This window comes from Mycobacterium haemophilum DSM 44634 (genome assembly GCF_000340435.2).
GTDB lineage: Bacteria > Actinomycetota > Actinomycetes > Mycobacteriales > Mycobacteriaceae > Mycobacterium > Mycobacterium haemophilum.
In genome coordinates this window covers 3,514,537-3,571,153 of record NZ_CP011883.2, presented here as the reverse complement: position 1 = coordinate 3,571,153, position 56,617 = coordinate 3,514,537, and the positions used below count along the sequence as shown (strand labels likewise).

At 63.2% G+C, this 56,617-nt stretch carries 53 protein-coding genes, 11 pseudogenes and 1 riboswitch (2 of these 65 running past the window's edge); of the genes and pseudogenes, 38 read left to right on the top strand and 26 right to left on the bottom strand.

Features of this window, described 5'->3' with window-relative positions:
* The 5 genes from B586_RS16670 to B586_RS16650 form a co-directional block, all read right to left on the bottom strand.
* Positions 1-196, bottom strand: the 5' end (the start) of a protein-coding gene (locus tag B586_RS16670) for an MFS transporter (protein WP_054879362.1). It extends 1,394 nt beyond the left edge of the window; 196 of the gene's 1,590 nt are visible here — the first part of the coding sequence; the start codon lies at positions 194-196; its stop codon lies off the left edge, out of view.
* Complete coding sequence (locus B586_RS16665) at positions 186-590, bottom strand: cytidine deaminase (RefSeq protein WP_047315220.1); 405 nt, start codon at positions 588-590, stop codon at positions 186-188. The genes B586_RS16670 and B586_RS16665 overlap by 11 nt, the downstream gene beginning before the upstream one ends.
* 218 nt (positions 591-808) lie before the next feature.
* Positions 809-2,329, bottom strand: coding sequence for a GMC family oxidoreductase (locus B586_RS16660; RefSeq protein WP_054880851.1), 1,521 nt, complete (start codon positions 2,327-2,329; stop codon positions 809-811).
* A 444-nt stretch (positions 2,330-2,773) separates the two neighbouring features.
* Positions 2,774-3,226, bottom strand: coding sequence for a hypothetical protein (locus B586_RS16655; RefSeq protein WP_211141517.1), 453 nt, complete (start codon positions 3,224-3,226; stop codon positions 2,774-2,776).
* A 457-nt stretch (positions 3,227-3,683) separates the two neighbouring features.
* The gene (locus B586_RS16650; RefSeq protein ID WP_047315221.1) at positions 3,684-4,469 is read right to left on the bottom strand and encodes a hypothetical protein; all 786 of its coding nucleotides are present in this window, start codon (positions 4,467-4,469) and stop codon (positions 3,684-3,686) included.
* Between the two features lie 139 nt (positions 4,470-4,608).
* Here B586_RS16650 and B586_RS16645 point away from each other — a divergent pair, with 139 nt between their 5' ends.
* A complete protein-coding gene (locus B586_RS16645) occupies positions 4,609-5,310 on the top strand; it encodes a class I SAM-dependent methyltransferase (RefSeq protein WP_054879363.1) in 702 nt (233 codons plus the stop codon).
* Positions 5,311-5,334: 24 nt separating this feature from the next.
* Here B586_RS16645 and B586_RS16640 read toward each other — a convergent pair whose 3' ends face one another.
* Entirely contained in the window at positions 5,335-5,958 is a 624-nt protein-coding gene (locus B586_RS16640; RefSeq protein ID WP_054879364.1) for a cadmium resistance transporter, read from the bottom strand.
* A 77-nt stretch (positions 5,959-6,035) separates the two neighbouring features.
* Positions 6,036-7,757 carry a CocE/NonD family hydrolase gene (locus B586_RS16635; RefSeq protein WP_054879365.1) on the bottom strand — a complete coding sequence of 574 codons (1,722 nt, stop codon included), beginning with the start codon at positions 7,755-7,757 and terminating at the stop codon, positions 6,036-6,038.
* Between the two features lie 61 nt (positions 7,758-7,818).
* Between B586_RS16635 and B586_RS16630 the strand changes: the two genes are divergently transcribed.
* Positions 7,819-8,427 (top strand): TetR/AcrR family transcriptional regulator, encoded by a 609-nt coding sequence (locus tag B586_RS16630; protein WP_054879366.1) that lies wholly within the window; start codon positions 7,819-7,821, stop codon positions 8,425-8,427.
* Between the two features lie 71 nt (positions 8,428-8,498).
* The gene (locus B586_RS16625; protein WP_054880852.1) at positions 8,499-9,290 is read left to right on the top strand and encodes a M15 family metallopeptidase; all 792 of its coding nucleotides are present in this window, start codon (positions 8,499-8,501) and stop codon (positions 9,288-9,290) included.
* A gap of 108 nt (positions 9,291-9,398) precedes the next feature.
* Here the strand turns inward: B586_RS16625 and B586_RS16620 are convergent, their stop codons facing one another.
* Entirely contained in the window at positions 9,399-9,632 is a 234-nt protein-coding gene (locus B586_RS16620) for a hypothetical protein (RefSeq protein ID WP_047315226.1), read from the bottom strand.
* A gap of 249 nt (positions 9,633-9,881) precedes the next feature.
* Between B586_RS16620 and B586_RS16615 the strand changes: the two genes are divergently transcribed.
* From B586_RS16615 to B586_RS16605, 4 genes and pseudogenes are all read left to right on the top strand, one after another.
* Positions 9,882-11,516, top strand: a complete 1,635-nt coding sequence (locus B586_RS16615) for a fatty acyl-AMP ligase (RefSeq protein WP_054879367.1) — start codon at positions 9,882-9,884, stop codon at positions 11,514-11,516.
* A gap of 258 nt (positions 11,517-11,774) precedes the next feature.
* Entirely contained in the window at positions 11,775-12,221 is a 447-nt protein-coding gene (locus B586_RS16610) for a DUF5994 family protein (RefSeq protein WP_047315228.1), read from the top strand.
* 52 nt (positions 12,222-12,273) lie between these two features.
* A pseudogene (locus B586_RS20445) lies at positions 12,274-12,470 on the top strand (methylmalonyl-CoA mutase family protein); the annotation flags it as partial.
* A gap of 614 nt (positions 12,471-13,084) precedes the next feature.
* The gene (locus tag B586_RS16605) at positions 13,085-14,347 is read left to right on the top strand and encodes a sensor histidine kinase (protein WP_231584528.1); all 1,263 of its coding nucleotides are present in this window, start codon (positions 13,085-13,087) and stop codon (positions 14,345-14,347) included.
* Positions 14,348-14,368: 21 nt separating this feature from the next.
* On the opposite strand, the gene narL is transcribed toward B586_RS16605, so the two are convergent.
* On the bottom strand, positions 14,369-15,022 hold the full coding sequence (gene narL / locus B586_RS16600) for a two-component system response regulator NarL (protein WP_047315229.1): 654 nt from the start codon (positions 15,020-15,022) through the stop codon (positions 14,369-14,371).
* Positions 15,023-15,185: 163 nt separating this feature from the next.
* Between narL and B586_RS16595 the strand changes: the two genes are divergently transcribed.
* Positions 15,186-16,439 (top strand): sensor histidine kinase, encoded by a 1,254-nt coding sequence (locus B586_RS16595; RefSeq protein ID WP_047315270.1) that lies wholly within the window; start codon positions 15,186-15,188, stop codon positions 16,437-16,439.
* 88 nt (positions 16,440-16,527) lie between these two features.
* Here the strand turns inward: B586_RS16595 and B586_RS16590 are convergent, their stop codons facing one another.
* Positions 16,528-18,030, bottom strand: a complete 1,503-nt coding sequence (locus tag B586_RS16590) for a multicopper oxidase family protein (RefSeq protein WP_054879368.1) — start codon at positions 18,028-18,030, stop codon at positions 16,528-16,530.
* Positions 18,031-18,137: 107 nt separating this feature from the next.
* Between B586_RS16590 and lpqS the strand changes: the two genes are divergently transcribed.
* The 6 genes and pseudogenes from lpqS to B586_RS22260 form a co-directional block, all read left to right on the top strand.
* A complete protein-coding gene (gene lpqS, locus B586_RS16585) occupies positions 18,138-18,554 on the top strand; it encodes a putative copper homeostasis (lipo)protein LpqS (RefSeq protein ID WP_156406820.1) in 417 nt (138 codons plus the stop codon).
* A 186-nt stretch (positions 18,555-18,740) separates the two neighbouring features.
* The gene (locus B586_RS16580; RefSeq protein ID WP_156406909.1) at positions 18,741-19,871 is read left to right on the top strand and encodes a PLP-dependent cysteine synthase family protein; all 1,131 of its coding nucleotides are present in this window, start codon (positions 18,741-18,743) and stop codon (positions 19,869-19,871) included.
* Between the two features lie 103 nt (positions 19,872-19,974).
* Positions 19,975-20,687: pseudogene (locus tag B586_RS16575) on the top strand (SDR family NAD(P)-dependent oxidoreductase).
* Positions 20,688-20,731: 44 nt separating this feature from the next.
* Positions 20,732-21,391: a TetR/AcrR family transcriptional regulator gene (locus B586_RS16570; protein ID WP_054879369.1), complete on the top strand. Its 660-nt coding sequence runs from the start codon at positions 20,732-20,734 to the stop codon at positions 21,389-21,391.
* Between the two features lie 11 nt (positions 21,392-21,402).
* Positions 21,403-21,621 (top strand): annotated as a pseudogene (locus B586_RS16565) (ferredoxin).
* Positions 21,609-21,860 (top strand): annotated as a pseudogene (locus B586_RS22260) (M24 family metallopeptidase); the annotation flags it as partial. The pseudogenes B586_RS16565 and B586_RS22260, both read left to right, overlap by 13 nt.
* A 164-nt stretch (positions 21,861-22,024) precedes the next feature.
* Here the strand turns inward: B586_RS22260 and B586_RS22255 are convergent.
* Positions 22,025-22,210, bottom strand: a pseudogene (locus tag B586_RS22255) (TetR/AcrR family transcriptional regulator); the annotation flags it as partial.
* A gap of 78 nt (positions 22,211-22,288) precedes the next feature.
* On the opposite strand from B586_RS22255, the pseudogene B586_RS22835 reads away from it, so the two are divergent.
* Positions 22,289-22,384 (top strand): annotated as a pseudogene (locus B586_RS22835) (hypothetical protein); the annotation flags it as partial.
* A gap of 6 nt (positions 22,385-22,390) precedes the next feature.
* Here the strand turns inward: B586_RS22835 and B586_RS16550 are convergent.
* Entirely contained in the window at positions 22,391-22,702 is a 312-nt protein-coding gene (locus B586_RS16550; protein ID WP_054879372.1) for a DUF4190 domain-containing protein, read from the bottom strand.
* A gap of 144 nt (positions 22,703-22,846) precedes the next feature.
* A pseudogene (locus tag B586_RS22250) lies at positions 22,847-23,065 on the bottom strand (acyl-CoA dehydrogenase family protein); the annotation flags it as partial.
* A gap of 377 nt (positions 23,066-23,442) precedes the next feature.
* On the opposite strand from B586_RS22250, the gene B586_RS16540 reads away from it, so the two are divergent.
* The 3 genes and pseudogenes from B586_RS16540 to B586_RS16530 all read left to right on the top strand — a co-directional run bounded on the left by B586_RS16540 (position 23,443) and on the right by B586_RS16530 (position 26,371).
* On the top strand, positions 23,443-24,144 hold the full coding sequence (locus B586_RS16540; RefSeq protein ID WP_054879374.1) for a TetR/AcrR family transcriptional regulator: 702 nt from the start codon (positions 23,443-23,445) through the stop codon (positions 24,142-24,144).
* A 393-nt stretch (positions 24,145-24,537) separates the two neighbouring features.
* Positions 24,538-25,736: pseudogene (locus tag B586_RS16535) on the top strand (AMP-binding protein).
* Positions 25,733-26,371 carry a fatty-acid--CoA ligase gene (locus tag B586_RS16530; protein WP_156166245.1) on the top strand — a complete coding sequence of 213 codons (639 nt, stop codon included), beginning with the start codon at positions 25,733-25,735 and terminating at the stop codon, positions 26,369-26,371. Before B586_RS16535 ends, B586_RS16530 begins: the two are co-directional and overlap by 4 nt.
* Here the strand turns inward: B586_RS16530 and B586_RS16525 are convergent.
* A complete protein-coding gene (locus B586_RS16525) occupies positions 26,311-28,038 on the bottom strand; it encodes an alpha-keto acid decarboxylase family protein (protein WP_047315234.1) in 1,728 nt (575 codons plus the stop codon). The two genes, B586_RS16530 and B586_RS16525, sit on opposite strands and share 61 nt — an antisense overlap.
* A 65-nt stretch (positions 28,039-28,103) precedes the next feature.
* Between B586_RS16525 and B586_RS16520 the strand changes: the two genes are divergently transcribed.
* The 4 genes from B586_RS16520 to B586_RS16505 are packed head-to-tail and all read left to right on the top strand — an operon-like array spanning position 28,104 to position 30,763.
* Positions 28,104-28,547: an SRPBCC family protein gene (locus B586_RS16520; protein WP_054879375.1), complete on the top strand. Its 444-nt coding sequence runs from the start codon at positions 28,104-28,106 to the stop codon at positions 28,545-28,547.
* Between the two features lie 5 nt (positions 28,548-28,552).
* Positions 28,553-29,740: a CaiB/BaiF CoA transferase family protein gene (locus tag B586_RS16515; RefSeq protein WP_082607668.1), complete on the top strand. Its 1,188-nt coding sequence runs from the start codon at positions 28,553-28,555 to the stop codon at positions 29,738-29,740.
* Positions 29,741-29,797: 57 nt separating this feature from the next.
* Positions 29,798-30,256 carry an SRPBCC family protein gene (locus B586_RS16510; RefSeq protein WP_054880856.1) on the top strand — a complete coding sequence of 153 codons (459 nt, stop codon included), beginning with the start codon at positions 29,798-29,800 and terminating at the stop codon, positions 30,254-30,256.
* Between the two features lie 51 nt (positions 30,257-30,307).
* A complete protein-coding gene (locus tag B586_RS16505; RefSeq protein WP_054879376.1) occupies positions 30,308-30,763 on the top strand; it encodes an SRPBCC family protein in 456 nt (151 codons plus the stop codon).
* On the opposite strand, the gene B586_RS16500 is transcribed toward B586_RS16505, so the two are convergent.
* Positions 30,756-31,949, bottom strand: a complete 1,194-nt coding sequence (locus B586_RS16500; RefSeq protein WP_054880857.1) for a pyridoxal phosphate-dependent aminotransferase — start codon at positions 31,947-31,949, stop codon at positions 30,756-30,758. The two genes, B586_RS16505 and B586_RS16500, sit on opposite strands and share 8 nt — an antisense overlap.
* A 214-nt stretch (positions 31,950-32,163) precedes the next feature.
* On the opposite strand from B586_RS16500, the gene B586_RS16495 reads away from it, so the two are divergent.
* Entirely contained in the window at positions 32,164-33,375 is a 1,212-nt protein-coding gene (locus B586_RS16495; RefSeq protein WP_054879377.1) for an acetyl-CoA C-acetyltransferase, read from the top strand.
* 4 nt (positions 33,376-33,379) lie between these two features.
* On the top strand, positions 33,380-35,524 hold the full coding sequence (locus tag B586_RS16490) for a 3-hydroxyacyl-CoA dehydrogenase NAD-binding domain-containing protein (protein ID WP_054879378.1): 2,145 nt from the start codon (positions 33,380-33,382) through the stop codon (positions 35,522-35,524).
* An 11-nt stretch (positions 35,525-35,535) separates the two neighbouring features.
* Here the strand turns inward: B586_RS16490 and B586_RS16485 are convergent, their stop codons facing one another.
* Positions 35,536-36,177: a class I SAM-dependent methyltransferase gene (locus B586_RS16485; protein ID WP_054879379.1), complete on the bottom strand. Its 642-nt coding sequence runs from the start codon at positions 36,175-36,177 to the stop codon at positions 35,536-35,538.
* 26 nt (positions 36,178-36,203) lie between these two features.
* Positions 36,204-37,415, bottom strand: a complete 1,212-nt coding sequence (locus tag B586_RS16480) for an FAD-dependent monooxygenase (RefSeq protein WP_054879380.1) — start codon at positions 37,413-37,415, stop codon at positions 36,204-36,206.
* Between the two features lie 79 nt (positions 37,416-37,494).
* Here B586_RS16480 and B586_RS16475 point away from each other — a divergent pair, with 79 nt between their 5' ends.
* A complete protein-coding gene (locus B586_RS16475) occupies positions 37,495-38,037 on the top strand; it encodes a TetR/AcrR family transcriptional regulator (RefSeq protein ID WP_082607667.1) in 543 nt (180 codons plus the stop codon).
* 34 nt (positions 38,038-38,071) lie between these two features.
* Here B586_RS16475 and B586_RS22245 read toward each other — a convergent pair whose 3' ends face one another.
* Positions 38,072-38,617 (bottom strand): hypothetical protein, encoded by a 546-nt coding sequence (locus B586_RS22245; protein WP_236971305.1) that lies wholly within the window; start codon positions 38,615-38,617, stop codon positions 38,072-38,074.
* A gap of 204 nt (positions 38,618-38,821) precedes the next feature.
* Here B586_RS22245 and B586_RS16465 point away from each other — a divergent pair, with 204 nt between their 5' ends.
* From B586_RS16465 to B586_RS16450, 4 genes are read left to right on the top strand one after another with little or no spacing between them, the layout of a single operon-like run.
* Entirely contained in the window at positions 38,822-39,217 is a 396-nt protein-coding gene (locus tag B586_RS16465; RefSeq protein ID WP_236971427.1) for a helix-turn-helix domain-containing protein, read from the top strand.
* Positions 39,204-39,704 (top strand): hypothetical protein, encoded by a 501-nt coding sequence (locus tag B586_RS16460; RefSeq protein ID WP_054879382.1) that lies wholly within the window; start codon positions 39,204-39,206, stop codon positions 39,702-39,704. Before B586_RS16465 ends, B586_RS16460 begins: the two co-directional genes overlap by 14 nt.
* A 16-nt stretch (positions 39,705-39,720) precedes the next feature.
* Positions 39,721-40,926: a DUF6545 domain-containing protein gene (locus B586_RS16455; RefSeq protein WP_156406819.1), complete on the top strand. Its 1,206-nt coding sequence runs from the start codon at positions 39,721-39,723 to the stop codon at positions 40,924-40,926.
* Positions 40,923-42,332 (top strand): cytochrome P450, encoded by a 1,410-nt coding sequence (locus B586_RS16450; protein ID WP_082607665.1) that lies wholly within the window; start codon positions 40,923-40,925, stop codon positions 42,330-42,332. Before B586_RS16455 ends, B586_RS16450 begins: the two co-directional genes overlap by 4 nt.
* Before the next feature lie 6 nt (positions 42,333-42,338).
* Here the strand turns inward: B586_RS16450 and B586_RS16445 are convergent, their stop codons facing one another.
* Entirely contained in the window at positions 42,339-42,632 is a 294-nt protein-coding gene (locus tag B586_RS16445; RefSeq protein WP_047315282.1) for a putative quinol monooxygenase, read from the bottom strand.
* Between the two features lie 51 nt (positions 42,633-42,683).
* Here B586_RS16445 and B586_RS22240 point away from each other — a divergent pair.
* Positions 42,684-42,929: pseudogene (locus B586_RS22240) on the top strand (zinc ribbon domain-containing protein); the annotation flags it as partial.
* Positions 42,930-43,000: 71 nt separating this feature from the next.
* A pseudogene (locus tag B586_RS22235) lies at positions 43,001-43,150 on the top strand (thiolase family protein); the annotation flags it as partial.
* Here B586_RS22235 and B586_RS16440 read toward each other — a convergent pair.
* Positions 43,147-44,796, bottom strand: a complete 1,650-nt coding sequence (locus tag B586_RS16440) for a DNA repair helicase XPB (protein WP_047315245.1) — start codon at positions 44,794-44,796, stop codon at positions 43,147-43,149. The pseudogene B586_RS22235 and the gene B586_RS16440 sit on opposite strands and share 4 nt — an antisense overlap.
* A gap of 7 nt (positions 44,797-44,803) precedes the next feature.
* Positions 44,804-47,077 carry a helicase-associated domain-containing protein gene (locus B586_RS16435; protein ID WP_054879384.1) on the bottom strand — a complete coding sequence of 758 codons (2,274 nt, stop codon included), beginning with the start codon at positions 47,075-47,077 and terminating at the stop codon, positions 44,804-44,806.
* A gap of 119 nt (positions 47,078-47,196) precedes the next feature.
* Between B586_RS16435 and B586_RS16430 the strand changes: the two genes are divergently transcribed.
* From B586_RS16430 to B586_RS16415, 4 genes are all read left to right on the top strand, one after another.
* Positions 47,197-47,397 (top strand): hypothetical protein, encoded by a 201-nt coding sequence (locus B586_RS16430; protein ID WP_211141514.1) that lies wholly within the window; start codon positions 47,197-47,199, stop codon positions 47,395-47,397.
* A 10-nt stretch (positions 47,398-47,407) separates the two neighbouring features.
* Entirely contained in the window at positions 47,408-47,935 is a 528-nt protein-coding gene (gene moaC / locus B586_RS16425) for a cyclic pyranopterin monophosphate synthase MoaC (protein WP_082129352.1), read from the top strand.
* A complete protein-coding gene (locus B586_RS16420; RefSeq protein ID WP_054879386.1) occupies positions 47,935-48,417 on the top strand; it encodes a MogA/MoaB family molybdenum cofactor biosynthesis protein in 483 nt (160 codons plus the stop codon). The genes moaC and B586_RS16420 overlap by 1 nt, the downstream gene beginning before the upstream one ends.
* Before the next feature lie 127 nt (positions 48,418-48,544).
* Entirely contained in the window at positions 48,545-48,970 is a 426-nt protein-coding gene (locus tag B586_RS16415) for a molybdenum cofactor biosynthesis protein MoaE (RefSeq protein ID WP_054879387.1), read from the top strand.
* A 120-nt stretch (positions 48,971-49,090) separates the two neighbouring features.
* Here the strand turns inward: B586_RS16415 and B586_RS16410 are convergent.
* From B586_RS16410 to B586_RS16395, 4 genes and pseudogenes are all read right to left on the bottom strand, one after another.
* Positions 49,091-49,669, bottom strand: a pseudogene (locus tag B586_RS16410) (transglycosylase family protein); the annotation flags it as partial.
* A gap of 8 nt (positions 49,670-49,677) precedes the next feature.
* Positions 49,678-49,898, bottom strand: a riboswitch (cyclic di-AMP (ydaO/yuaA leader).
* 206 nt (positions 49,899-50,104) lie between these two features.
* The gene (locus B586_RS16405; RefSeq protein WP_054879389.1) at positions 50,105-50,383 is read right to left on the bottom strand and encodes a MoaD/ThiS family protein; all 279 of its coding nucleotides are present in this window, start codon (positions 50,381-50,383) and stop codon (positions 50,105-50,107) included.
* Complete coding sequence (moaA, locus tag B586_RS16400) at positions 50,376-51,470, bottom strand: GTP 3',8-cyclase MoaA (protein ID WP_054879390.1); 1,095 nt, start codon at positions 51,468-51,470, stop codon at positions 50,376-50,378. Before moaA ends, B586_RS16405 begins: the two co-directional genes overlap by 8 nt.
* Entirely contained in the window at positions 51,467-51,871 is a 405-nt protein-coding gene (locus B586_RS16395) for a YccF domain-containing protein (RefSeq protein ID WP_054879391.1), read from the bottom strand. Before B586_RS16395 ends, moaA begins: the two co-directional genes overlap by 4 nt.
* A gap of 166 nt (positions 51,872-52,037) precedes the next feature.
* Between B586_RS16395 and B586_RS16390 the strand changes: the two genes are divergently transcribed.
* From B586_RS16390 to B586_RS16380, 3 genes are all read left to right on the top strand, one after another.
* On the top strand, positions 52,038-52,448 hold the full coding sequence (locus tag B586_RS16390) for a cold-shock protein (RefSeq protein WP_047314246.1): 411 nt from the start codon (positions 52,038-52,040) through the stop codon (positions 52,446-52,448).
* Positions 52,448-53,548 (top strand): alpha/beta hydrolase family protein, encoded by a 1,101-nt coding sequence (locus B586_RS16385; RefSeq protein WP_054879392.1) that lies wholly within the window; start codon positions 52,448-52,450, stop codon positions 53,546-53,548. Before B586_RS16390 ends, B586_RS16385 begins: the two co-directional genes overlap by 1 nt.
* A gap of 175 nt (positions 53,549-53,723) precedes the next feature.
* Positions 53,724-55,661 (top strand): acyl-CoA dehydrogenase family protein, encoded by a 1,938-nt coding sequence (locus B586_RS16380; protein ID WP_054879393.1) that lies wholly within the window; start codon positions 53,724-53,726, stop codon positions 55,659-55,661.
* A gap of 53 nt (positions 55,662-55,714) precedes the next feature.
* On the opposite strand, the gene B586_RS16375 is transcribed toward B586_RS16380, so the two are convergent.
* Positions 55,715-56,617 carry the 3' portion of an amino acid permease gene (locus B586_RS16375; RefSeq protein WP_054879394.1) on the bottom strand. The gene runs 540 nt beyond the window's last position, so only the last 903 of its 1,443 coding nucleotides appear in the window; the start codon falls outside the window, past its right edge — the gene reads right to left on this strand; its stop codon occupies positions 55,715-55,717.

The window sequence follows — 56,617 nt, the reverse complement described above, 5'->3', positions numbered from 1 at the left end:
CGGTGATTGTCCACGTTTGTGCGGACAGGCCAAGACCGAGGTCTGCCTTGATCGTGGGCAGCGCTGGGCCGATCACAGTGCTGAACATTTGCGCGACGAGGGCGCCGAAGCTCATCGCGGCCAGGATCGCCCACGCCGCCTTGCTCGTTTTCCGGCTGTCGACGGCGATCGCCACCGCGGTGGTTTCATTCGCCATTGCCGAGCGTTCCTTCCCGCGGGTCGAATGCTTGGGGAAGGAGTTGGGCCATCGTCTGCACGCCTTTCGGGGTCATGACTTCCAGTTCGGGTCCGCCGTGTTCGTAGAGCAATTGGCGGCAGCGACCGCACGGCATCAGTGGGTCACCGTTGCCGTCGACGCAGTAGACGGCAACAAGTCGGCCGCCGCCGGTCCCATACAACGCCGAAATCATCGAGCACTCGGCACACAGCGCGAGCCCGTATGAAGCGTTTTCAACGTTTACCCCCGTAATGAGCCGGCCGTCATCGACGAACCCGGCTACCCCGACCGGGAACTTCGAGTAGGGCGAGTAGGAATTCGCTCTGACCGCGACCGCGGCCTTCCGCAGCGTGTCCCAATCCACGTCGCTCATCTGACCGGACCTCCCGCGTGAACACCGACGCGTAACCGGCGTCCGGCTGACTGCGTCAATCTAGCATCGGGATGCCTTGAAACGTGATGCCGGCTTCAGCCTGTCGCAGACCACGGCCAGCACTGATAAGTGGGCCGGTGAAAAACGCCAGCGGTTGTTTCGTTTTCATGCACCGGGAAGTCCTCGGGGCGGTGCTTCAGGATGAAACAGGTTCTAGGTCAGTTCGACCACGTCGCTACCCGTTCTCCGATCATGATTGAGACAAGGTTGGTATTGGCGCGTGGGGACACAGGGATGATCGAGGCGTCGGCCACCCGGAGCCCCTCGGTGCCATACACCCCGCAGCGGCTGTCCACTACCGCTGTGGGGTCGTCAGGGGGACCGCAGCGCGCGGTGCCCGTGGGGTGGTGGGCGCTGACCGCCGCCCGCCGAATGAAGTCGTCTAGCGCCGAGTCCGAGTGCACCGTGGTCTCGTCCATATCAATGATCGCCTTGGTGAGTGCCGCAAATGCCGGCTGCCGTAGCAGCTCCCAGCACAGCCGGACCCCCTCACGTTGGCGGCGCAGATCCTCCGGATCACGGCCATAGTCGATCTCGATACGAGGCGGCGCGGCAGGGTCGGTGGACACCGCACGCACAGTGCCGCGCGCCCGAGGGGCCATCAGGTTGGAGGTCACCATGAAGGCCCAACCGTCCGGCGTGGCGCTCGCTAAATGCGGCGCAAAAACCTTCAGGTCGACATGGTTGAGTGCGTACAGCTGCATGTCATTCCGCACCGCCGACCCGGGTGCTGTGTAGCGCAGCACGACCTCGGCACATGGGTCGGCCGGATCACACAGGCCGGGCCGTGGCAGTAGCACGATTGCGACCTGCGAGTGATCGGCGAGGTCGGAACCGACGCCGGGTCGGTCGGCGACGACGGCAACGCCGAGCGCACGCAGCAGGTCCGCCGGGCCGACCCCGGAGCGCTGCAGAATCGTCGGTGTGCCGTAGGTTCCGGCGCACAGCGTGACCCGGTCGGCATGCACGGTTCGTGGTTGCCCATCGGCAATCAACCGGACCCCGATGGCCCGCGACCCGGCGAAGAGCACTTTGTCCACCAACGCGTCAGGCAGGATCGTCAGATTCGGTCTGGCACGCACCGCATCCAGATAGGCCGAGGCCACCGAGATTCGCTGTCCGTCCGTCGTGAGGTTCAGCGGAACCGCACCCACGCCGGTCGCATCTGGTGCGTTGTGGTCGGCGGTCGACGGGAATCCGGCGGCGCCAGCAGCCTTTACCAATGCCGCCGAGATCGCTGACCACTCCGCGGAGTTGCGTCGTCGCACAGCTAAGGGGCCGACAGTGCCGTGGTGTGGGCCGTCGAAGTCGGCGTCGGCCTCCAGGCCGCGAAGGAACGGCAGTACCTCCGGCCAGGACCAGCCCTTCCAGTCCGCGAAGTCATCGGGCTGCGGCCGCAGGGCAATACAGCTGTTGATCGCCGAGCAGCCGCCGACGACCCGGCCCCTGGGCAGCGACAGTTCCGCGCCGTCGTCACGGAAGCCGACAAACCCCCAGTCGTGCAACACCATTGAAGGTGTGTTGCCGTTACGCAGATCATGCGGTAGCTGTGACTGATCCGGGTAATCCGGACCAGCTTCCACCAGTAACACTCGCCGCCCCGTGGTAGCCAAGCGAGCGGTCAGCGCGGCACCCGACGAACCTGCCCCAACTACGATTTCATCGAACTCAGAATACATGCGAACTTCCTTCGGGGACATCGCGATCCGCAGTAGCCGACCGGTCGTCCGGTCGGCGGGAGTGTAGCAGGTTCAGCTGCATCACCAGGGGCAACCGTGATCGGGCCGAACGGCTGACCGAGATCGACGCGGAGGCCAGGTGGGCGGCCAAGAACGCGCAGTGATCTGTGCACCGGTTGTGGGTTGTTGAGGAGTACTGGGCTTTCGTTGGCGGCGGCGCGTGTCGCGGCAGGTCCAGTTCCTTTGCTTGGCGCTCATTACTCGGCGACGAAGTCGGAATATGCATGCAGGTGGTGTGCTTACAGGTGCGACTTCAGCGTGTTGTCGGCACCTCATCATCGTAGAACAGACCCTGGCAGGCGGTGATCGCTAGGTCTGTGCGGACAGACCAAGATTCAGGTTCGCCTTGATGGTCAGCAGCGCCGGGCCGGACAGCGCTTGTTGCTACGCCGAAGGTGCCAACAGGTCGTTGAGCAGCGAGTTGGCGACATCGCAAATTTCTTGGAGGTAGCGGTAGGCGTCTTGGCTGGGGCTCAGATCGTTGGGCGGCCAGAGCAGTTCGTGTCGTCCTCTGGTCAGACCAACCAAGCGTTGATGGCCGGCAACGGCGTTGAGTCGCACCAGGTACCCAGCCCCGTCGGTGTGGCCGTGGACGTTGAGTTCGATGCCGGGATCGCCGACCAGCACGCCGGCACTGAGCGCCCGATAGACCAAGTCCGACAAGGCCGACCCGGCGCAGTCATCAGCAGGGTTGGGGAGGTCGCGTTCCAACCCATCGCCTTCGGCGGCCATCCAGCGGGTGAACGCGTCGTCGTCGATGCGGAACGCGATCGGAGTGCCGTTGACAGTAATAGCGAAGGATGCTGCACTGTCAACAGTGTGGGTAGTTTTGAGCATTATCACCTCTACTTTGGGCGTTATCGAGGGTCTTTAGACTGAGCGCGCGACGCTTCGCACTGGATGAGTCCATATTTGAAGGTGTTGGGCGCGTGATCGCCTGGGCGCCAGGCTAATCAGGCAAGGTGTTGGAGTGAACCGGCTTCGATATGCCAATCTCCTTGCAATGACCACAATGTCGCGATCTCGAGTCGAGGTTGAATTGTCCGGCTCCTCAGCGCCCCCGTTCCGGGCCGCATCGTCGCCAGGCTAGACATAACGGTGCGGCATTATCGAGTCACATCGCGACGTCTTGCCGTCTCTTTTTACTGCTCATTCAGTCACGTATGCGGGTCTCGTTAAGTCTCGTTTCGATAGGGCCGCCGCGGCTACCTCAGATGCCGCTGAGTCTTGCGTCGCACATGGGTCGATGTCGCGGTCAACGGCAGCGTCTTGCAGTGCCGTGCCGCCTATTTGCTCACTCCGTGACTTCGTCGAGCGGGATCGGCCTGTCGAACTGGGTGCGGCTAGTGAGGGCCTCGTAGACCCGCCGGGGCTCACCCAACGTAACCTCGGCCAAGTCGATATTTTGGGTCGACTGAGGGTCCACACGCACCCATCGCCATGGTTCGGCGACCACTTGGGTGTCATTGATAAAGCCTGTGTAGTAACCATCGAGGATGGTTTCGCCGGGCAGCACCGCAAGGTGTAGCGAACCGTAGAAGTAATGGTCATTGCAGTTGCGGAAATATCCCATCAAGTGGCGGCCAAACAACCGTGCGTTGGTCTCGGTTTCGTGCCCGTGAGAGTGGCCTTCGGCACGGGGCGCCGGCGGATAATTCCTCGACTTCGTGCCGCGGCTCGTTGCGGTCACTGACGACAGGTCGATATGACATTGCCGGGTGCCTCCTAAAAGGTAACCCGTGACCCATAGGCCTCCCAGGATGGCGGGGGCAAGGGCGGGAGCGACCGGCGACAGCACATGGTCGTCATCCTTAGCTGGCGACTGGTTCTGATGTTCGTCATGGTCAAACAACTCCTTTGCTGTCCAGCCAGGAAACATCTGCTCCAGCACTGCGCAGTGATATGGCCGTGGGAGGCTGTCGACCTGGCCTCCGACCCATCGGTAATACTGTGCCTTCGTTGGGGGCGTCGCGGGTCGCGGCAAGTCCAGTTCTTTTGCCCGCCGCTCGTATTCGGCGACGAAATCGCCATAAGCATGCAGGTGGCGGTCCTGTAGCAGAGCCTTCAACGCGTTGCCCATATGTCAACCGTAGAGTATTTGCTCTCATGTCAAACATAGAGCCATAAGACCGGATGCGACTGCATGCGACTCGAATGAGCACGAAAGTACGCACCAGAGTGTCTTTCCGCTCGGCACGTCCACCTATAGCGTCGAGCAGATGGGTGCCACCACGGTTTTCAAGGACTACGCCAGCGTCTATGCAGCATGGTCGGCAAAGAATCCAGCCAACCGCGATTACGACCGCCCGACGGTTCTGCGCCTCATCGGTGACATCGACGGCAAGCGTGTGTTGGAGCTCGGATGCGCTGCGGGTGCCCTCACCGCTCTCCTCGTGGACCGCGGGGCCGATGTTCACGCCATCGATGCGGAGCCACAGATGATCGAGCTCGCCCGCCAGCGCCTGGGAAACAAGGCCCGCTTCGAAGTAGCAGATCTTGAGCAGCCGCTGAATCTCGCCGCGCCCAGCAGCATCGACGTCGTCGTCGCATCGCTGGTCCTGCACTATGTTCGGGATTGGGCGACCCTGCTTGATGAGCTGCACCGCTGCCTGGTCCCGGGGGGTGTGCTGGTCTGCTCGCTACACCACCCAATCAACGCGTGGCTGTTGTCTGATCGAACCGACTATCACCGTGTCGAGCTGGTAAACCAGGAATGGGATTGGGACGGGCTATCCGTGACGGCCAAGCCCTACCGTCGGTCCTTGTCGGCGATCTTCGGAGAACTACGGCGAGCAGGCTTCGCTATCGACGCCGTGGAAGAACCACAGATCCCAGCCAGTCCGGACATTGACCCGGACCTGCTACACATGCTGAACACCCAGCCGTTCTTTTTGTTCGTGCGAGCTGTCCGCGCCGTCTGAATTCGACTCGTTCTCCCGCCATCCCTACGAACAAGCGCGAAAAGCACCGCCCTGGATCAGGATCAACAGGCCGATACCGATCAAGACCCCCGGTAAGACAATGTGGTCCCAGCGAGCAAGCGATCCAGCGACGAGCGGGCGAGACGCCAAGTATCTGGCCAGCAGGCAACAGACTGCTATACCGACTAAGAAGATCACCATAAAAACTGAGATGCCCGCCACGCTCTCCACCGCGAATATCGGTACATAGACACCGATGTTGTCACCGCCGTTGGCAACGGTAACCGCGGCGACATGAGAGACGCTCGGGCCGCGATTGCCGTCGGTACCGATCGCCGGGAATGCCTCGCTGCCGGCGGGTGTTCGGCGTTCCCGCCATACCCGAAATCCCGCATGCAATCCCAAGATGATCGGAACGAATCCGAAGTACGTCAACACCTCCTGTGATAGCAGCGTTTCACCGACTAGTGCCGTGGCCACTGAGACCGCAAGCAGCGCTATGAAGCCCAAGTACTGTCCCGCGACAATGCGGACGGCTGTTCCTCGGTGGGCGTCAGCCTGACCAAAGAACACGGCAAGCATGACCAAGTCATCAACGTTTGTGGCCGCGAACGTGCCGACTGCCCCAGCGACGGTACCGAGAATCACTGTGTCCCCTTACAACCGAAGCGGCGGCCATGAGCAGACTAACTGGCGACATGTGAGGCGTATGTTGTTGGTTGCCGTCAGTTCGCGAGCGGAGTAGCCGGGATCAGCAGACGTGACGACGAATGGACCGTATTCAGGCTGCTGGTGCCGACGCTGGCGTGACGGAAGTTCATGATTGCTGGCGTCGACGGGTCCTGGTCATCGCTGCTTAGCACCAGTCGAATGCGGTGGCCGGCCTTGAATCGTCGAGCGTTGGGAACCAACGGGATTCGATAGACGACGTCCTCGCCCAACGGTACTGCGTGTGGGTTCCGACACGGCAATATCGGTGCGCCGGGCCGGCTGGCCGCCTCGTCGACTTCACGCATGCTGGCACGCAACCAGCCTGCCGTCACTGCAGAGGCTTCCCCGTCAGGCGCGACGTCCTGCAGCGTCGCGATCCAGGCGGTGTCGATCGCCGTCGCCGATGCGACTAGCCGCAACTCGATGTCGCCAACCATATCCATGTCCTGGCTCAGCGGCGCGCTGGTCCAGGTCAGCGTCGAAGGCGGATCGATCTTGCTGGGCTTGACCCGCCCGAGCCCGGATCCCAGAACCATGAACTCACGGCTTCCCGGCTCGCCCTCGGCTTCATCCAAGGCGCCGTCGGCGCGCAGCGCCAGTTCACGATGTGCGGCGTCGGACGGCGGCCAGGTGTCAGCGGTGCGCCACTGGTCGGCGCCGGGCAGGAAGTATCGGATCGGTGGTCCGTCAATGATCCCAGTGTCGCGGCCCTTCAGCCAATGGTCGTACCAGGCCAGCGCCTCGATGTGCAGGCTTTCCCATGGCCAGGTCAGTCCGAACTTGTCGAGCAGGCTCATCCTCACACATCCGTTGTGCAACAGCCCTTTCCACGTGACAAATGTCGACGGAAGGTGTAGCGGAACATTCTCCCAGTCGCACCCGAGGTACACCGGAATATTGATTTCCTTCAATAGCGGCAATAGATTTCGCTGATCCCACCATTGGTCGCGGGTTGGTCGCCTGACCGCTACCTCTTGCCATAGCTCGTCCCACGGATGCGGATTGTGTGGCAGCTTGATTAGTTGGCGCAGCATCGTCACCGCCGCCTCACCGTTCATGGTTCCGAACTTCTTATGCAGCCGTGGGCTGTTCAGCACACGTCGAGCCAGTGCGACGAGCCTGCTGCGCCACAATTTGTCGCTGCGCTCGGAAGTCAGACCGACCATCGCGAGGAACGGTGTGACGAAGGACGAGCTCATTAGCCCGTGGTGGTTGGCGCCCTCATACATGTCCGATGTAACGGCGACGGGAAAGATCGCCTTGAGGTGCGGCGGGCGCTCGACGGCTGCCTCGAGCTGGGTCATCGCGAAGTAGCTGATGCCGATCATGCCGACGTTGCCGTCGCACCAGGGTTGAGCCGCGACCCACTCGACCAGATCGTGCATATCCCGACGTTCCTGAGCGTCGAACAAGCCGAAGGTCCCGCCGGATCCGCAGGTTCCGCGCACGTTGGCGATGACGTGCGCATAGCCACGCGGCACCCAGAAGTCCGTCACGCCTGCCTCGATAAATCCGGCTGGGGCACCTAAGTTCTGCACTTGCCGCGGGTAGGGAGAGGCGGCCAGCAGCGCGGGGAAGCGGCCGTCGGAATCGGGCCGGTGGACATCGGCCAAAAGCTCGGTGCCGTCGCGCATGGTGATCGCCGTGTTGTTGTCGCTGCGGGACGTGTACTGCGGCTCGCTGAGGTTTCGGTACGTCCGTCCGGTGGTTTGCGGGCCGTTAAGCATGGCGATCATAGTTTCACGATATGTTGAAACTAGTTTCAACGCAAGATGAAATTAGCGATATGGTGAGGTGATGGCGACGCGATCAGTTCCCCCGGGTCCCCGCGACGAGCGTGGCGTGCTGGCCGCGCGCATCCTGGCCGCGGCCCGCGATGAGTTCGCCGAACATGGCTGGGCCGGTACGGCAATCCGCGCCGTCGCCCGTGCCGCGGACGTCGACCCGGCGCTCATCTACCACTACTTCGGCTCCAAGGAGGGCCTGCTCGACGCCGCCACCGCGCCGCCGCAGAAATGGCTGGACGCGGTCGCCAAGACATGGGCGATGCCGAAGGCCGATCTGGGAAGGCAACTGCTGCGCAACGTGCTAGCTAGCTGGTCTGACGAGGACGTCGGTCCCGTGCTCCGGGCAGTGGTGCTGACCGCGGCCCACGAGACCAGGACCCGCGAAAAGCTGCGGTTGGTAGTCGAAAGCGGCCTGATAGGCGGCTCAACCCTGGGGGACGACGACGGCGAACGGCTGCGCCGCAGTGGTTTGATCGCCAGCCAGCTGATCGGCTTTGCGCTGTTGCGGTATGTCTGGAAGATCGAGCCGATCGCGTCGATGTCCGACGACGACGTGGTGGCGGCGATGGCGCCGAACCTGCAGCGCTATGTCGACGGTGACATCACCGGCCCGTGCTGAGCTTAGTGCCGACTAGCCCGGACAATCTGCCGCAGTTTCTCTTCGGCTCCGTGAACCAGGACAATGCTTACATGCGTATGGTGTGGCGATTCCGCCTGCTGGCGATGGTCGCTGGATTGGTTGCCGTTTCGGCTGCTGCCTGTGACGCCGTGCACGGTAGCCGAGGTTCTTCTGGCTTTTCATCGCAGTCCAGGACCGTCACGGCCGTGCCGGTCCAGCCCGCCGACACAACGGTTCCCTCAGGTCCTCGCGTGCCGCCAGTGAGCGCCGCGGCGCGCGCGGCCGGGTTCGTCGACGTTCGGAGCGTGGTTCCAGATGCAATCATCGATCTGCGTTATGCGACGCCGCGCAACGTCACCGGCGCGCGGTTGTACCCTGCCGATGCCCGATGCCTGGTACACCAATCCATGGCTCAAGGTCTCGCGGCTGCCGCCGCCGTGTTGCGTCCGCGGGGGCAGGTGTTCGTCTTCTGGGACTGCTACCGGCCGCATGACGTCCAGGTAAAGCTGTTCGATGTGGTTTCGAACCCAGCCTGGGTGGCGCCACCGGGCCGGTATGCCCACAGCCACGAGGTGGGGCGTTCGGTGGACGTGACATTCGCAAGTGCGCAACAACAGTGCCCGGCCGAACGGCAAGAGGGCGGCCTGTGCCTTGGCGACATGGGAACAGATTTCGACGACTTCTCTTCGGGGGCAAAGGCATTTGCGACCCAGGGCGTCACTGCCGAAGCTCAGGCGAATCGTGCCCATTTGCGGGCCGCGATGAGCGCCGGTGGGTTGAGTGTGTACGCCGGTGAGTGGTGGCACTTCGATGGTCCCGGTGCCGGAGTCGATCACCCAATCCTGAACGTATCGGTCGACTAGCGTGATCGCCGTGCGCGCGTTGTTGCGAAGTGCGGCAGCAATTCTGGGTCGTGCCTCATGGGCCGAGCGTCCCCTTGTACAGCTCGTCGACGGCATGGTAGGACGTTGTCAGGACGCTTTGATGTACCTGCGGACGACGTCGTCTTCTCCGAACGTGCTTGTGTGCTGTAGGCCCTCGGTGTCTCGGCCAAAAAATGTCCATTGCCGTGGAGTTGTTTGCGGGCCGCTGATCAGCTTGACGGTGTAGCGCAGCTGGGTTGGCTGCTTGGTGCCAATGAGGTCACCGACTCGGATCTGCGACGGGTGAATCTCGGGCGCTTCCCACCAGTCCTGCATGACCATGCCGCCCGTCCTTGGCTCGTTTCCTGCCACCGTACCCCGGATCGGGGTCGAGCGGGTAGCGTCCGATCGGTAAGTGCGTGTCGCCAGGCAGGGCTGGTTCGCCAGCGGTGCGCCCGCCCGGGATTTTCGCGTCTGTCTTGCGTGCGCTGGTTGGGGTAGTACCCGGCTGATAGTGTGACGCTGTCACCTCATATGTCCCGAGTTGGCTGAAGCTGGTCTGTAAATCGGCCGGGGTGTGGGAGATGGCGTTTGAGCAGATTCGTTGAGTCGATGCTTAGCAGTGCTCAGTCGAGTACTCGTGGCCTGGTTACCGGTGAGCCTGGTGCGCCGGTTCGATCGAGCTGGGGCGAAGTTCATCAGCGGGCTCGGCAGGTGGCGGGTGGTTTAGCCTCGTTGGGCGTCGGTCCGGGTGATCGGGTGGGTGTATTGGCCGGCGCCCCAGTAGAGATTGCGCCGACTGCGCAAGGCGTGTGGTTGTGTGGCGCGTGTTTGACGATGTTGCAGCAGCCGACGCCGCGTACTGATCTGCAGATGTGGGCACAGGACACATTGGCGGTGATCACCATGATCGAGGCGACGGTGGTGATCGTGTCGGATCCGTTCATGGCTGTGGTGGCGGTATTGGCCGCACACGGCGTGCGGGTGGTGACGATTGCCGAGCTTCTGGGCGCCGCACCGATTGAGGTGGTGGGCAGTGGTGAGGATGACCTTGCGCTCTTGCAGTTGACGTCGGGCTCGACAGGTTGTGCTAAAGCGGTGGCGATTACCCACGCGAATGTGATCTCGAACGCTGAGGCGATGTTCGTCGGTGCCCACTACGACATCGATACCGATGTGATCGTGAGTTGGTTGCCGCTATTTCATGACATGGGTATGACCGGATTTTTGACGATGCCGATGTTGTTCGGCGGCGAGTTGGTCAAGGTCACACCGATCGACTTCATGGACGATATCTTGTTGTGGCCCAAGTTGATCGACAAATATGATGCGACGATGACCGCAGCGCCGAACTTCGCCTACACACTGCTGGCGAAGCGGTTGCGCCGGCATGCCAGGCTTGGTGATTTTGATCTATCGTCGTTGCGGTGGGCGTTGTCGGGTGCTGAACAGGTCGAACCGGCCGATGTTGAGGATCTCTGTGCGGCTGCAGCGCCGTTTGGGCTGCGTCCCGAGGCGATCTTGCCGGCCTACGGGATGGCCGAAACCACTGTGGCGGTGTCGTTTTCGCAATGCGGCAACGGACTCATCATTGACGAGGTCGACGCCGATATGCTCGCGGTGCTACGCCAAGCAGTGCCTGCCACCACCGGCAACACCCGTCGGCTGGCCACATTGGGGCCAGTGCTGCACGGTATACAGGCCCGCATCGTCGATGAGGACGGCGCCCTTCAGCCGACCCGCGGCGTGGGACTCATTGAAGTGCGCGGCGATGCCGTGACATCTGGGTATGTCACGGCAGGAGGTTTCGTGGCCGTCCAAGACGACCAGGGTTGGTTCAGCACCGGAGATCTGGGATACCTGACTGAGCAGGACCACATCGTGGTCTGTGGCCGGGCCAAAGACGTGATTATCATGGCCGGACGCAACATCTATCCCACCGACGTGGAACGCGCTGCCGGGCGGGTCGCCGGCGTGCGGGCGGGTTGTGTCGCGGCCGTGCGACTCGACGCGAGTCATTCCCGGGAATCGTTTGCCGTGGCGGTCGAATCGAGCTTCTTCGACGACCCCGCACAGGTGCGGCGCATCAAGCATGAGGTCGCTCACGAAGTCGTCAGCGAAGTGGCGGCGCGGCCACGCAATGTGGTGGTACTGGCCCCGGGCGCGATCCCCAAGACGCCGTCGGGAAAGCTGCGCCGCGCTTGCGCATTGTCACTGGTCACCTGAGAAGTTGCCACGGGGCTGTCGGCGACACGATGCTGGCGGAGTACCGTCAAACGTGAGCAGCTTCGATGTCAACGGTGGTCCACCCTACATCTGCCGCGCGCCCGCGGGACAGATGATGCCAACCGTGAAGGGACCGCCCGTGGATTATGCGGCACTAACGATGACGCGACACCTAGACGTCCTGAGTCCGGCTGCCGCGCGCAGCAGGGGTGTCACCGTGATCATCCGGTGTACCCGGTGCCGACAGGAGCAGCCGCGATGACTTATCCGATCAGAGGCCGGCGCCAAGCCAATCCCATCCGGCTAACGCTGGCTCGTGAACTCGGCCGCGACATCGACGGCGCGTGGTGGCCACGTGCCGATCGCATCACCAATGAATTGCCGAACCTTATCGCGGTCCTGAGTCCCTTGCTCGGAGAAATCACCTCCATCAACGTCAACTGGTCACCGCTGCAACGACCACCCGACCTCAACTGGCCGGGATGGGAACGCAAACGCCAGCACATAATGACCGTCAGCGGCACGCATGCTCGCGCTAACCTACTGATCATCTCGTATACGACCCACAGCGCGCTGGCCCTGATGGTGCTGCGATGCGCCGCCAACCTGCCCATTCTGGCTACCGACCGCGATAAACGCGCATTTTTGACCGCGGGCTCGATCCTGCAGGTGGCCCAACAACAATGTGCCTCAGGCCCACACTAAACGCCACACATCAGGCACATCGGCGATCACCCGGCGGCCCGGCGTCCTTTCGATTCGGCCTGGTCAGCTCGTGCCGGTGTACGGCCCGGGGGATACCAGCACGGAGCCTCCGTCGCCGGGGGAGTTCCCGTTCACCCGCGGCAACTTTGTGTCTGGGTATCAGGGCAAGTTGTGGACGTTCCGGCAGTACTCCGGGCTGGTGCCGCGGAGGAATCCAACCGCCGCGACCGCTACCTCGTAGAACAGGGCTTCCCCTGAAAAACGTGAAGGCTTCCGTTATGCCGCCTCCGGTCGGATGGTCGCGGTTTCCTCGTAGTCGACGGGTGGTAGCAACCAGGCTGAGCTGTGCCGACATCGGGTGTTGTAGAACTCGTCGCACCAGGCGGTGATACCTCGTGTTCGAGGGTGGAGAAAAACGCCTCGGAAGCGGCGTTGTCGAAGCACGACCCCAACGCGTCCCATCGACTGTCGTACCCGAGCCTGCGGCATAGATTCATGAAACCATTTGCGGTGTAAGTAGATCCGCGGTCACTATGGAAGATCACGCCCTCGATCGCAGCGCGTCCACCACGCACCGCGGCGGCTATCTTCATCGCGTCGCTCGCTAACTCGGCGTCCGGATGCGCCGACATCGAGGTGGGGATATCGGTGATGCCGCCACACCAGTGAATGGTCAGCGGGACTCGCGGGTGCGGCGAAACGAACGAACTATTTGTCTAATCTGAGGTGAACCTGAGCCCTCCGATTGGGATTATGTGCGTGAGCCATTCCGCCCTGCCCATGCGTTTCTAACTAGCAGCGATCGCAGATTTCTTGGCTGGCTTACCGAGCGGAATACCGGGCGGCACCAGTAGAGTAGCCGAGTGGGGGTCATAAGCCACATAGATCTGGATCGGGTGGGTACCGTTTACCGGTTGCGCTCGTTTCGAATCGCGTCGGTGCTTCGTATCGGTGTGGTGGCGATGATGGTCGCTGCCATGGTGATCGGCACTCGCCGGTGTGAATGGCCCCGGCAGATCGTTTGGATCGTGTTGTACGCATTGGCTACGCTAGTGACGCTGCTGTTGGCGTTTGCTCGATTCCGTGGACCGATCAGCACGTGTCCGAGCGGTCTCGTTGTTTTCACCGTCCTCGACATTGTGATGTTGACCGGCTTTCAGTTGCTGTCCACCGACGGGATCTATCCCTTACTGGTCATGACCTTGCTACCGATCCTGTTGGGCCTTGATGTACGCGCGCGTCGGGCGGCGGTGCTGCTGGTCTTCGCCCTGGCGGGGTTTGCGATCGCGGTGCTCGAAGACCCGGATATGGTGCGAGTGATCGGCTGGCCCAATTCAATATTCCGGTTCATGGTGTACGCATTTCTGTGCGGCACGGCCTACGTGGTCGTTCGTATCGAGGATCGGCGCGCGCATTCGGTGGCGAGCCTGAGTGCGTTGCGTGAGGAGTTGCTGGCCCAGACGATGACGGCCTCGGAGGTACTGCAGCGCAGGGTTTCTGAAGCTATTCACGATGGACCGCTGCAAGACATCTTGGCTGTGCGCCAGGAACTTGTCGAGCTGGATACCACGTTGCCCGGCGATGACCGAGTCGGCCGCGCCCTAGCTGCTCTGCATACCGCCTCGAAGCGACTGCGCCAGGCCACCTTTGAGCTTCATCCGGCTGTTCTGGAACAGGTCGGGTTGGGTGCTGCCGTTGAGCAGTTGGCCTCCTTCACCACGCAGCGGTCGGGCATTGAGGTGCGCACCGACATCGATTACCCGGTCCGCAGTGCCAACGATCCCATCGTGTTCGGCGTGGTGCGCGAGTTACTGTCCAACGTGGAAAAGCATTCGCAGGCCCGCCACGCGTCGGTCACCCTCAGGACCACCGATGAGGTCTGCGTTTTGGACGTGGCCGATGACGGTGTGGGCGTTACCAGTGAGACGATGGCACGCCGTTTGGGCGAGGGACATATCGGTTTGGCGTCGCATCGGGCGCGCGTGGACGCCGCCGGCGGAGCGTTCATTTTCCTCGATACGCCCGCAGGCACCCACGTCTGCGTGGAGCTCCCCCTTAAGCAGTGCAGGTGGACGGTTGGGGTTGATCATGCCGAGCCAACCGTCGCTACAGCGACGTCGGAGTAAGGAGCCCGTCCAGTGACGCTGTTAGTCGAGCAGCCCTTGCCGCATTGCTTCGGCGACGGCCGCCGCGCGATCGCTGACCCCAAGTTTTTCGTATAGGCGTTGCACGTGGGTTTTGACTGTCGACGGCGCCACATACAGCTCAGCTGCGATCGCAGGGATGCTTTGGCCTCGAGCAATACGATTGAGCACCTCCCGCTCGCGTGCGCTGAGCACTGGCGCGATTGGCGCTGCACGCTGGCGGATTTCCCCGGCGAGCCCACCGACGAGCGAGGGCGCCACCACATCGCGGCCCTTCGCGCAATCGAGTACGGCCTTGACGATCTCGGTGCGCGTCGAATCCTTCAACAAGAAACCCGCGGCGCCCTGCTGCAGCGCCTGATACACGATCGCCGACTCATCGTGAGCCGAAATCAGCAACACGCGGGTCGGCAATTCGTGGCTTCGCACCGCCGCCGCCACCTGTGCGCCATCCATGCCGGGCATCCGGTAGTCCAGCAACGCAACATCGGGCAGGTGCGCCTTGATCAATTCCAGCGCGGTTGCGCCGTCGTCTGCCTCGCCGACGACGTTCACCGAGCCACTCAACGAAAGCGCCCGTACCACGCCTTCACGAAAGAGCGGGTGATCATCGCCTACGACCACACGCACCTTTTCAGGCGTCGTCGCGCCGACCATGGCGACGAGTTTAGCGGTTCGTCGGCAACGAACCGTTCACTATCGTCCTCGGCGCAGCTGCGCGGGTTTCCAGAGCGTGCCCAATGGGAAAGCCGGCACCGGCGGATGTGGCTGCGGGGAGCCCGGCCGGGCGCACGCCAAATCGCTGTACGGCAAGCCGACGATGTTGGACGGCCCTCGCCATGAGTACGGTTCTACCGTGGTGTCCAGGGACCTAGAGCTGGAGCGGGTGCGTACCGTTTACCGGTTGCGCTCGTTTCGAATCGCGTCGGTGCTTCGCGTCGGCGTGGTGGCGATGATGGTCGCTGCCATGGTGATCGGCACTCGCCGATCTGACTGGCTGTGGCAGACCGGTTGGATTGTCCTGTACTCATTGATTGCAATATTGGCTCTGGTATTGGCGTTTGCTCCTTTCCGTCGGCGGATCGGCGCGGGCCGGATGGTCGGGGTCGGCCGGCTGGAGCCCATTGTTTTCATCGCCCTCGATATTGTGATGTTGACCGGCTTTCAGGTGCTGTCCACCGACGGGATCTATCCCTTACTGATCATGATCTTGCTGCCGATCCTGTTGGGCCTTGATGTGTCCTCGCGTCGGGCGGCGGTGATGCTGACCTTGTCGATGGCGGGGTTCGCGGTCGCGGTGCTCCAAGACCCGGACATGGTGCGAGTGATCGGCTGGTACGAGACGATTTTTCGGTTCGTGCTCTACGCATTCCTCTGTTGCATGGCCTACGTGGTCGTCCGCATCGAGGAACGGCACGCGCATTCGATAGCGGGCCTGAGTGCGTTGCGTGAGGAGTTGCTGGCCCAGACGATGACGGCCTCGGAGGTACTGCAGCGCAGGGTTTCTGAAGCTATTCACGATGGACCGCTGCAAGACATCTTGGCTGTGCGCCAGGAACTTGTCGAGCTGGATACCACGTTGCCCGGCGATGACCGGGTCGGCCGTGCCCTGGCCGGTCTGCATACCGCCTCGGAGCGACTGCGTCAGGCCACCTTTGAGCTTCATCCGGCTGTTCTGGAACAGGTCGGGTTGGGTGCTGCCGTTGAGCAGTTGGCCTCCTTCACCGCACAGCGGTCGGGCATTGAGGTGCGCACCGACATCGATTACCCGGTCCGCAGTGCCAACGATCCCATCGTGTTCGGCGTGGTGCGTGAGCTGTTGTCCAATGTGATGCAACACTCGCAGGCCAGCCACGCGTCGGTCACCCTCAGGATCACCGATGGGGTCTGCGTTTTGGACGTGGCCGATGACGGTGTGGGCGTTACCAGTGAGACGATGGCACGCCGTTTGGGTGAGGGGCATATCGGTTTGGCGTCGCATCGGGCGCGCGTGGACGCCGCCGGCGGAGTGTTCTTCTTCCTCGATACGCCCGCAGGCACCCACGTCTGCGTGGAGCTGCCCCTCAAGCAGTGAGGCCGTCCGTGTCCACCACTTTGCCGGCGAAGGTGCAACTACCGACACGTTTCCCAAGTAACAGCGTAGCCAGCTGTACTTTCGCGGTTCAACTGAAAGTGTAGTTCAGCAGGGTCTGCATCCCGGCTTCTTGATGATAGGTGTTGTGGCAGTGGAACATCCATGTTCCTGGGTTATCGGCAACCAGCACGGCATCGATCTTCTGGTTCGGCAGCACGATAAGCGTATCCTTGCGGGCGCCGGGGCGACCGTCGGCCCTAATTACCTGGAAGGTATGGCCGTGCAGGTGCATTGGGTGCCACATCATGGTGGTGTTATGGAACTTCAACGTGGGCCGTTGGTCCAGTTGTACCTGCAGCGGCTCGCCGTTGATTGTCCAGTTGTACCGCATCATATTGCCACCCAAGACCACCGCGAGATTCAGGTTTGGTTGGGCGGGCCCTAGGTTGACGGCCGTTGCGGCGGTGAACATCTCGATGGTACCTATCCGTTTGGTGAGCTCTGCCGGCCGAAATTGAGGGTCGGGTATGCCGCCTGACCCAGTGACGAGTAACGCACGCGCAACGGCGTTTTTCCCTTCCGCGGATGCGACCAGCGGGAAAACGCCGTCGGCGGCGGTCACGATGACGTCGTAGCGTTCGGCCATACCGATTAACAGGGCGTCGACCTGGGTAGGAACCACGGGGTAACCGTCGGTGTGCGTGACCGTCATCGAATGCCCAGCCAGCGCAACGCGAAACGCGGTGTCGGAGCCGGTGTTGATGAACCGGATCCGAATTCGCTGGCCCGGCTTCGCTTTGAATGTCGTCGCGGCCGCCGGGATTCGGCCGTTGATCAGGTAATAGGGGTAGGTGATGTCGCCGGCGTCGCCGCCGAGCAAGTCACTTTTCCCGACGTCGCCGCCCGGCATCTCGGGCATGCTCGGCTTGTTGGGCGAGGTCAGGTCATCGTAGAGTTGTTGCGGGCTCTTGCCGACGCCGTCGGTCCAATCATCCATGACGACAATCCATTCGGCGTCGTAGTGACCCGGATCGGTCGGATCGTCGACGATAACCGGTAGATAGAGCCCCATATCAGCGTCCAGGCCAGTGTGCGGATGGGCCCAGTAGGTGCCCGCGTTCGGCACCGAGAACCGATAAGTGAAGTTACGGCCGGCCGGGATGCTCGGCGTGGCCGGCTCGGCGCCGTCCATGTCGTTGCGTAGTGCGACGCCGTGCCAGTGGACTGAGGTCGGATGGTCGAGCCGGTTCGTCACGGTGATCGCAAGTTCGTCGCCGATGTTGGCCCGGATCACCGGTCCGGGAATGGTGTTTCCGTAGGCCAGTGTCCGGGCGGTCACCCCACCTAGGTCGATCTCAGCCTGTTGGGGGACCAAGGTCGCGGTCACGGTGTGCCCACTGTGTGGTCGGGCCGCCTCGGCGGCCGCAATCGCGTCTGCCATTCCAGCGGCCGCCGCGCTCTGCGGCGTCCGAGTTGTAGCTTGGCTGCAAGCGGCCAGCGTGAATCCGCCGGCGATGCCCGCGGCGATGAAGCCGCGCCGGGTGAGCCGCGCCCCGTCGAAGGGCATCTCGCTCGTGGGCAGCACAGGCATTGACCGCTCCTTGTCTCTCGTCCGTAGGTCCGGCGCTAATCGCAACCGCGACTATGGGATTCTGGCTTTAAAGCTCTGCTTTACACTATACCCCTGACGGGTATACAGTGGGCCGCGTGAAGGCCCGACAGGTGGTGTGGACGCGATCATCGCTCGGTGCGGTCTCCCTGATATGGGTGCTTGTCATTAGCGGGGCGCAGTGCGGGTTCCTGCAGCCTCAGCCCCATGCAGGCCACCTGAAACACCCGTTGGCGATGTCGCTTGGTGGTGAGTTCGCAATCAACGTCAACCATGCGCACCTATCGGACAACTCGAAGTTCGAGTGCCCAGACCAGTTCGTGACAGCCGTGCCGCCGAGGTCGACCACCCCGTCGATCGTGTCGGTCGTCGTGTTGGCGGTCGCAAGCATCGCAGCTGCGCTCACCAACCTCGTCGTGCCGGGCGGGCGCGGCCCGCCAGTCGCACTGGCATGCGTTCGCACCGGACAAGACCTATTGACTCGATTCTGCCTAGCTCGTCGCTGACCGGTCAGCGCCAGACCGTGGGCCCATTTCCCGCGGCCGGTGACCGCTGACCCACATCAAACTGCCGCGACTGAAGTTCGTGGCCCGATGCAGAAGCGACGACCCATGAACAACATCTGGCCCTTCGACGGCCGCGACCCGAACAACTCGCGGAAACTCCTTGCCGCCCGGTCTCATATCGCCTCGATTGGGTCGCGGCAGACCCGAGACCGGTATCGCCTTGTCCCCGACGGATATCACCTCACACCGGGTCGGGACCGCCAGCCGGGAACTATGGTTGGCAACACCCCGGTGCTCTGGATATCCGGGCTCTCGGGGGCTTTCACTTCCTTTGGCGCCGCTGACCGTGGTTTTTGGGCCAAGCTGGAGGGATGCAATCCCGGTGGCATGAAGGACCGGCCCGCCATGCACATGGTGGAACGGGCTCGCGCCCGAGGCGATCTGGCGCCTGGGGCTGCAATAGTGGAATCAACCAGCGGCACACTTGGATTGGGGCTCGCGCTGGCCGGTAATGTCTACCGACACCCGGTCACGTTGGTCACCGACCCGGTTCTGGAACCGATCATCCAGCGGATGCTGACCGCTTACGGGGCCCGCGTCGAGGTGGTCACCGAACCGCACCCGGTCGGCGGGTGGCAGCAGGCACGCAAAGACCGGGTTGCCCAGCTTCTGGTGGCCAACCCTGGGGCCTGGAATCCCAATCAGTACAACAACCCTGACAATGTCGACGCTTACCGGCCGCTGGCGTTGGAGCTGGCCTCCCAGCTTGGGCGCGTCGATGTGCTGGTGTGTTCTGTGGGAACCGGGGGACACTCAGCGGGCGTGGCCCGGGTGTTGCGCGAGTTCAACCCAAAGATGAGGTTGATCGGTGTGGACACCATCGGGTCGACCATCTTCGGGCAGCCAGCGTCGAGCAGGCTGATGCGCGGGCTGGGCTCGAGCATCTATCCCAGCAACGTCGATTACCGCGCGTTCAACGAAGTGCACTGGGTTGCTCCCGCCGAAGCGGTCTGGGCATCGCGCACCCTGGCCGCCACTCACTATGCGAGTGGCGGATGGAGCGTCGGAGCGGTGGCCTTGGTCGCCGATTGGGTAGCGCGCACGTTCCCGCCCGACATCACGATCGCCGCGGTGTTCCCCGACGGCCCGCAACGCTATTTCGACACCATCTACAACGACGAGTACTGCAACCAACATCAACTGCTCGGCGGTGAACACCCGACGGAGCCCGACGTGATAACGGCGTCCTCGGACACGGTGGTCACCCGATGGACACGCACCACCACGGTGGTCAACCCGACCCTGGCAGTGGCGTGATGGGGGCATCTGCTGATGCTGGCCACTGCGTTGATCGGTTCGACAACAACGGGTTTCGCAGAGAACCTTGACGTGAAGCGGTCGGCGCCGATTAACTCGTTGGGTGGTCAACGAACTTGCTGGCAAGGTGGCCATCGTTACCGGCGGGGCCTCAGGTATCGGCTGCGCCACGGCGGAGCGATTTTTGGCCGAGAGGGCCCGGGTTGTCATTGCCGACGTGGACCGTGACGGGGGTGAGGCCCTGGCGGCAAAGTTGAGCACCAACGCGCTCTTCCAGCGGACGGACGTCTCTAATCCTGAACAGGTGGAAGCAGTGGTGGCTGCTGCCGTCGAAAAGTTCGGTGGGCTGCACGTGATGGTAAACAACGCCGGGAGTCTCGGGCACCATGCACCGCCGATTCCTGGCGTGATGACGTACCGTGCGTCCAAAGCGGCGGTCATCCAATTCACCAAGTCCGCGGCAATCGAGTTGGCGTACTACGGCATTCGGGTGAACACCATCGCGCCAGGCAACATACCCACGCCATTGTTGGCGACGTCGGCGGCCGCTATGGATCACGAAGAGATCGAGCGCTACACCCGCGGCGATCCGCGAGACGATGCGTGCCGACCGTCCACTGAAGTGCGAGGTTACACCCGATGATATCGCGGAGGCGGCACTGTATTTCGCCGGCGACCGGGTCGCGCTGTGTCACCGGAACCGTGCTGCCGGTGGACGGGGGAGCTGTCGCGGGCAAGGCGATTCGGTCCACGAAACGTGAGGAAGACCGGCGGCCCTCGAGTGTGATGTTCGATGCGGCGTCTCAACCAAGTTAATTCAGTCGCTTGACTTAATACTGTGCACGCGCTTGACTAGGTGCATGACTGCGGCTGGCAGAACCCTGCGTTCCGAACGGGCCACCTCCACCCAGGAAGCGATCTTGGTGGCGGCCGAGCGGTTGTACGCCGAGCACGGCATGTTCGCGGTGTCCAATCGGCAGGTCAGTGAGGCCGCCGGTCAGGGCAACAATGCCGCGGTCGGCTACCACTTCGGCACCAAGGTCGACCTGGTCCGTGCGATCGAGGAGAAACATCGTGGGCCCATTGAACGGCTCCGCGACCGCATGGTGGCCGAGCTGTTGGAATCCGAGGCTTCTGCCGAAATGCGGGACTGGGTGGCCTGCCTGGTGCACCCGCTCACCGAGCACCTGGCGGCCCTTGGTAATCCCACCTGGTATGCGCGGTTCGCTGCCCAAGCGATGACCGATCCCGCTTACTACCACATCATCGTCAAGGGCGCGCTTAGCTCGCCGTCGCTGGTTCAGGTGGTCGACGGTGTCAACCGCTGTTTGCCCGACTTGCCTACTGAGGTGCGCTATGAACGCAACATCATGGCTCGCAACCTATTGATACATACCTGCGCCGATCTTGAACGGGCGCTCGCCGCGGGCGCACCGATGCGGTCCTGGCGGGCCACCGGGTCCGGCCTTATCGACGTGATCGTGGGCCTATGGCTGGCGCCGGTGACGCCGCATGAGTGAAGGGTCGCCGGATGAAAGTAACTGTCGACCAAGGTATTTGCGCATCCTCGGGGAACTGTGTCATGAATGCACCCGAGGTGTTCGGCCAACGGGATGAGGACGGAGTCGTCGTCCTGCTGAACGTGCATCCGTCGGCCGGCTAGGTCGATGGGGCACGCCGGGCGGTCGCGGCGTGCCCGGCGCAGGCCATTCACATCGAGGATGAAAAAGATGTCGGACACGCTTTCTGAACGTGACCTGGGCTGGAGCTACCGCAGCAGTACTAGGTGGGGCTGCAACCGCAGCCAACGATGGCGCTCGGCCGTTGCTGCCAAATTTCTACCTGGGCCACGGAATCAGCGTCAATGCAGCTGAAATGCCAATGATTGGAACCGATCTCGGTGAAGAGTTTGACGAGAAGTTTATCCTCCAATCAGAGATGGTCCCGGTTTTCGCCCACCTGCCTCGTCGGGATCTAACTGTCAGTTACTGACTTGATCTGATCGACACGCATCATGCGTCAACGCTGCACTATTTTTAGCTATTTGTGATTCTAAGTCTCAAAGAATCTAATTCTCCGCAAGCCGGTCGTTCACGATATTTGTTCAAATCGGCGATGCGACTAGATGCGCATGTGGTATGCGGTCGACCGGGCAGGGATTGGCGGGACCGATTCACGACCTCCTGGACGGTAAAATCCGTGCTTCCCTTTTCGGTAATGGTGGCCTGCGCCGCGTCCAGGAATCGCTGAACTCGTTGCGCAGCCCGCAGTTTCGCGGTCTTGATGGATCGCTCGACCGCGCGCTGCTTCCAGGCCGGCTCTTCGCTTGGACTGGTCACGGGCGGCTCCGATGATTGCCGCGAGGGGACAACAGGCAGTTGCCCGGCAAGCCGCCAGAGTTCGGTGGGCGTGGCCCTTACACCCGCAGCTTTGCCGCGACCACCGCCGGTGGCACTTCCGAAATCCAGCGGAATATCATCGCTGAACGAATACTTGGCCTACCGCGCCATTAAGGGGCTTCAGCAGCGCGGGTCCCTTCCGGTGACCAAACACTGGTGGTAGTGGCCAGTCTGGCCGGCGTTGGATTTGGCGTAGAGGCCCACCGCGATGAGCGCTGCCACGATCGACACCGCGCCCAGCGCAATGCCGGTCATCGCGACTCGGGGGTTGTTGGCTTCGCCGCGTTGCACTCGTCTCCGGGCGATATCTCCAGTCACCACCGCTGCGATACCGAAGGCGATCCCAATCAGCAGCCAGCAGGTGATGAGCGCGACCACGCCCAAGATCAACGAGACGACGCCGAACTCGTTACGCGGGACGGGTTGACTCATATGTGCCTATGTTATACAGCGCAGCGTGGGCGAAGCGCTAGCTGGCCTGGGGCCGGCACTGCTGTCGATATCAAAGTTGCGCCAGCCGTAGTGCAGATCTATTGGCCCACAACGCTGCTCCGGCATCCTGGGCCAGTCTATGCGCGCTGCCTGGCCGGCTGCGGCCTTAGCCAACAAGCAGGCCAGGGTGCCGGAATCGTCCGGGTCGTCTGGTGTATCACTGGCGGCGTGCAGCGTCGCCTCGGCGCCTTCGATCGCGACATGCGTCTCGGCCAGCCGGTGCCGGATCGCCTGAAATGAGCCGATGCGCCGGCCGAATTGAACACGCTCCACGGCGTGCTGGCGCGCCAGCGACAGTATCGCGCAGCGTCATGACGCATGTCCGGGCCGCTGCAGCGAGCACTTCCGCGTAGGGTGACCTCGTCTTCGGTATCCAGGCATCCGCTACCGAAATGGGCATTCCGGCGCCGGAGCCGACCCTGAGCGCGGATGTGGTCTGCAGGGATAGGTCACGTCCCCCGGGTTGTCGCGGTGTTCGCCACAAGGGGCGGCATCAGCGACCTCCGGCGAATCGCGCGCGTCCAAAATCCCTGAAGTGCTGAGCATTTGCATAGCAGGGCGCAAATGTCATAGCCAAGGTGGGCAACCCCGGGCAACGAAGTGACGTGGCTACGATCAGCGTGGCCGACTTGGAACGTCAACAGACCTTTGAGCGAACGTTGAGAATATGGAGTGAGGGCATGACATCGGCGCGAAGAATCGGGGCACCGGATGCGAAGAATCGCGGCCTGCTGCTCGACGCGGCCGAGCAATTGATGCTCGAAGAGGGCTACGCCGCGGTGACGTCGCGGCGCCTCGCGAACAGGGCGGGGTTGAAACCTCAGCTCGTGCATTACTACTTCCGCACCATGGAGGAGCTGTTCCTGGAGGTCTTCCGCCGCCGCGCCGAAGAAGGTCTTCAGGTGCAAGCCAAAGCGCTGCAATCGCCTCAGCCGCTATGGGCGTTGTGGAGATTTGGCACCGATCCCGCTTTTACCCGGGTTTCGATGGAATTCATGGCCTTGGCGAATCACCGCAAGGAAATGCGGGCCGAAATCGCCTACTACGCTGAACGTTTCCGCGATGAACAGTGCCGCGCGGTGACGACCGCACTGCAGCGCTATGGAGTGGATAACCGTGACATGCCACCGGTGGTGTGGACGGTGCTCATCTCCAGCTTGTCGCGGTTGCTGGTGCTCGAACAGGCGGTTGGAATGTCTGCTGGTCACGCCGAAACTTTTGCGTTGGTTGAAAATTACCTGCGTGGCCTGGAGGGCGAGCCGCACCCTATTCCGGAAATGCCGCAAGCCTGGGTGGTTCACCAGTTTCGCCGCGAACAAAGCGCGCCTCTAGGACCGTCTTTGGAGACGGCGACGACCCCGTCCACGGTGACGTCGCAGTGAAACTGCGGCGTGCCCGGTTCGATGCCGGTGCTGACTGAGACCAGCGCCTATTCGTTGGGGTTTTGCCAAGTCGAGTTCGTATACCTACACGGACTGTCCGGGGCGATGTCGACGTTGATATGCGGCACAAACTGGGGGGACTGTGGCTGTAGGCGGAGAAGATCGGCGGCTCTTGATCCAGGTAATAGATGTCTGCCCAGATCGGTTTGGACGCGGTGATGGTGTATTTGACGTGATGCATCACCGGGTCGTGGGTGCGTGACGCGCCCGAGTATAGGGGCGGCACCAGCGGCGTCGCGAAAGCGTTGCCGCAATGCCCCTTGCGAACGTTACGGTCGGGCCACTTTTGGTGGTCGTCATGTCGGCCCGCAAAGTTGGACAACCATCCCCGCGATGGTGTTAAGTGCGGCGAAGCTGTCGTCGACGGCTTCTTGCGCCTGAGCTGCACTGAGCTCATAGACAGGATCCGTTGTGCTGCTGGTGCGTTCGCATCAACCGGCATTGACAAGAGCGATCGGGTCGCCATCTGGGCGCCCAATTCCGCCGAATGGATAGTCGCGGCGTTCGGGACTGCTAACGCGGGCGCGGTGTTGGTTCCGGTCAATACCAGGTTCAAGACCGCCGAGGCCACCGACATCATCCATCGCAGCGGAGCGAAAGTGGTGCTGGTTGAAAAAGGTTTTTTGGGGCAGGATTTCGCTGTTCCAGCCGATGTGGCCGCTACCTGATCGTCAACCCGTTCTTCCGCACCTTCGGTGACAAGGCGGGCTGCATCGCCTCAATGGTCCGGGGAGCTACCGTCATCCCGGTTGCCGTCTTCGAGATCAATCGTGTGCTGGAGCTGATTGAGCGCGAACGGGGTTACCATGCTGCCTGGGCCGCCAACGCTCTATCATTCGCTGCTGCCGGCCCAAGGCGACCACGACCTGTCGTCACTGCGGGCAGCGGTGACCGGCTCGGCCGACATCCCCGTGCAACCCATCCAGCGGATGCACGACGAATTGCCGTTCCAGTCCATCATGACCGGCTGCGGCCTGACCGAAGCGGCAACGGTGACGGCGTCACGACGCGGGGACTCCTTCGAGGACATCGCGACAACGGCCGGTACGCCGTGCGATGGGCCTGAGGTGCGCATCGCCGACGACGGAGAGGTCTTGATCCGTGGGTACAGTGTCATGCAGGGTTATCTCGATGACCCTGTTGCCACCGCGGAGGCGATTGATGACGAGGGCTGGTTGCACACCGGCGATCTGGGCAGCCTGGATTCGGCGGGACGGCTGAGGATTAACGGGCGCAAGAAGGACATGTTCATCGTGGGCGGTTTCAATGCGTACCCGGCGGAGATCGAGGGCTTCCTGTTCGAACACCCAGCGGTCGCGCAGGCCGCGGTAATCGGAATCCCCGACGAGCGACTCGGTCAGGTAGGTAAGGCGTTTGTCGTGCCTAATCCCCCACCCCCTTCGTCCGAGGCTGACTTGATTGCATGGTGCCGAGAGCGTATGGCGGAATTCAACATGTCGAGATCCATCACGTTTCTCGACGAGCTGCCGCTCAATGCCGCCGGCAAAGTGATGAAAGACCAGCTGCGGTGACCACCGGCGACATTCATTCGATGGTGATTGCCTCGGATTATCGCGTGCCCGATCCCGCCCGGGTGTGGCCGCTGCTGCAGCGCAATCGGTCGGCTCTCGCCGGCATCGGCGCCCACCATGTTCTGGTTTACCTATCGACCCATGACCATGGCCGTGTCCTGGTGATGATCGGTATTCAGAGCCGTGAGCCGATCCTGGAGCTGCTGCGTTCGCAGGTCTTGTTCGACTGGTTCGACGCTGCCGGTGTTGACGACATCCCGGCAGTTTTCGCCGGCGAGATCATCGACAGGTTCGTCGCGGCGACTCCGACGCCTGGATTAGCGCCCACCGCGCCCGGGGTGGTGGTGGCTGCGATCGCGTCCGTCGACGACGTGCCGACCCTGACCGCGGAGGTCCGCTGTGCGATGGACAGGTTCACCGCGGCCGGTATCCGAAAGACGTGGATTTTCCAGGCTTTCGATGATGATCACGAAGTCTTGATCTTGCAGGAGTTTCCTGACGAAGATGGGGCCCGGCACTGGATCGACCATCCCGACGCCGCGGCCCAATGGTTATCGAGAGCGGGAGTGGGCGCTTACCCCCCGCTGTTTGTCGGCCGGCTGTTCGACATGATGCGCATCGAGGCGTCGGAGTGAGCGTCCCGCGCTGGCCGGGTCAATGCAGTCAGCAGGCCAGGAAGATCCAGCCTCGGCACCACGACTTCGACGAGAACCATCTGGTCCTTACGCTCGGCGGCGACGGTGAATGCCTCGTCGAGCTCGCCGTAGGTCTCCGCCCGAAACGCCGAGTGATTGGCCACCCCCAGCGCGCTGGGGATGTCGGTCCAACGCCAGCTGGCAATGTCGTTGTAGGGGGCCGTCTCTCCGTGGATCGCCCGTTCGATGGTGTAGCCGTCGTTGTTGACCACCACGATGACTGGCGACAACCCCTCGCGGCAGAAGGCGCCGAGCTCCTGGACCGTCAGTTGCGCGGCGCCGTCGCCAATCAGTAACACCGTCCTGCGGTCGCGGTGCGCCAATCCCGCGCCGAGCGCCGCGGGCAGCGTGTAACCGATTGAGCCCCAGAGCGGTTGACCGATGAAAGTCACTCCCTGCGGCAACCGGTGGTCCGCCATGCCGTAGAACGAGGTTCCCTGATCTGCCAGAACCACGTTTCCCGGTGTGAGCGCTGCACAGAGCCTGTCCCATAAGATCTGTTGGGTCAGCGGCCGATCGGGCGATGGTGTGTCCGCAGGTGGATAGTCAGGCGGTAATTCCACTGGTGGTGAGCTGATGCCGCGGCGCACCAAGATTGACGCCAATGCCTCAAGCGCGGCGCCCATTTCCAGCGGCGCGAACACCTCACCGGCTACGCTGCTCTGGTACTGCCCGACGTCGATGGTCCGGGCTGGGTCGATCCGCTGACTGAAGAAACCACTGACCATGTCGGTAAACACCACCCCGGCGGTCACCAGCACAGGTGCCTGCTCAATCGCCGCGCGGACCGCTTCGGTGCTGGCTGCCCCGGCGTAGATACCCAAGAAGTTAGGCGAGCTTTCGTCGAGCAGACTTTTTCCCCACATCAACGTGGCGTACGGCACCACGTCGGCCGTCAGCAATGTCTCGAGCTCTTTGACCACTTGCAACCGATGGACCAGCAAGTCCGCCAGCACCGTCATCCGGTGATCGGCAACGAGTTTGGTGGCGGCGTCGATGAACAGCGACAGCGCGCGCGGGCTGGTGCCGCCGGTATAGCGTGGCAACGGAGTGCCGGGTGGTTCGGTGGGGAAGCGGGCCACGTCGGTGGACAGCAGTATGTAGCCGGGCCGTTTGTGCTCCCGCACCTCGCTGAGCACCCGGTCAATCTCCCTGCACGCCGTCGCTGGCATGAGATTAGCTTGGGCGCAGGTTATTTCGCGGCTGATCCGGAAGAAGTGCTCGAAGTCCCCATCGCCGAGCGAGTGGTGTAGCGCTCGGCGGGTGCCTTGCGCGTCTTTGGAGGGGCCGCCGACAATGTGCACGACGGGTACATGCTCGGCGTAGCTACCCGCGATCGCGTTGGCAGCCGAAAGTTCACCAACTCCGAATGTCGTTACTACAGCAGACATTCCGCGCAAGCGCCCGTACCCATCGGCGGCGTAGCCGGCGTTCAGTTCATTGGCGCTGCCCACCCATCTAATGGCCGGATGGGCAACGATGTGGTCGAGAAATTCCAGGTTGTAGTCGCCGGGGACACCGAAGATCTCGGTGACGCCGAGTTCGGCGAGGCGGTCGAGCAGGTAGTCACCGACGGTATAGACGGTTTCACTTTTGGGGGCGGTCACGAAGACGACGGTACGCTGGGTGGAAACCGTTCCCGGTCGGGCGCCGGTTCGCTATCGTGCGGGCCATGGCAATCAACGGATCCCACGAAGTCGTCATCGAAGCCAGCCCTGAGGAGGTTCTCGACGTCATCGCCGATATCGGGGCTATGCCCGAGTGGTCGGCTGCGCATCAGAGCGCCGAAGTGCTCGAGACGGGCGAGGACGGGCGGCCCAGCAAGGCGAAGATGAAGGTCAAGGCCGTGGGTATCACCGACGAACAGGTGGTGGCATATACCTGGAGTGACAACGCGGTGAGCTGGACACTGGTCAGCTCCTCAGCGCAGCGCTCGCAATATGCGAAGTATGAGTTGACCCCCAAGGGTGATAGCACGGTGGTCAAGTTCGAGATCAGCGTCGACCCGGTGGTACCACTGCCCGGCTTTGTGCTCAAACGTGTGGTTAACGGGTCGATCGAGACAGCGACCGAGGCGCTGCGCAAGCGGGTGCTGCAGGTGAAGAAGGGGCAATAGTCATCGTGACTTCCGCGGGTCCCCTGGCCGGGGTCAAGGTCATCGAACTCGGCGGCATCGGACCGGGACCGCACGCGGGGATGGTGTTGGCCGACCTCGGCGCTGACGTGGTGCGGGTGCGCCGTCCCGGCGGCGTGGCGATCGCAAGCGCGGCGAAGCCGGGCGAAGAGGGTCGCCACCAAACAGGCGTGGCGATCGCAAGCGCGGCGAAGCCGGGCGAAGAGGGTCGCCACCGAGCGGGCGTGACGATGCTGTCCGAGGACCGCGATCTGCTGCACCGCGGAAAGCGAATCGTCGACCTGGACATCAAGACGCAGTCGGCGGCGCTATTGGAGCTGGCAGCCAAGGCCGATGTGTTGTTGGACTGCTTCCGGCCTGGCACCTGCGAGCGACTGGGCATCGGTCCCGACGACTGCGCGGCGATCAACCCCCGACTGATCTTCGCGCGTATTACCGGTTGGGGACAGGACGGGCCGCTGGCCTCGACGGCGGGTCACGACATCAACTACCTGTCGCAGACCGGTGCGCTGTCGGCGCTGGGATACCGCGACCGGCCGCCGATGCCGCCGCTGAACCTGGTCGCGGACTTCGGCGGCGGCTCGATGTTGGTGTTGCTGGGCATTGTGGTCGCGCTGTATGAACGGGAACGTTCCGGCAAGGGGCAAATCGTCGACGCCGCGATGGTCGACGGGGTCAGCGTGCTGGCCCAGATGATGTGGACCATGAAGTCGACCGGCGCGCTGCGCGACGAGCGCGAGTCGTTCCTGCTCGACGGTGGTGCCCCGTTTTATCGTTGCTATGAGACCGCTGACGGCAAATACATGGCCGTCGGTGCCATCGAGCCGCAGTTTTTCGCGGCGTTGCTGACCGGGCTCGGTCTATCGGCCGAGGAGGTGCCGAGTCAGCTCGACATCGCTTCATATCAGCAGATGCATGAGATCTTCGCGCAGCGGTTCGCCAGTCAGACCCAAGACCAGTGGACGCAGGTTTTCGCCGGCACCGATGCTTGCGTCACCCCGGTGTTGACGTGGAGCGAGGCCGCAAGCAACGACCATCTGAGAGCTCGGTCGACGGTGATCACCTGTCACGGTGTTGACCAGGCCGCGCCGGCTCCGCGGTTTTCTCGAACACCCGCCGGACCGGTCGGTCCGCCGCCTGCGGCCACCACGTCGATTACCGAAATTGGTTGGTGACAAAGTCGTTGCCCATTCGCCATGCGCGGGCAGGACCGCGTTGCTAGCTTGGAAGCAGTGGCTGTACAAGCATCGCGGGAATTTGTGATCGATGCGCCGCCGGATCTGGTCATGGAGGCGCTCAGCGATGTTAGCGTCTTGTCGGCGTGGTCTCCGGTCCACAAACGGGTTGAAATCCTTGACCGCTACCCGGATGGTCGGCCGCACCATGTGAAGACCATCGTCAAGGTTCTTGGTTTAGTCGATACTGAGATCCTGGAATATCACTGGGGTCCTGACTGGGTGGTGTGGGACGCTAAAGAGACGTTCCAGCAGCATGGACAGCATGTCGAGTACAGCGTCAAACCTGAAGGTGTCGATCAGACGCGGGTGCGTTTTGATATCACCGTCGAGCCGTCGGGGCCGATTCCAGGTTTCGTTGTTAAACGTGCGACCAAGATCGTGTTAGATGCCGCGACGGAAGGGCTGCGCAAGTGGGTGTTAAGAAACCGGCCGGTCCAGGAACGCGGTGGCTGATTTTTGCCGGCTTTGCCGGCTCAACGAAATCGGATTGCTAACTTTGTACCGATGGCCGTACAAGCAGCGCGAGAAATCATCATTGATGCCTCCCTGGAAGTGATTCTGGATGCGCTAGCTGATGTCCGCTCGGTGCCGTTGTGGTCGTCGGTGCACAAGAAGGCTGAAGTCATCGACACCTATCCCGACGGGCGGCCGCACCATGTCAAGGTCGCGGTCAAAGTGATCGGGATCGCCGATCGGGAACTGCTCGAATTCCACTGGGGACCTGACTGGCTGGTGTGGGACGCCCACAAGACTTCTCATCAGCACGGCCAGCACGTCGAGTACACCCTGCGACCGGAGGGGGAGGACAAGACGCGGGTGCGTTTCGCCATCACCATAGAGCCGTCGGCGCCGCTGCCGGAGTTTCTGCTTAATCGAGGTCGCGAGAAAGTCCTCAAAGCCGCAACGGAAGGCTTGCGGGACTTCGTCATGAGTCGGGACCGTGCGGAGGGGTCTACGTAGTGGATCCGTTCCCGAGCGCGGAGAGTCGCCTGATCGCCTCGTCGAGGGTGTCGTCGCGTTTGCAGAAGGTAAAGCGCACCAGGTGATTCCACACGTCGGCTTGTTTTGCAGCGTGCTCGGCTGCCGGATCGCAGAATGCCGACATCGGGATGGCGGCTACGCCGACCTTGTCCGGCAAGGCTGCGCAGAATGCCGCGCTGTCGTCGTAACCCAGCGGACGCGGGTCGGCGCAAAGGAAGTACGTGCCGTAGCTGTTGTGCACTTCGAAGCCGATCTCGGTCAGTCCCGACGCCAGCCGATCGCGTCTGGCCTGCAAAGAACTCCGAAGCGCGGCCACCCAGGTGTCCTCGGTGTCCAGCGCCAGGGCCACCGCCGGCTGAAACGGCGCGCCGCCGACGTAGCTCAGGTACTGTTTTGCGGCCCGCACCCCGGCGATGAGATCGGATGGGCCGCAGGCCCACCCGATCTTCCAGCCGGTGCAGTTGAACATCTTAGCCGCGCTGGAAATGGTGATCGTGCGTTCGGCCATGCCGTCAAAGCCGGCCAGCGGCAGGTGCTTTCGGTCCTCGAACACCAGGTGCTCATATACCTCATCGGTAATCACCAACAGGTCTGCCGCCACGGCGATCTCCGCTATCTCGGCCAACTCGGTTGCGCTCAGCACCACGCCGGTGGGGTTGTGCGGTGAGTTGACGATCAACGCGCGGGTCCGAGGTGTCAGCGCCCGTCGCAATGCGTCGGCATCCAGCGCAAAGCCGCGGCCATCGGGTACCAGAGGTACGGCTACCCGATTCGCGCCGGCCATCGCCACCGCTGGCGAATATGAGTCGTAGAACGGCTCGAGTAGCACTACCTCTGAGCCGGGTTCGATCAGGCCGATCACCGCCGCCGCGATGGCCTCGGTGGCCCCAACCGTCACCAGCACCTCGGTGTCGGGGTCGTACTCGATGTCAAAATGCCGCTGGCGTTGCGCGGCGATGGCCTGCCGCAGCCCAGCGATGCCTATCCCCGGTGGGTACTGGTTGACTCCGCCGGTGATGGCGTCTTGCGCGGCCTTCAGCATCGCCGGCGGTCCGTCCTCGTCGGGAAAGCCTTGCCCGAGGTTTACTGCACCGATGCGCGCAGCCAGAGCCGACATTTCGGCGAACACCGTGGTCGTGTAGGGCCGTAGTCGCGACACCGTCATGATGGCCGAGCTTATTGTGTGCGGGCTGCGCCGCGAACGTGCGCGCAGCTTCACGTTCGGCTCCGAACGTGCGCGTAGCTTCACGTTCAGCCGTCTGACCAGCAAAGCCTTGCCCAACCAACAGGTTGGCCGAACCCCCTGTTAGTGTGCCTGTACTGGACCTAGTCTTTAAGACGGATCTAAACCCCCTTTTTTTTGCGAACAGGAAGCCGACATGTCCGAAGAAGCCTTCATCTACGAGGCCATCCGCACCCCTCGCGGTAAGCAGAAGAACGGATCGTTGCACGAGGTCAAGCCGGTGAGCCTAGTCGTCGGGCTGATTGAGGAGCTGCGCAAACGCAACCCCGACCTCGACGAGAACCTGGTCAGCGACGTCATCTTGGGCTGCGTTTCACCGGTGGGTGACCAGGGTGGCGACATTGCCCGCGCCGCGGTGCTGGCCGCTGACCTGCCCGTCACCGCCGGCGGGGTGCAGCTCAACCGGTTCTGTGCATCGGGGCTTGAGGCCGTCAACACCGCCGCGCAGAAGGTGCGCTCCGGCTGGGACGACCTGGTCCTAGCCGGCGGTGTGGAGTCGATGAGCCGGGTTCCGATGGGATCCGACGGCGGCGCCATGGGCCTGGACCCGGCGACCAACTACGACGTCATGTTCGTCCCGCAGGGCATCGGTGCCGACCTGATCGCCACCATCGAGGGTTTCTCCCGTGACGACGTCGACGCCTACGCGCTGCGCAGCCAGGAGAAGGCCGCGGCCGCATGGTCGGGCGGCTACTTCGCCAAGTCCGTGGTACCGGTCCGCGACCAGAACGGCCTGTTGATCCTCGACCACGACGAGCACATGCGGCCCGACACCACCAAGGAGGGCCTGGGCAAGCTGAAGCCGGCTTTCGAGGGCCTGGCGGCGATGGGCGGCTTCGACGACGTCGCGTTGCAGAAATACCACTGGGTGGAGAAGATCAACCACGTCCACACCGGCGGCAACAGCTCGGGGATTGTCGATGGAGCGGCCCTGGTGATGATCGGTAGCGAGGCTGCCGGGAAGTCGCAGGGCCTGACCCCGCGGGCGCGCATGGTGGCCACCGCCACCAGCGGCGCCGACCCGGTCATCATGCTGACCGGTCCCACCCCCGCCACCCGCAAGGTGCTCGACCGCGCCGGGTTGACGGTTGACGACATCGACCTGTTCGAGCTGAACGAGGCGTTCGCGTCGGTGGTGCTGAAGTTCCAGAAGGATCTGAACATCCCGGACGAGAAGCTCAACGTCAACGGCGGTGCGATCGCGATGGGCCACCCGCTGGGTGCTACCGGCGCAATGATTCTGGGCACCATGGTCGACGAACTGGAGCGCCGCAACGCCCGGCGTGCGCTCGTCACGCTGTGCATCGGCGGCGGCATGGGTGTTGCAACCATCATCGAGAGGGTTTAATCGCATGGCAGACAACACAATTCAGTGGGACAAGGACGCCGACGGCATCGTCACACTGACCATGGACGACCCGTCCGGGTCGGCCAACGTGATGAACGAGGCCTACCTCGAGTCGATGGGCAAGGCGGTGGATCGCCTTGTCGCGGAAAAGGATTCGATTGCCGGTGTGGTGATCACCAGCGCGAAGAAGACGTTCTTCGCCGGCGGCGACCTCACCGCGATGATCAATGCCGGACCCGAGGATGCTGGGCAGTCCTTCGACACTGTCGAGACGGTCAAGAAGCAGCTGCGCACCCTGGAAACGCTGGGCAAGCCGGTCGTCGCCGCGATCAACGGCGCCGCGCTGGGCGGCGGCCTGGAGATCGCGCTGGCGTGTCATCACCGGATCGCCGCCGACGTCAAGGGCAGCCAGCTCGGCCTGCCCGAAGTCACGCTGGGCCTGTTGCCCGGCGGCGGCGGGGTGACCCGCACGGTGCGGATGTTCGGCATCCAGAATGCGTTCGTCAACATCTTGTCGCAGGGCACCCGCTTCAAGCCGGCCAAGGCTAAGGAGATCGGGCTGGTCGACGAGCTGCTGCCGACGGTCGACGAGTTGGTGCCCGCGGCCAAGGCCTGGATCAAGGCCAACCCGGAGGCGCACGAGCAGCCGTGGGACAAGAAGGGCTACAAGATGCCCGGCGGCACTCCGTCCTCGCCGGGGCTGGCGGCCATCCTGCCGTCGTTCCCGTCGCTGCTGCGCAAGCAGCTCAAGGGCGCGCCGATGCCGGCGCCGAAGGCCATCCTGTCCGCCGCGGTTGAAGGCGCGCAGGTCGACTTCGACACCGCCAGCCGTATTGAGAGCCGTTACTTCGCTTCGCTGGTCACCGGCCAGGTCGCCAAGAACATGATCCAGGCGTTCTTCTTCGACCTGCAGCACATCAACGGTGGAGGTTCGCGTCCCGAGGGCATTGGCAAGACGCCGATCAAGAAGATCGGTGTGCTGGGTGCGGGCATGATGGGCGCCGGCATCGCCTATGTCTCGGCCAAGGCCGGTTACGACGTGGTGCTTAAGGACGTGAGTCCTGAGGCCGCGCAGAAGGGCAAGGGTTACTCGGAGAAGCTGGAAGCCAAGGCGCTCGAGCGGGGACGCACCACGCAGCAGAAGAGTGACGCCCTGCTGGCGCGCATCACCCCGACGGCCGACCCTGCCGATCTCAAGGGCGTCGACTTCGTAATCGAAGCCGTCTTCGAGAACCAGGAACTCAAGCACAAGGTGTTCCAGGAGATCGAGGACATCGTCGAGCCCAACGCGGTCCTGGGGTCGAATACCTCCACGCTGCCGATCACCGGTCTGGCGACCGGCGTCAAGCGGCAGGAGGACTTTATTGGGATCCACTTCTTCTCGCCGGTCGACAAGATGCCGCTGGTCGAAATCATCAAGGGCGAGAAGACTTCTGACGAGGCGCTGGCGCGGGTCTTCGACTACACGCTGGCCATCGGCAAGACCCCGATCGTGGTCAACGACAGCCGCGGCTTTTTCACATCGCGCGTCATCGGCACCTTCGTCAACGAGGCGCTGGCGATGCTCGGTGAAGGGGTCGAGCCGGCTTCGATCGAACAGGCGGGCTCGCAGGCCGGTTACCCGGCGCCGCCGCTGCAGTTGTCCGACGAGCTCAACCTGGAGCTGATGCACAAGATCGCGGTCGCCACCCGTAAGGGCGTCGAGGACGCCGGCGGCACCTATGAGCCGCACCCGGCAGAAGCCGTGGTGGAGAAGATGATTGAGCTCGGTCGGTCCGGGCGCTTGAAGGGCGCCGGCTTCTACGAGTACGCCGACGGCAAGCGGTCCGGGTTGTGGCCCGGGCTGCGGGAGACCTTCAAGTCGGGCTCATCAGAGCCGCCGCTGCAGGACATGATCGATCGCATGCTGTTCGCTGAGGCGCTGGAAACGCAGAAGTGCCTCGACGAGAACGTGCTGACGTCGACCGCCGACGCCAACATCGGGTCGATCATGGGCATCGGATTCCCGCCGTGGACCGGTGGCAGCGCGCAGTACATCGTCGGCTACTCCGGCCCGGCCGGTACCGGCAAGGAGGCCTTCGTGGCCCGAGCCCGCGAGCTGGCGGCCAAGTACGGCGACCGGTTCCTGCCGCCGGCGTCGCTGACGTAAGTTCTGCGCACTTATTGGCGCTGCAGCAGGTAGCAGCGCACCGCGAACCGGTTGCCAATCCACGCGAGCGGTGTGCGTCGATACGCGGACCCGTTGGCAAACCCCATCTTTTCCTGTGCCGTCGACAACAGCACCCACGCAGGCGTGAATCGGCGCTCGACCTCGGCCTGATCGAGTCCCAGGAACCGCACCGGGCCACCGGGTGGGGCGGCGACGATCAACAACCGCGCGCTGGGGGCAGCGGCCGCGGTGATCTCTTGGACGTAACGGTCACGATCGCCGTCGCTCATGCCATGCAAGCAGCCGTTGTCCACAATCAACTGGAACTTCGCGTCGATGCCTGCATGACTCAGATGCGTGACATCAGCCTGGACGAAGTTGACCGACGCGCCGGCAGCACGAGCCTTGGCGCGGGCCTTATCGAGTGCCTTCGGCACGAAGTCAACCCCGGTGACCTGCCATCCGTGCTCGGCCAGGTAAATCGACGAGTCACCGGTGCCGCACCCGACGTCCAGCGCCGCGCCAGGCGACAACGCGGGTACGCCAGCGGTTCCCTGGATCAATTCCAGCAGGCTGGTTGCCTGCGCATGACCATCCCACGGGGTAAACCCGAGCCGATAAAAAACCCGGAACAAAGTGTGTCGAGAAGCCATGATCCACGGTATCCCTTGCGCAGTTCCTATCCGACCGTCGCTGCGCTGTAGTCCTTGAACTGCATCGAGTCGTAGAACCGCACACCTTTCGTGTTTAACCTTGCAAGCGTCCTGGTGAGTCCGGCCGGCAGCAGTGAAATCAGTTGTGCGCCGCGAGTCAGCGCCCACACTCCGGCAGCGGAGCTGGGTACCAGGCTCTTGGCCACGGTGCGCGCGAAAGCGCGACTGCGGCGCACCGGATCAGCCATTAGCCGTTCGTAGGCCGCGAACGCTTGCGTGTAATTTCCGTTCGCCTGCGCTAGTTCGCCGGCTAGCACGTAGGCGCCGAACACCGATAGGCTGGTGCTGCCGCCGACCGCGGGCCCCGGGCAGTACCCGGCGTCACCAACCAGTGTGACCCGCCCGCGCGACCAGCTGTCCAGCTGTAACTGGGTGATCGAGTCGAAGTAGAACGCGGGCGTGCGGTCGAGCTCGCCCAGCCAGCCGTCCACCTGCGGATGCATCCCGGCGAACGCTTGACGGAGTAACTCCTGCTGGCGCAACGCATCTCGGTAGTGATACTTGAGTTCGTTTTCGGTGCGGAACAGGAACACCGCGCGCGCATCGTCGAGGGGCTGCGCGGTGTAGATCGCCGCCAGACGGCCAGCGCCGACGTGACTGATCATCTGGCCTTCGTGTGCAAGCGTTTTCGGCAGCGACTGCACCGCCAGGTACCCGCCAAGGAACTGGGTACGCCCGGCGTCCTCACCGAAAACCAGGCGACGAACGTTTGAGTGCAGCCCGTCGGCGCCGACCACGAGGTCGAACCTGCGTGGCGCCGCGCGCTCGAAGGCCACCTCGCCGTCGGGGGAGATTGCCGTGATCGAGTCACCGAATAGGTACTCGACGTGGTCGCGGCCGGCGTCGTAGTAAGCCTCACTGAGATCGTCGCGCATGATTTCCACGTGCCAGTCGGATACGGCGCCGATAGCCTTGGTGATATCGATGCGGACCGGCCGGCGCGTGCCCTCGCGACAAATCGTCGCCGCGTTCGTTCCGGTGGCCAGCGCCTCGATCCGCGGCAGCACACCCATCTTCGCCGAAATCTCCATCGACGGCCGGAACAGGTCAACAGCGTGGCCACCCGTCTTTCGCAAAGCCGGCGCGCGTTCGACAACGGTGACCTCGAACCCGTGCCGGGTGAGCCAGTATGCCAGCACAGGACCAGAGATGCTGGCCCCGGAGATCAGGATCCGCATGACGAGCTCCTCACTTACTTAACGTTCGGTAAGCCTAGCACCAGTGTTTACCTATCGGTAAGTCAGTTAAGCTCGTTGAGTGAGTAGCCCCGGGTCAGGCACCCGACAGCGCATCCAAGAAGTCGCTCGGGATCTGTTTCTTCAGCAGGGCGTGCAGCGCACCAGCCTGCAGGACATCGCCGACAAGCTGGGGATCACCAAACCCGCGTTGTACTACCACTTCGCTTCGCGAGAAGACCTGGTGCGCAGCATCCTGGTGCCGTTGATCGACGAGGGCGAGCAATTCGTTACCGACCAGGAAAACCTTGGCTACACCGATGCCCGCGAGTTGCTTCAGGGCTATTTCGATTTTCACTACCGGCACCGTGAGGACCTCGTACTAGTGCTGGCCGAACTGACGGCGCTGGCCGACCTTGGTCTGATAGACAAGGTGCTGGCGTGGCGCGACCGGCTCGGCAAGCTGGTATTCGGTCCGAAGCCGACGCTCGCTGAGTCGACCCGCGCGGTGGTTGCTTTCGGTGGGCTGCAGGACTGTTGCCTGCAGTTTCCCGATACACCCTATAAAGCGTTGCGCGAGTCCTCGGTGGACGCTGCGCTCGCCGCGCTGGGCAAATGCGATTAAGCAATCAAACTCGCAGCATCGACGACGACACGACCTAAACCTCTAAATCGAATCCGTTGCACGCAAAGGCTAGTACGTCGTTGAGTAGCGCATTGGCGATATCGCAAATTTCTTGCAGGAAGTAGCGAGCGCATTCGTCGTAAGCGAGACCAACTGGCGGCCAATGGATTTCATGGAATCCTCTGGTCAGGCCCACCGATGGCTGACAACCAGCGACATTGTTGAGCCTCACGAGGTATCCGGCACCGTCAGTGTGGACGTTGAGTTCGATCGCGGGGTGGCCGACGAGTGCACCAGCGCTGAGCGCCTCATAGACTAGGTCCGATAAGGCTGATCCGGGGCAGCTGTCACTTGGGTCGGGAAGGTTGCCTCCCAGCTCATCGCCTTGGTTGTCGACCCAGGCCGTGAACGCGTCGTCATCGATGCCAAACGTCATCTGGGTGCCGTGAACGGTAACTATGAAGGCTGGTGCGCCGGCTGTGATACGGGGCTGACGAGCCGCGATCCGTTTGGATACCGATCCTGCGATGCCATGGCCGCAGGCCGGGTTGATGCTGTTCGGGAAGGTCGCGAGCGCCATAATGCATTGATAACAGTACATCGATATCGATGCAACATTTACTGATATAAATCCAGCGTTGAGCCCCTCGTGGTCGTGTAGTAACCTCGGCGCATACCGCGGGACAACATATGAAACGAGGGTATATTGACCAGCACGGTTGGGTCTGACAAGCCCTCGGGCAAATCTGAGCTGTCGGTAAAGCTCGACAAACTCTTCAAGATCATGCGAAACCCGGCTGAGCCGCCGCTGTCCAACGCGGCCGCCGCGGAGGCCATTACCAAGCAGACCGGGGTGTCGATCAGCTCGGCCTACATGTGGCAGCTGCGCGCGGGGGTCAAAAACAACCCGACTGTGCAGCACTTGCGGGCGATCGCCGAATTCTTCGGTGTCTCCCCGTCCTACTTGATCGACCCCGGCATCGATCCGCACATCGACGCCCAGCTCAACCTCATCCAAGCGCTACGTGACAGCGGAGTACGCGACCTGGCAATGCGTGCCTCCGGCTTAACTCCCCAGTCCCTGAGCAGTTTGGCGGCAATGGTTGATCATGTGCGCCAGCTTGAGCAACTACCGCCGGTCGCCCCTTCCCAGGAAGGTGATCTCAATGGCAATGCCTAATGCCGAGATGCTCGCTCTCGCACGCAAGTTGCCCATTCCTGTGCCTTGGAACAGGGACGTCTTCATTGAGAACCTCGCCCGTCAACGAGGTCGGCCCATCCGGCTCATCCCCACCGATACCTCGGCGTTCACCGAAAGTCCGTGTGGTTTATGGTTAATCCGCGATGACGACGACCTGATCTTTCACCAAGCCGGGACGTCGGACTACCACATCGATCAAATCGTGTGCCACGAAATCGGGCACATGGTGTTGGGACACGCGGGTGGTCAACAAGCCGGTACCAACAGCACGCCGAACGTTGAGATGCTCGGCAAACTGCTGCCCGACATCGATCCCACCACCGTGCAAAGTGTGCTGGGGCGCAAAGTCTTTGTGGACGATCAAGAGCGTGGCGCTGAAATGTTCGCGAATATGTTGATGATTGCCGCAGTCGAAGCCGGCGAGCAGAAATCGATGATGCGCAACGCCTTTTTCCACCGCGCCTGACTTAGGAAATCCATTGATGAGCTCGACGGTGCCAGGCGCGATCGCCTGGCCGTTCATCACGTTTATGGCGATCATTGTCGTCGCGCGCTACCGATGGTTCAACAACAACCTGTATGGCAGATACCTCAACAACACGCTGGCATTGGCACTGTTGGCTCAGCTGTTGCACGAGCATCTTGTGCAGGACACGCTGTCCATGGCGCCGGCCGATGCCCAGCAACTCTATGGCGCTGTGGTGGGCTTCGTTGGCACTGAATTTATTGGGTTCACCTTGCTGTGGACGGGGTTGTCGGCGGCCAAAACGCGCAAGAAGCATCGATATTATCGGCTGGCCGCGCTGGTTTTGTGCGCGGCATACCTCATCTGTGGCACCGGCGCTCGGGCCCTCGGAGAGCCCCTTGAAGTCGCCGGTGGTTGGGATCGCGTTGCCGCCTGGACCTTCGGCATGACCATGTTGCTGGTCCTAGCTGTGCACCTTGTATGGAGGTCTGTGCTTGAGCTGCGTACCGTTGCCCAGCGCCGCGAACGCCTCATCGCCATCAGCACCCTGCTGCTGGGTGCACTGCTTGCACTGACCTGCTTGCAAGACATGGGCCTGCCGATTGCTGACCAGCTTGGCTGGACCAACACCGCTGACTACAGGCTGCGGTTCCACAGGTCCATTAATTTCTACACGGCGGCCGGTGTCTGCATGATCGCTGCTGTGCCGTGTCTGATGAAGTTGCTCGGCTGTCTTGGGCTGGATCCGATCAGCCGGAGCTGGCGTAAGTTGCAGCCGTTGCGGCAGAGCATGAGAACTGCGGTCCCGGAATGCGCTTTCGACCTCGACATCGATGACCATCGCCACCTCAAAACCACGCTGCAACTACATCAAACCGTCGTCGAAATCCGGGACGCCATCTTGCAGCTGCGCCCCTATTGCCGCGAAATGCCCCGACATCATCTGGTTGGCTTCCTCGGGAAAGCTAACACTGTGCCGGCCCGCGAACACGACGCAGCGATTGAGGCTCTTCACCTGGCGCAGGCCGTCAGAGCCAAAGCTGCTGGCGCCACGCCTGAACCACGCGAAGTAGCGCTGATCGGGGTGTCGCGGGCAACCAACCTTGAGGAAGAAGTAACCGGGCTGTTGAAGCTGGCGAAATGGTGGCCGGCCGCCTACGCCACCAGTGAGCACACCACAGTATCCGGACTTGACACGATGAAAGTGAGCCCGTCCGTATGACTTTGGCTACCGCCACGCCGATTCCGCACCCTCGCTTTCGGTTGCCTATTGTTGGTGATCTTCTCACGACCGACTTCGCCAAACCCGCCCAGGGACTGGCCGCCGAGTTCGGCAAGCTCGGCAGCGGAATCGTCGAGCAACGCATCTTCGGCCTGTCGATTATCGCGCTGGCCGACCCCGCTTTGATTGACGAGGTCAATGACGAAACCGTGTGGGAAAAACACATTGGACCCGTGATGCGCAAATTGCGCCTCCTGATGGGTGACGGGCTGTTCACCGCCGATAACGAGGAACCTAACTGGCGCAAGGCGCACAACATTTTAATGCCGGCCTTCACCAAAACAGCGATGATGGCTTACCACGACACCATGGCTGCTACGGTACGTGAACTCGTCGAGTTCTGGGATACCGATAGCGCCGGCCAGTCCTGGATCGACATCCCCGCTCAAGCGAACCGACTCACCATCGAAATCATCGCTCGTGCCGGACTGGGCTATTCGTTCAGCAAGCTCAGTGACCCCGGCGACAACGCGTTTGTCGCCGCTGTCATCCGTGAACTCAGCTACTTTCGACTTACCGCCCGCACCGATGCCATACCGTTCTATGACAAACTCTTCGGGCAAAAACACCACCAACAGCATGTCGCAGACAACGCCTACATCCGCCGTCAGGTCTGCGACATCATCGAGGCTCGGCGCCGCAACCCGACCGCAGGCCCCCGCGACGACATGCTCGACATCATGCTGCACAACACCGATCCCGACACCGGCGAGCATCTCGACACCGACAACATCATCAACCAGATCCTCACGCTGCTGGTCGCCGGCAGCGAAACCTCGGCCAACGCCATCGCGTTCGCCCTGCACTACCTGTCCATCCACCCCGACGTCGCCGCCCGAGCCCGCCGCGAAGTCGACCAACGCTGGCCCGACCGCGGCATTCCCGACGTATCGTTCGGCGACATCGCCAAGCTGCGCTACCTACGCCGCATCGTCGACGAAACCCTGCGCCTGTGGCCGGTGGCGCCCGGATACCTACGTAAAGCCCGCCGCGACACCACACTTGAAAACGGCAAATACAGCTTTCGGCAAGGGGATTGGGTGTTGGTCCTGCTTCCCGCCGCGCACCGCGACCGCGCCTGGGGGCCCGACGCTCACGACTTCAACCCCGACCGCTTCCTGCCCGAAAACCTGCGCAAGCTGCCCCCGTATACCTACAAGCCCTTTGGTACCGGGCCCCGTGCCTGCATCGGCCGCCAATTCGCCCTCCACGAAATGGTATTGGCGTTGGCGATGATCGTGCATCAATTCACCGTGGAGCCACACCCCGGTTACCAACTCGAGGTGGCGGAGACAATGACACTCAAGCCCAAGAACCTGCGCCTACGCCTGCACCGTCGCCGCTAAACCGAACTAGATATCGGTAGCAACGTATCTCGTCTTGACCGGAGGCGCGGCCAGCAGTGAAGGCAGCTCCGTCAATCGACCGTCGCCGGCACGAAATCTGCGGTAGGCCTCGTCGTGCTCGACCGTGTCCCAGAGTTCGTAGATGATCCAGTGCGCCTCGTCGTCCTGATCGACGAGGACGTCGGTGCGGAGGTTCCCGTCGAACGCCCGGGTGTCCCGCAGCGCCCGGCCCATGACGTCGCGAGCCGTTTGCACCGCTTCCGGCTTGAATTTCAGTTCGAGTAGCACCGTCACTGGCATCGTCATCTCCTAGGTTGCGACTGCGATCTCAAGATACCTGTCATCGTGCGGTTGCTTCATCAGCCCCGCACGCCACATGGGTACCGCGCGGAGAGCAGCACCCGATCTGGGAAGGCGCTCGCCCCCGAAATCTTGACCTGGCCTGCCGGGAACCCGCAGCTGATCGGCGGTCAATGCGGCGACTGTGGCGCCACCACCTTTCCTGCGCAGCCGCGGTGTCCGCGTTGCAGTGCCGGACAGACGGGCGAGTTGTTGTTGCCGCGTCGCGGGATGGTAGTGGCGTGGACTAAGTACGGTATCGGCATCGCCGTCGGCCTGGACAGCACCCTCGCGGCGCCTTCACTGACGACCCCACGGGCGGAAGACGCCTCGCCGACGGTGCCACCGAGATCCACGGATCGATTCCGGTCAACACCGACGTCCGGCTGATTGCCAACGGCGAGCCGATCGGAGCGTCGGGGCTGGCCCAGGTGTATGGCGCGCCTGGGACCTCGTCAGCGACCATCCTGTCGGTCTAGATCGCCGGGCCCAGCAGGTCGTCGGCGTCGCGGATGATGTAGCCGTAGCCTTGCTCGGCTAAGAATCGCTGCCGGTGTGCGGCGTACTCGGCGTCCAGGCTGTCGCGGGCAACCACGGAGTAGAAGATGGCTCCACCGCCGTCGGCCTTGGGTCGCAGCAACCGGCCCAGTCGCTGCGCCTCCTCTTGACGTGAGCCAAATGTTCCCGAAACCTGCACCGCCACAGCTGCTTCCGGCAAGTCAATGGAGAAGTTGGCGACCTTGGACACCACCAGCGTGGAGACTTCACCGCGGCGGAAGGCGTCGAACAGCGCTTCGCGTTCTTTGGTTTTCGTCGATCCTTGAATGACCGGAGCATTGAGTTCCGCGCCAAGCTCGTCGAGCTGATCCAAGTAGGCACCGATCACCAGGGTTTGCTCGCCGGGGTGTCGACTCAGCACCGATTTGACCACCGCAATCTTCGAATGCGCCGTCGAGCAAACACGGTAGCGTTCTTCGGGTTCGGCGGTAGCGTAGGTCATCCTCTCGTTGTCTGTCATGGTGACCCGAACTTCGACGCACTCCGCTGGCGCGATCCAGCCCTGCGCCTCGATGTCCTTCCACGGCGCGTCATAGCGTTTCGGGCCGATCAGGGAAAACACGTCGCCTTCACAGCCGTCTTCGCGGATCAACGTGGCGGTCAGGCCCAGCCGCCGCTTGGACTGCAGGTCGGCGGTCATCCGGAACACCGGCGCCGGCAACAGGTGCACCTCGTCGTAGATGATCAGCCCCCAGTCGCGGCTGTCGAAGAGTTCCAGATGCCGGTACTCGCCCTTGGTGCGGCGGGTGATCATTTGGTAGGTCGAGATGGTCACCGGCCGGATTTCCTTGCGCTCCCCGGAGTATTCGCCGATCTCGTCCTCGGTCAGCGAGGTGCGCGCGACTAGCTCGCGTTTCCACTGTCGGGCGGCGACGATGTTGGTGACAAGGATCAGCGTCGTCGCTCCGGCTTTCGCCATCGCGGCCGCCCCCACCAGCGTTTTGCCGGCGCCACACGGCAGCACCACCACCCCGGAGCCGCCAGACCAGAATGAGTCGGCAGCCAGCCGCTGGTAGTCGCGCAGCTGCCAACCGTCTTGCAGCAGGCTGATTGGGTGCGCTTCACCGTCGACGTAACCAGCGAGATCCTCTGCGGGCCAACCAATCTTGAGCAGCATCTGTTTGACCCGGCCGCGCTCGCTAGGATGGACGATGACGGTGTCGTCGTCAATCCGGGTGCCCAGCATCGGTGCGATCTTTTTGTTACGCAACACCTCCTCGAGCACCGCGCGATCCAGGCTGACCAGCGTCAGGCCGTGGGCAGGATTCTTGACCAACTGCAGCCGCCCATAGCGGGCCATGGTGTCGACGATGTCGACCAGCAGCGGCTGCGGTACCGCGTAGCGGGAGTGACTGACCAACGCGTCGACGACTTGTTCGGCGTCATGGCCGGCGGCGCGGGCATTCCACAACGCCAGCGGTGTGATGCGGTAGGTGTGCACGTGTTCGGGTGCGCGTTCCAGCTCGGCGAACGGCGCGATGGCGGCACGTGCCGCATCGGCCAGCTCATGGTCCACCTCGAGCAGCACCGTCTTATCGGACTGCACTATCAACGGCCCATCGGTCATTGCCCTATTATCTGTCCTCGGCCGACACCACTGACGTGATGCGGTGGATGGCAAAGTCACGTAGCCGCCCGGACCCCGAATCGAAGGCCACCAGCTGACCACCCCGTATGGCGATTGGCGATACCACCCGCTGGGTGGCCACGCCGGCAGCGTCGAGATAGCCGATCACCAGCGTGGTCTCTTCTCTCGCGGCGCGTTGCAACAGCGACATGGTCACGGCCGGGTCGACGCGGATATTGCCAAACGGTGCGGCGGTCACTTTACGTAGCACCGCGATGACCGCGTTGAGGGTCTCAGTGCTTGGCCGCTGCAGTGGGCGGTAGGGCCGCCGATGCGCTGGTGTGGGCAACCTCGCTCCGCGAGGCCGGACGTCGACGATGGAGCCGGAGGAGTCCTCGGCGGCTGGGGCGAACCCTGCGGTCCGCAACGCGACGAGGACTTCGGCGATGGGGGCGGGCGACACCGCCACCGTCGGAGCCAGGGCCCGCAGCTGCAGCTCTTCTGCGGCCGCCACCGCCTGGGCCAGCAGCGCCGGGTCCTCGCACCGGACGAACGATGCGGCCATGCCGATCCGGAGCTGGCCATGTCGGCGCGCAACATCATCGATGAGATATGTGAGTCCCTGTGGCACTGGGGTTTTGGAGTGATTCGTAAAGAGTTCATGCATCCAGTCGCGAGTTTTTCCAGTGTCGAGCGCATGCCGGATCGACTGCTCGCTGATGCGGTACACCATCGCCGTGCCGGCTGATTCGACGGTGGCGACCGTGCCCAATTCCTTGGCAAGTTCGCGTTGCAGCGGCCCAGGTACCACGACCGTCAGGTCGGCCTGCACGAGAAAGTGGTCGATTGGTTTGGGTAGCGCCCGCGTCATCGCCGCGACAGCGGCGGCGGGGTCGGCGGAGGCGGCGGCGGGTTCGACGGCCTCGTCCAGCAGGGCGCGGCCGGGCGTGCTGATCGCGCCGCGACCCACCAGGCCCATCGTGTGGCCCTCGACCAACAGATCGGCGACAGGTCCAGGCTGCAGCCGCCTGGCCCAGCGCGGGCGCCGCCAGATCAGCGCCGCCGACGCTTCGGCTGCTTCGACACCGGCTCCAGCTGGTAGTTCGGCGAGCATGCCGAGCAACAGCCGGCGATCCAGCGGGGCTGCTGTCGAATACAACGAATCTGACAGGGCACCATAAGGTTTGGCGTCCGGGCCACGGCTGCCGATCAACGCGGGCCGGCACTGCAAGTCAAGCCAGGTGCTGGCCAGCAGGTGCCAACGCTCCGCGGGGGACATCGCGGTGAACCGGTCGGCGGCCACCGTCGGCGCCCAATAAGGGCCGTCACCAGTGGCTGGCTCTGGATCGGGCATGCCGCTGGCGATCAATCCGGCCGCGGCCGCGACCTCGAGGAGCAAGCCCAGCCGGGGCTCGTCGATGCCGGTAGCTTTGGCTAGCCGCTTGACTTCACGAACACCCAGTCCGCCGCTGCGTAGCTCGGAAACCGGTGCGTTGCCGAGGGTCTCGAGCAGTACATCGAGTTCGTGCAGCGCCTCGATGACTGCCCCGGCTGCCGCGGCGTCGGCGTCGTTGGGTGCGGTTGCCGAAACCACCGGATCCGGCTGCGTCAGCTGCATCGGACCGGGCTGCTCGCCGCGCAGCACCTGCCCGACGTGGCGGGGCAGAATCACCGTCTCGGCATCGATGCGTCGCAGCAGACCCATCGCGAGCAGCTGCGGCACCGGCCGCTCTGGTGCGGCGCCAGGCGCGGCGTCGCGGGTGCGCCCCAGCGGGGACCCTTCGAGTAATTTCTGCAGCACATCCAGCTGCGCTTGGTTGAGGTGATCGATTAGCTCGGCGATCTGTTCGCCGGTGCGCGAGGCGTCCTCGAGCGTGACTTGCCCCGGATGCCACGGCAACGCGGTGGCGGCGTCGGCGGCTATCCGGACTTCGGTCTCGCCCCAGGCCAGGGCGCGTTGCCGGAGGTCATCTAGCGCGCCGACCACGTCGGCCGCCGGAGCGCGGTCGCCGATCAGCGCCTGCAGCTTGGCGGTCGGCACCGGCGTGCTATCGGCCTGCAGCACTAGCAGTGCGTCGATCACCGCCAGTTGTAAGAAGTCGAGCTCGTCGGTGGCAGCCTTGACTGATTGGCGGGCCTGCGCCCGCATGGCCAGCGCCGCGATACTTCCGGGTGGCGGTTGGGCTAGGTCGGGCCGTAGCTCCAGCAGCCGGATCAGCCGCTCGTCGGACAAGTCGGCCAGCCAGGACCCCAGCGGGATATCCGGGGTGTTGTCGGTCATTGCTGATCAGCGTAAAGCAGCCGGACGCGACGCAATGCTCAGCGACAGCGGGCGAGCCAGCGCCTGCAGCGCGGTGCTTAGCGTCACGTGCAGGTACGAGACCTGTAAGAATGTACGTCGTGGCTGACATTGCTGAGAGCAAGGCGCGCAAAAACAGATACGTGGACAACGGCTGGCCGACGACTGATCCCGACGACCACGCGGTAAGCGAACTGGTGACCGACCGCACAGGCGCGTTATCGCCCTTCGGTGAACTGGTGTTTCCGGTGCCCGCCGACGACCTGCCCTACGTGCACCCGGTCACCGTCGTCAACCGGTAGGGCCACCGGGATGGCTAGGGCTTCTGAGGCGCCCAGGCCTGCTGCGGCATGCGGATCGGGGGAATCCCGCTCGGGCCCGTTGTCGCATCTGGATGAGCGGGGGGCAGCGCACATGGTCGATGTCACCGAGAAGGTCGCTACCAGGCGGACCGCCGTTGCCGCGGGCGTCGTGCACACCTCGGCGCACGTGGTGGCGCTGCTCTCGACCGGCGGCCTGCCCAAAGGCGATGCGTTGGCGACCGCGCGGGTGGCGGGCATTCTGGCGGCTAAACGCACCAGCGACCTGATCCCGCTGTGCCACCAGCTCGCCCTCGCCGGTGTCGACGTGGATTTCACCGTCGGCGAATCGGACATCGAGATCACCGCGATAGTGCGTAGCACCGACCGCACCGGTGTCGAGATGGAGGCGCTGACCGCCGTCAGTGTGGCCGGGCTAACGCTCTACGACATGATCAAAGCGGTTGACCCGGCCGCCCGCATCGACAACATTCGGGTGCTCCGCAAGGAGGGCGGCAAAAGCGGAACTTGGGTACGGTGATGGGCGGCCGATCCGCACGAATCATCATCGCTTCCACCCGGGCGTCGGCCGGTGAGTATGAGGACCGATGCGGGCCAATCATCGCGGAATGGCTTGGGCAGCATGGGTTTTCGCCCGTACAACCGGAGGTGGTTGCTGACGGTGGCCCGGTTGGTGAGGCGTTGAGCGACGCGGTCGACGCGCGCGTGGACGTCATCATCACCTCCGGTGGTACCGGCATCTCGCCTAGTGACAACACCCCGGACCAGACTGCGGCGGTGCTGGACTACATGATTCCCGGGCTAGCCGACGCTATCCGCCGCAGCGGGCTGCCCAAGGTACCGACGTCGGTGCTATCGCGCGGGGTGTGCGGGGTGGCCGGTCGGACCTTGATCGTCAATTTGCCGGGTTCGCCCGGCGGGGTGCGTGACGGTCTTGCAGTGCTTGCCGATGTGCTAGACCACGCGCTCGATCAACTCGCCGGCGGAGATCACCAACGATGACGCGCGCCGGCGACGATGCAGAGCGCAGCGATGAGGTGGGGGCACCACCCGCTTGCGGGGGAGAGTGGCGCCGATGACGCGCGCCGGTGACGATGCAGAGCGCAGCCGATGAGGAGGAGTGGCGCCGATGACGTTGGTGCTGCGGGCCGCCATTACCGATCAGCCGATCTCTCTGGCCGAGCACGAGGATCTGGTGAGTCATCACTCGGCCGGAGCCATCGTCGGTTTCGTTGGAATGATCCGCGACCACGACGATGGACGTCGGGTGTTGCGGCTCGAGTATTCCGCACATCCGTCGGCCGCACAGGTGCTTACCGACGTGGTGGTCGAGGTGGCTGAGCAGTCCAACGGGGTGCGTGCGGTCGCGGCCAGCCATCGGATCGGCGTGCTGCAGATCGGCGAGGCGGCCTTGGTGGCCGCGGTCGCGGCCGACCATCGACAGGCGGCATTCGACATCTGCGCCCATCTGGTCGACACCATCAAGGCGCGGCTACCGGTGTGGAAGCACCAATTCTTCGATGACGGCACCGACCAATGGGTGGGCTCGGCGTAAGCGTCAGCTGAGGATGGCCGGCTGGGCGAGTGCGGCCAGCGCGTCGTTTCCGTGCACGTTTTCCGCCTGGATCGCTTGCCACAGTTTCTGTGTGTAGTCGACGCTCGAGGTCTGCTGTGGTTGCGCGGGCGGCGGCAGGTCGGCCGGTGCCGGCGGGAGGTCGTCGGCGGGTGGTAGGAGCGGAGCGGGCGGGAGGTTATCCGCGGGCGGTGCGGGGTCCGCGGGCGGAGGCGAAGGTGCGTCAGCGGGCGGTGGGGCTAGCGGTGCTAGCGCACCGTTGATCTCCGGCGCGTCCAGCGGCGCGTCCATCCCGGCCGGAAGAACTTCTCGCGGGGTCGGGCCCGATAACCCGTGACCGCAGGCAGGCCAGGCGCCGCGCCCCTGGGTCGCCAGTACGCGCTCAGCAACGGCGATCTGCTGTTCCCTAGTGGCCAGTTGGGCGGATGGGGCGTACTCGCCGCCACCGTGCGACGCCCAGGTGCCTTGTGAGAACTGCAGGCCACCGAGGTAGCCGTTGCCGGTGTTGATTGCCCAGTTCCCACCGGACTCGCAGCGGGCTACCTGATCCCATTCGCCGTCGGTAGCCGCGCCCGCCTGGCTGGCCAGAGCGATGCTCCCGCCGCCTAGCACCATCCCGGTAAAGGCGATTTTGGCGACGCTGATGCTTGATGTAGTGGGCTTGCGGTGACGTCCACGCATACGCCAGGTATTCCTCTCGGTACGCGCCTGCGAAGTCAGCTGTCGGGTTCGGGCTGGATTGCATTAGAGAGGCACCCGGCCGGCGTCGTATTGATCACGGAGATGACGTCGGCTTCACCCCAAGGGCCGCATGCGGCCCCGGTCCGATCTCGGCGGACTGGTGGGTCCCCCGCCTCCATCCACGGTTGGTGTCCCCCGCCTACTGGATGGAGCTCGGCGCTATAGGGAGGGAGGAACGCCACTGGTTAGCTTGGCGAGCCTGGGGAGACGGTAGCGGCTGCAGGTGCTCTCGTCACGTGTTGAGAAACTTCGCGTTTCGCGTGTCGTCATGCGACAAAACACCAGGATCCGAGAGCATTTACCCAGGTCGCAAGTGCTCGATATGGGCCCGTGTCCGTGTCGTTATCATTCCGTTATGTGCGGAAGGTCACAGTCTCATCCGCCGGCAAACGGTGGCAAGACGTCGATCGTGTCACCGGGTTGCAACGCTATGGTCTGGTCGCGAACGGCGATTCCATCGCGCAGATAGGAGCATCGGCTCAATACCGTGGCGAGGTGCGAACCCTGGACCGCAAGGCTCTCTACCAGCTCGGCGACTGTGGTGCCCGGCCGTAACGTCACTGTCGCCGACTCGGCACCTGCGGCCGCCCGCGCGGCGGCGAAGTAGCGCACATTGACCCGAATTCCGACGGCTTCGCCGGGTGTCTTAGCCACCGATCGCGCTCATCGGGCGATCAGGCTGGACGAAGTTGGGCTCGTTGATGCCGTGGCCAGCAGGCTTGCCCCACATGGCGGCGCGCCACGCTGTTTCGATCGTCTCGTCGTCCGCGTTGCTGCGCAGCAGTCCGCGTAGGTCGGTCTCCTCACTTGAGAACAGACAGCTGCGGATTTGGCCGTCGGCCGTCAGCCGGGTGCGGTCACAGCTCGCGCAGAAGGCGTGCGACACCGACGCGATGACGCCAAACTTTCCGGTCGGCGTGCCGGGGCCGGTGTCGACCAGCCAGAGCTCGGCCGGAGCCGAACCACGCGGCGCCGGGTCGGGCCGCAGCCGGAAGTGGGGCCGTAGTGCGGCTAGCACGTCGTCGGCGCTCAGTGCGGTCTCCCGCCGCCACTGGTGCCCCGCGTCCAGCGGCATCTGCTCGATGACCCGCAACTGATAGCTGTGGTCCAGGCAGAACCGCAACAGCTCGACGACATCGTCGCGGCCGCTCGTCGGATCCAGCACCGCATTCACCTTGACCGGCGCTAGACCTGCTTCCTTGGCGGCGGCTAAGCCGGCCACCACGTCAGCGAGTCGGTCCCGGCGGGTGATGGCCGCAAAACGGGCCTGGTCCACGCTGTCCATCGACACGTTGACCCGGTCCAGGCCTGCGTCAGCCAGAGCGAAAGCCCTCCTGGCCAGTCCTACACCGTTGGTGGTCAACGAGATCTCCGGGCGGGGCCGCAGACTGGCCGCCGCTGCGACGACCTCTTCGAGGTGGCGGGCCAACAGCGGCTCACCACCGGTGAACCGCACGCTGGTGACACCGAGCCGGGTGACGGCAATGCGCATCAACCTGGCGAGCTCGTCGGGCCGCAGCAGTTGCTGGGCAGGTAGCCAATCCAGGCCTGCTGCCGGCATGCAATAGCTGCACCGCAGATTGCAGCGGTCGGTCAGCGATACCCGCAGGTCGGTGGCTACCCTGTCGAAGGTGTCCACTAGTGGGCCATCGGTTGGTACGTCCCGAGCGGCGGCGTGGTCATTCACCCGGCTTTGCGTGCGGCCAGGTACTGTCGGCACTCCCAGCGCGGTCAGCGTCATCCGGGTACCCGCTCGAATCGAGTTGACGAGCCGACGTCGACGATGTCTTTGCCCAGCGGAACCAGCGAAACCGGGATGAGCTTGAGGTTGGCCAGGGCCAGCGGAATCCCGATGATCGTGACCGCCATCGCCGCGGCACTGACCAGATGTCCGATCGCCAGCCACATCCCAAACAGCAGTACCCAGATGACGTTGCCGACGAAAGCGCCCGCGCCGGCGCCGGGCTTGTCGACGATCGTCCGGCCGAATGGCCACAACGCGTATGACGCGATGCGCAGGGCCGCGACGCCGAAGGGGATGGTGACGATGAGCAAGAAGCTGATAACCGCTGCGAGCAGGTAGCCAAGAGCCAGCCAAAGGCCACCGAAAACCAGCCAGATGACGTTCAAGATCAGACGCATATCTCCTCCAGCGGTAATGCCACCCTACCGAGTAACGGCTAATCTGGGTGCTTCGCGGGCAACCGCCCGAGTAGAATCAGAAACCAACATCGCGTCCCGCCCGCGCAGGCGGGACGCTTATTCTGTTGTCCATCTTAGTGATCTGTCAGACAAGCAGGTGAGACCAGTGCCGACCGGCAAGGTGAAGTGGTACGACGCCGACAAGGGGTTCGGCTTCCTCTCGCAGGAGGATGGCGAAGACGTCTACGTTCGTTCGTCGGCGTTGCCCGCGGGTGTCGAGGGGCTCAAAGCCGGGCAACGGGTGGAATTCGGCGTGGCTTCTGGCCGGCGCGGACCGCAGGCATTAAGCCTCAAGCTGATTGATCCGCCACCGAGCCTCGCTCGCCAGGCGCGCCGCGAGGCGCCGGCCGAGCACCGGCACAGCCCGGATGAGCTGCACGGCATGGTCGAAGACATGATCACTTTGCTGGAGAGCACGGTGCAGCCCGAGTTGCGTAAAGGCCGCTACCCGGACCGCAAGACGGCCAGGCGGGTATCCGAGGTGGTCAAGGCGGTGGCCCGCGAACTCGACGCCTAGTGGGTTCGACTGGGCCGCTTTGCTTCACGGCCACCCTGCGCAGCGTCGTCGTTCTCATCGTGGCGGGCTTCCTGCCCTGGGGTGCGCTGACCTCGTGCACCGAAAACACCCGGGTGGCGCCGACGCCGATGCCGACGTACCGAGTCGGCCTGCGGCAGGTCAGCTTCATCGACGACAGCAACCCCCAAGTGGGTGCGCGCCACCTCGCACTGAACATCTTTTACCCAGCTCAGGCCCCAGGTCCCGCGGACAAGCCGTTCCCAATGCCGTTTTTCACCAACCTGGACTTCTACCGCGAGCTGCCGCCGGTGCTCGACGGTCACCGGCATCCGCTGATCTTGTTCTCGCACGGCCGCGGCAGTACCGGGCTGCAGTACGCGTGGTTTGCTCAGGCACTGGCCAGCCGCGGGTACGTCGTGGCCGCACTCAATCACTACCGCGCCAACACCTACGATTCCAGCATCGAGTACCTAACCAGCAAGCTGTGGCAGCGGCCAAAGGATTTGACTTTGACCGCGAATTTCATTGTTGGTGACTCGTTTTGGGGTCGGCTGGTGGACCCGGAACGGATCGGGGTGGCCGGGCACTCGCAGGGGGGATTCACCTCGCTGTGGATCGGCGGTGCGCGAGTCAACGCCGAGAAGTTCCTGTCTTTCCAGCAGGGCGTCAAAAACAATTTGGCGATCCCGGCCGATATCCGCGACCAGCTACCGCTGGACGCCGCCCCAGCTCTTGACGTCGCCGACCCGCGAATCAAAGCAGTTTTCGCGATGGCCCCCGGCGTTCTCCAAGACTTCGGTATGGACGCGGCTGGCCTGCATCAGGTGAGGGTGCCCAGCTATATCACCGTCGGAGCCCATGACACCCAGACACCGCCCAAGGAGAACGCCGAATTCGCAGCCGCCAACATTTCGGGCGCCAAGCTCAATGTCCTACCCGGCGACGTCGACCACGAGGTTTTCGGCAATGAGTGCAACCAGCGGGGACGCGATGAGTTTCCCGAGGCGTGCATCGACGCTCCGAGGGTGAACCGCCACGCAATCCACACCGAGATTGCCGAGGCCGCAGCGCAGTTCTTCGCGACCGCGTTCGGTAGCTGACTAGCTCAGTTCTGAGGCCGACGGTGGTGTTTCCAGCCCGTCGAACTCGGGACGCGCGCTGGCGGGCAGCACAAGGAGGAACTAATACCCATCCTTCGACATCGGTGCGTCGTAGTATGCGGGCAGGGCGCGGGGTACCCAAACATGGTGCGAAGTCGTTAGCAAGGAGGCAGCGATGGGGCAGCAAGTACAGGTCACCGAGGAGCAAGCACGAGCCCTTGCCGAAGAATCCCGCGAAAGTGGTTGGGATAAACCGTCCTTCGCTAAGGAGTTGTTCCTTGGTCGGTTTCGGCTGGAACTCATCCACCCGTTTCCTAAGCCGTCCGATGTCGAAGAGGCGCGTACGGCCGCGTTTCTCGACCAGCTGCAGGAGTTTCTTGTCACCGTCGACGGTGGCGTCATCGAGCGCGATGCCCAGATTCCTGACGAATACGTGAAAGGCTTTGCCGAACTGGGTTGCTTCGGCATGAAAATACCGACGGAGTATGGCGGTCTGAACATGTCGCAAGTCGCCTATAACCGTGCTCTGATGATGGCGACCAGCGTTCATCCCAGTCTCGGTGCACTGTTATCGGCTCACCAGTCGATCGGAGTACCCGAACCACTCAAGCTTGCCGGGACCTCGCAACAGAAGCGGAAGTTCTTGCCGCGGTGTGCCGCCGGCGCCGTCTCGGCGTTTCTGCTCACCGAACCGGACGTGGGTTCCGATCCGGCGCGGTTGGCCTCGACGGCTACCCCGGTCGAGGATGGGCAAGCCTATGAACTCGAAGGTGTGAAGTTGTGGACCACCAATGGTGTGGTCGCCGAATTGCTGGTGGTCATGGCCCGGGTACCCCGCGGCGAAGGGCATCGAGGGGGAATCAGCGCCTTCGTGGTCGAGGCCGATTCGCCGGGGATCACCGTGGAGAGGCGCAACAAGTTCATGGGGCTACGGGGGATCGAAAACGGCGTGACCAGGCTCCATCGTGTTCGAGTCCCCGCCGAAAACTTAATCGGGCGAGAAGGCGACGGCCTGAAGATCGCGCTGACCACGCTCAACGCTGGGCGATTGGCGATACCTGCGATGGTGACCGGGCCGTCGAAATGGTCACTGAAGATCGCACGCGAATGGTCCGGCGAGCGCGTGCAATGGGGCAAGCCAGTTGGCAAACATGAAACGGTGGCCAGCAAGGTCGCATTCATCGCCGCCACCAATTACGCACTGGAAGCTGTGGTGGAGCTGTCTGGTCAGATGGCCGACGAAGGACGCAACGACATCCGGATCGAAGCGGCGTTAGCCAAGTTGTGGTCTAGCGAGATGGTCTGCCGTATCGCCGACGAGCTGATCCAAATCCGGGGTGGACGGGGCTACGAGACCGCGGAGTCTCTAGCGGCGCGCGGCGAGCGTGCGGTGCCAGCCGAGCAGATGCTGCGGGACTTGCGGATCAACCGCATCTTCGAAGGATCGAGCGAGATCATGCGGCTGCTTATCGCCCGGGAGGCGGTCGACGCCCATCTCAGTGCCGCAGGTGCCCTGGCGAAACGTAACGCCAAGTTACGAGAAAAGGCTGCGGCTGCGGTCGGCGCGAGCGAGTTCTACGCAAAATGGTTGCCACAACTGGTCTTTGGTGAAGGTCAACGGCCCACCGCGTATAATGGGTTCGGCCCGCTCGCCTCCCACCTGCGGTATGTCGAGCGCTCCGCGCGTAAGCTGGCCCGCAACACCTTCTACGGGATGGCGCGCTGGCAGGCCGGTCTGGAACACAGGCAGGGATTTCTTGGGCGCATCGTCGATATTGGTGCTGAGCTGTTCGCCATGTCGGCAGTCTGTGTGCGTGCTGAGGCTCAGCGTCTGGCAGATCCGACCGTCGGTCAACAGGCGTATGAGCTGGCTGAAACATTTTGCGAGCAAGCCACTATGCGAGCAGAGGCACTATTCCACGCGTTGTGGACCAACACCGACAGCAGCGATGTTCGATTGACAAACGCCGTGCTGCAGGGCCGCTACACCTGGCTGGAGAACGGGATGATCGATCAGTCGGAGGGCACCGGACCATGGATCGCGCACTGGGAGGCGGTCGCGTCGAGCGAGCCTAATCTGGCTCGACGGTTTCTGACGGTGTCACCCCCATAAATGCTTTCCTCGATCACATCAGCCACGGTGTGTATGAAACCTGCTGGGACTGTTTAGCATTGGGTCCGGTTCATCTCGTCCTGGAAGATGCGGTACTGCTCCGCGCGACCAGGCCGGCGTCGCACGATCAGCCAACCGGCCGCGAGGATCACGAACCACAGCGGGAACGCCGCTAAGGCCATCGCAGTCTCCCTGACGGTGCCCAGCGTCCAGAGCACGAATGCGAAAAAGGCAAGGACAGCCCAGCACATCGGCACGCCGCCGGGCATCTTGTAGCTCGACTCGGCATGGCGCTGTGGGTATCGGCGACGGTAGACGAGGTAGCTGACGATGATCATCGCCCACACGAATATAAACAACAACGACGAGATAGTCGTGATGAGCGTAAAGGCGCCGATCACCGAACCCCCGGCGTAGAGCAGTGGGATGCAAGTCAACAACAGCGGAGCTGTGAAAAGTAGGGCGACCGCCGGTACGCCGCCGCGGTTGAGTCGGCGGAACAGCGCCGGCGCATTGCCTTCGTCTGCAAGACCGAAAAGCATTCGGGCGGTGGAGAATATCCCAGAGTTTGCCGAGGAGGCGGCGGCGGTGATCACGACGAAGTTGACTATCGATGCTGCAGCGGCAAACCCTGCCAGCGAGAACATCGCCACGAACGGTGACTCGCCGCTCGCGAACCGCCGCCAAGGTACGACAGTGAGGATTGCCGACAGCGCACCGATGTAAAAGATCGTCACCCGCAACGGCACGGCATTGACCGCGCGAGGAAGGGTGCGGCGCGGGTTCGCTGTCTCGGCGGCGGCGGTACCGACCAGTTCCACTCCGATGTATGCGAAGAACGCGATCTGGAAACCGCTGACCACGCCCATGAACCCGGTAGCGAAGAACCCGCCGTCGTTCCAGAGATTTTCAACCGTCGCGTGCTCACCGTGCGGTGAAACAAAGTTCGTCGCCAG

Bases quoted from the DNA above. Each gene is read 5' to 3' on its own strand.
- B586_RS16495 (WP_054879377.1), top strand. From the start codon at position 32,164: ATGTCCGAAGAAGCCTTCATCTACGAGGCCATCCGCACCCCTCGCGGT.
- B586_RS16625 (WP_054880852.1), top strand. From the start codon at position 8,499: ATGCGTATGGTGTGGCGATTCCGCCTGCTGGCGATGGTCGCTGGATTG.
- B586_RS16450 (WP_082607665.1), top strand. From the start codon at position 40,923: ATGACTTTGGCTACCGCCACGCCGATTCCGCACCCTCGCTTTCGGTTG.
- B586_RS16620 (WP_047315226.1), bottom strand. From the start codon at position 9,632: ATGGTCATGCAGGACTGGTGGGAAGCGCCCGAGATTCACCCGTCGCAG.
- narL (WP_047315229.1), bottom strand. From the start codon at position 15,022: ATGGTCGGCGCGACGACGCCTGAAAAGGTGCGTGTGGTCGTAGGCGAT.
- B586_RS16420 (WP_054879386.1), top strand. From the start codon at position 47,935: ATGGGCGGCCGATCCGCACGAATCATCATCGCTTCCACCCGGGCGTCG.
- B586_RS16665 (WP_047315220.1), bottom strand. From the start codon at position 590: ATGAGCGACGTGGATTGGGACACGCTGCGGAAGGCCGCGGTCGCGGTC.
- B586_RS16590 (WP_054879368.1), bottom strand. From the start codon at position 18,030: ATGCCTGTGCTGCCCACGAGCGAGATGCCCTTCGACGGGGCGCGGCTC.
- B586_RS16655 (WP_211141517.1), bottom strand. From the start codon at position 3,226: ATGCTCAAAACTACCCACACTGTTGACAGTGCAGCATCCTTCGCTATT.
- B586_RS16630 (WP_054879366.1), top strand. From the start codon at position 7,819: ATGGCGACGCGATCAGTTCCCCCGGGTCCCCGCGACGAGCGTGGCGTG.
- B586_RS16635 (WP_054879365.1), bottom strand. From the start codon at position 7,757: ATGATCGCCATGCTTAACGGCCCGCAAACCACCGGACGGACGTACCGA.
- B586_RS16415 (WP_054879387.1), top strand. From the start codon at position 48,545: ATGACGTTGGTGCTGCGGGCCGCCATTACCGATCAGCCGATCTCTCTG.
- B586_RS16610 (WP_047315228.1), top strand. From the start codon at position 11,775: ATGACTTATCCGATCAGAGGCCGGCGCCAAGCCAATCCCATCCGGCTA.
- B586_RS16490 (WP_054879378.1), top strand. From the start codon at position 33,380: ATGGCAGACAACACAATTCAGTGGGACAAGGACGCCGACGGCATCGTC.
- B586_RS16595 (WP_047315270.1), top strand. From the start codon at position 15,186: ATGTTGGACGGCCCTCGCCATGAGTACGGTTCTACCGTGGTGTCCAGG.
- B586_RS16570 (WP_054879369.1), top strand. From the start codon at position 20,732: ATGACTGCGGCTGGCAGAACCCTGCGTTCCGAACGGGCCACCTCCACC.
- B586_RS16650 (WP_047315221.1), bottom strand. From the start codon at position 4,469: ATGGGCAACGCGTTGAAGGCTCTGCTACAGGACCGCCACCTGCATGCT.
- B586_RS16455 (WP_156406819.1), top strand. From the start codon at position 39,721: ATGAGCTCGACGGTGCCAGGCGCGATCGCCTGGCCGTTCATCACGTTT.
- B586_RS16660 (WP_054880851.1), bottom strand. From the start codon at position 2,329: ATGTATTCTGAGTTCGATGAAATCGTAGTTGGGGCAGGTTCGTCGGGT.
- B586_RS16520 (WP_054879375.1), top strand. From the start codon at position 28,104: ATGGCAATCAACGGATCCCACGAAGTCGTCATCGAAGCCAGCCCTGAG.
- B586_RS16460 (WP_054879382.1), top strand. From the start codon at position 39,204: ATGGCAATGCCTAATGCCGAGATGCTCGCTCTCGCACGCAAGTTGCCC.
- B586_RS16440 (WP_047315245.1), bottom strand. From the start codon at position 44,796: ATGACCGATGGGCCGTTGATAGTGCAGTCCGATAAGACGGTGCTGCTC.
- moaA (WP_054879390.1), bottom strand. From the start codon at position 51,470: ATGACGCTGACCGCGCTGGGAGTGCCGACAGTACCTGGCCGCACGCAA.
- B586_RS16500 (WP_054880857.1), bottom strand. From the start codon at position 31,949: ATGACGGTGTCGCGACTACGGCCCTACACGACCACGGTGTTCGCCGAA.
- B586_RS16445 (WP_047315282.1), bottom strand. From the start codon at position 42,632: ATGCCAGTGACGGTGCTACTCGAACTGAAATTCAAGCCGGAAGCGGTG.
- B586_RS16465 (WP_236971427.1), top strand. From the start codon at position 38,822: ATGCGAAACCCGGCTGAGCCGCCGCTGTCCAACGCGGCCGCCGCGGAG.
- B586_RS16645 (WP_054879363.1), top strand. From the start codon at position 4,609: ATGGGTGCCACCACGGTTTTCAAGGACTACGCCAGCGTCTATGCAGCA.
- moaC (WP_082129352.1), top strand. From the start codon at position 47,408: ATGGCTAGGGCTTCTGAGGCGCCCAGGCCTGCTGCGGCATGCGGATCG.
- B586_RS22245 (WP_236971305.1), bottom strand. From the start codon at position 38,617: ATGGCGCTCGCGACCTTCCCGAACAGCATCAACCCGGCCTGCGGCCAT.
- B586_RS16395 (WP_054879391.1), bottom strand. From the start codon at position 51,871: ATGCGTCTGATCTTGAACGTCATCTGGCTGGTTTTCGGTGGCCTTTGG.
- B586_RS16505 (WP_054879376.1), top strand. From the start codon at position 30,308: ATGGCCGTACAAGCAGCGCGAGAAATCATCATTGATGCCTCCCTGGAA.
- B586_RS16480 (WP_054879380.1), bottom strand. From the start codon at position 37,415: ATGCGGATCCTGATCTCCGGGGCCAGCATCTCTGGTCCTGTGCTGGCA.
- B586_RS16540 (WP_054879374.1), top strand. From the start codon at position 23,443: ATGACATCGGCGCGAAGAATCGGGGCACCGGATGCGAAGAATCGCGGC.
- B586_RS16485 (WP_054879379.1), bottom strand. From the start codon at position 36,177: ATGGCTTCTCGACACACTTTGTTCCGGGTTTTTTATCGGCTCGGGTTT.
- B586_RS16380 (WP_054879393.1), top strand. From the start codon at position 53,724: ATGGGGCAGCAAGTACAGGTCACCGAGGAGCAAGCACGAGCCCTTGCC.
- B586_RS16435 (WP_054879384.1), bottom strand. From the start codon at position 47,077: ATGACCGACAACACCCCGGATATCCCGCTGGGGTCCTGGCTGGCCGAC.
- B586_RS16550 (WP_054879372.1), bottom strand. From the start codon at position 22,702: ATGAGTCAACCCGTCCCGCGTAACGAGTTCGGCGTCGTCTCGTTGATC.